58 protein-coding genes (2 of these 58 only partly in view) are annotated in these 55,686 nt (G+C 71.2%); 25 read left to right on the plus strand and 33 right to left on the minus strand.

Going from position 1 to position 55,686, the window contains the following annotated elements:
* The 3 genes in view from AMO33_RS22230 to AMO33_RS22240 are tightly spaced (at most 20 nt apart) and all read right to left on the minus strand, a layout consistent with a single transcriptional unit that may run on beyond the window.
* Positions 1–283, minus strand: partial view of an exodeoxyribonuclease III gene (locus tag AMO33_RS22230; RefSeq protein WP_081433338.1) — the 5' portion only. It extends 611 nt beyond the left edge of the window; 283 of the gene's 894 nt are visible here — the first part of the coding sequence; its start codon is at positions 281–283; its stop codon lies beyond the left edge, outside the window.
* A 20-nt stretch (positions 284–303) separates the two neighbouring features.
* Complete coding sequence (locus AMO33_RS22235; protein ID WP_060594122.1) at positions 304–1,275, minus strand: N-acetylglutamate synthase, CG3035 family; 972 nt, start codon at positions 1,273–1,275, stop codon at positions 304–306.
* Complete coding sequence (locus AMO33_RS22240) at positions 1,265–1,855, minus strand: peptide deformylase (RefSeq protein WP_011211835.1); 591 nt, start codon at positions 1,853–1,855, stop codon at positions 1,265–1,267. The genes AMO33_RS22235 and AMO33_RS22240 overlap by 11 nt, the downstream gene beginning before the upstream one ends.
* Positions 1,856–2,040: 185 nt before the next feature.
* Here AMO33_RS22240 and AMO33_RS22245 point away from each other — a divergent pair, with 185 nt between their 5' ends.
* From AMO33_RS22245 to AMO33_RS22265, 5 genes are all read left to right on the plus strand, one after another.
* Positions 2,041–2,355 carry a DUF3263 domain-containing protein gene (locus tag AMO33_RS22245; RefSeq protein WP_011211834.1) on the plus strand — a complete coding sequence of 105 codons (315 nt, stop codon included), beginning with the start codon at positions 2,041–2,043 and terminating at the stop codon, positions 2,353–2,355.
* 49 nt (positions 2,356–2,404) lie between these two features.
* Positions 2,405–2,971, plus strand: a complete 567-nt coding sequence (locus AMO33_RS22250) for a LytR C-terminal domain-containing protein (RefSeq protein WP_060594123.1) — start codon at positions 2,405–2,407, stop codon at positions 2,969–2,971.
* Between the two features lie 126 nt (positions 2,972–3,097).
* The gene (gene sodC, locus AMO33_RS22255; RefSeq protein ID WP_060594124.1) at positions 3,098–3,775 is read left to right on the plus strand and encodes a superoxide dismutase[Cu-Zn]; all 678 of its coding nucleotides are present in this window, start codon (positions 3,098–3,100) and stop codon (positions 3,773–3,775) included.
* A gap of 21 nt (positions 3,776–3,796) precedes the next feature.
* The gene (locus AMO33_RS22260) at positions 3,797–4,939 is read left to right on the plus strand and encodes a glutamate--cysteine ligase (protein WP_060594125.1); all 1,143 of its coding nucleotides are present in this window, start codon (positions 3,797–3,799) and stop codon (positions 4,937–4,939) included.
* A gap of 120 nt (positions 4,940–5,059) precedes the next feature.
* Positions 5,060–6,358, plus strand: coding sequence for a phosphatase PAP2 family protein (locus tag AMO33_RS22265; protein WP_060594126.1), 1,299 nt, complete (start codon positions 5,060–5,062; stop codon positions 6,356–6,358).
* Positions 6,359–6,368: 10 nt separating this feature from the next.
* Here AMO33_RS22265 and mnhG read toward each other — a convergent pair whose 3' ends face one another.
* From mnhG to AMO33_RS22325, 12 genes are all read right to left on the minus strand, one after another.
* The gene (gene mnhG / locus AMO33_RS22270) at positions 6,369–6,719 is read right to left on the minus strand and encodes a monovalent cation/H(+) antiporter subunit G (RefSeq protein ID WP_011211829.1); all 351 of its coding nucleotides are present in this window, start codon (positions 6,717–6,719) and stop codon (positions 6,369–6,371) included.
* Entirely contained in the window at positions 6,716–6,976 is a 261-nt protein-coding gene (locus tag AMO33_RS22275) for a monovalent cation/H+ antiporter complex subunit F (protein ID WP_011211828.1), read from the minus strand. The genes mnhG and AMO33_RS22275 overlap by 4 nt, the downstream gene beginning before the upstream one ends.
* A gap of 4 nt (positions 6,977–6,980) precedes the next feature.
* Entirely contained in the window at positions 6,981–7,562 is a 582-nt protein-coding gene (locus AMO33_RS22280) for a Na+/H+ antiporter subunit E (protein WP_060594127.1), read from the minus strand.
* On the minus strand, positions 7,559–9,160 hold the full coding sequence (locus AMO33_RS22285; RefSeq protein WP_060594128.1) for a Na+/H+ antiporter subunit D: 1,602 nt from the start codon (positions 9,158–9,160) through the stop codon (positions 7,559–7,561). Before AMO33_RS22285 ends, AMO33_RS22280 begins: the two co-directional genes overlap by 4 nt.
* Positions 9,157–9,534 (minus strand): Na(+)/H(+) antiporter subunit C, encoded by a 378-nt coding sequence (locus AMO33_RS22290; protein WP_011211825.1) that lies wholly within the window; start codon positions 9,532–9,534, stop codon positions 9,157–9,159. The genes AMO33_RS22285 and AMO33_RS22290 overlap by 4 nt, the downstream gene beginning before the upstream one ends.
* A complete protein-coding gene (locus AMO33_RS22295) occupies positions 9,531–12,344 on the minus strand; it encodes a Na+/H+ antiporter subunit A (RefSeq protein ID WP_060594129.1) in 2,814 nt (937 codons plus the stop codon). Before AMO33_RS22295 ends, AMO33_RS22290 begins: the two co-directional genes overlap by 4 nt.
* Positions 12,345–12,487: 143 nt before the next feature.
* Positions 12,488–14,755, minus strand: a complete 2,268-nt coding sequence (locus AMO33_RS22300) for an AAA family ATPase (RefSeq protein WP_060594130.1) — start codon at positions 14,753–14,755, stop codon at positions 12,488–12,490.
* Positions 14,756–14,807: 52 nt separating this feature from the next.
* Positions 14,808–15,149 carry a hypothetical protein gene (locus AMO33_RS22305; RefSeq protein WP_060594131.1) on the minus strand — a complete coding sequence of 114 codons (342 nt, stop codon included), beginning with the start codon at positions 15,147–15,149 and terminating at the stop codon, positions 14,808–14,810.
* Between the two features lie 68 nt (positions 15,150–15,217).
* A complete protein-coding gene (locus tag AMO33_RS22310; protein ID WP_011211821.1) occupies positions 15,218–15,568 on the minus strand; it encodes a UBP-type zinc finger domain-containing protein in 351 nt (116 codons plus the stop codon).
* Between the two features lie 4 nt (positions 15,569–15,572).
* Positions 15,573–17,066: an ATP-binding protein gene (locus AMO33_RS22315; protein WP_060594132.1), complete on the minus strand. Its 1,494-nt coding sequence runs from the start codon at positions 17,064–17,066 to the stop codon at positions 15,573–15,575.
* A 13-nt stretch (positions 17,067–17,079) separates the two neighbouring features.
* Positions 17,080–18,744 (minus strand): FAD-dependent oxidoreductase, encoded by a 1,665-nt coding sequence (locus tag AMO33_RS22320; protein WP_060594133.1) that lies wholly within the window; start codon positions 18,742–18,744, stop codon positions 17,080–17,082.
* A gap of 46 nt (positions 18,745–18,790) precedes the next feature.
* On the minus strand, positions 18,791–18,988 hold the full coding sequence (locus tag AMO33_RS22325) for a hypothetical protein (RefSeq protein ID WP_060594134.1): 198 nt from the start codon (positions 18,986–18,988) through the stop codon (positions 18,791–18,793).
* A 245-nt stretch (positions 18,989–19,233) separates the two neighbouring features.
* Here AMO33_RS22325 and AMO33_RS22330 point away from each other — a divergent pair, with 245 nt between their 5' ends.
* Positions 19,234–19,686, plus strand: a complete 453-nt coding sequence (locus tag AMO33_RS22330) for an SRPBCC family protein (RefSeq protein WP_011211817.1) — start codon at positions 19,234–19,236, stop codon at positions 19,684–19,686.
* Between the two features lie 11 nt (positions 19,687–19,697).
* Here AMO33_RS22330 and AMO33_RS22335 read toward each other — a convergent pair whose 3' ends face one another.
* Positions 19,698–20,726 carry a beta-ketoacyl-ACP synthase III gene (locus AMO33_RS22335; RefSeq protein ID WP_011211816.1) on the minus strand — a complete coding sequence of 343 codons (1,029 nt, stop codon included), beginning with the start codon at positions 20,724–20,726 and terminating at the stop codon, positions 19,698–19,700.
* A gap of 320 nt (positions 20,727–21,046) precedes the next feature.
* On the opposite strand from AMO33_RS22335, the gene AMO33_RS22340 reads away from it, so the two are divergent.
* The 8 genes from AMO33_RS22340 (at position 21,047) to AMO33_RS22375 (ending at position 28,850) form a co-directional block, all read left to right on the plus strand.
* Positions 21,047–21,760, plus strand: a complete 714-nt coding sequence (locus tag AMO33_RS22340) for a phosphatidylserine decarboxylase (RefSeq protein WP_060594135.1) — start codon at positions 21,047–21,049, stop codon at positions 21,758–21,760.
* A 67-nt stretch (positions 21,761–21,827) separates the two neighbouring features.
* Positions 21,828–22,718 carry a CDP-alcohol phosphatidyltransferase family protein gene (locus AMO33_RS22345; protein WP_060594136.1) on the plus strand — a complete coding sequence of 297 codons (891 nt, stop codon included), beginning with the start codon at positions 21,828–21,830 and terminating at the stop codon, positions 22,716–22,718.
* Between the two features lie 20 nt (positions 22,719–22,738).
* Positions 22,739–23,623, plus strand: a complete 885-nt coding sequence (locus AMO33_RS22350) for an RNA polymerase sigma-70 factor (protein ID WP_060594137.1) — start codon at positions 22,739–22,741, stop codon at positions 23,621–23,623.
* Between the two features lie 79 nt (positions 23,624–23,702).
* Positions 23,703–24,791 carry an NAD(P)/FAD-dependent oxidoreductase gene (locus AMO33_RS22355; protein WP_060594138.1) on the plus strand — a complete coding sequence of 363 codons (1,089 nt, stop codon included), beginning with the start codon at positions 23,703–23,705 and terminating at the stop codon, positions 24,789–24,791.
* 55 nt (positions 24,792–24,846) lie between these two features.
* Positions 24,847–25,578 carry a Clp protease N-terminal domain-containing protein gene (locus AMO33_RS22360; protein WP_060594139.1) on the plus strand — a complete coding sequence of 244 codons (732 nt, stop codon included), beginning with the start codon at positions 24,847–24,849 and terminating at the stop codon, positions 25,576–25,578.
* A gap of 22 nt (positions 25,579–25,600) precedes the next feature.
* On the plus strand, positions 25,601–25,900 hold the full coding sequence (locus AMO33_RS22365; RefSeq protein WP_011211810.1) for a hypothetical protein: 300 nt from the start codon (positions 25,601–25,603) through the stop codon (positions 25,898–25,900).
* Between the two features lie 214 nt (positions 25,901–26,114).
* Positions 26,115–27,740: a chaperonin GroEL gene (gene groL, locus AMO33_RS22370; RefSeq protein ID WP_011211809.1), complete on the plus strand. Its 1,626-nt coding sequence runs from the start codon at positions 26,115–26,117 to the stop codon at positions 27,738–27,740.
* Positions 27,741–27,896: 156 nt separating this feature from the next.
* Positions 27,897–28,850: an alpha/beta hydrolase family protein gene (locus AMO33_RS22375; RefSeq protein WP_228790719.1), complete on the plus strand. Its 954-nt coding sequence runs from the start codon at positions 27,897–27,899 to the stop codon at positions 28,848–28,850.
* Between the two features lie 190 nt (positions 28,851–29,040).
* Here AMO33_RS22375 and AMO33_RS22380 read toward each other — a convergent pair whose 3' ends face one another.
* A complete protein-coding gene (locus tag AMO33_RS22380) occupies positions 29,041–29,850 on the minus strand; it encodes a DUF6585 family protein (protein WP_228790717.1) in 810 nt (269 codons plus the stop codon).
* Positions 29,851–29,944: 94 nt separating this feature from the next.
* Positions 29,945–30,634 carry a ZIP family metal transporter gene (locus AMO33_RS22385; protein WP_041561435.1) on the minus strand — a complete coding sequence of 230 codons (690 nt, stop codon included), beginning with the start codon at positions 30,632–30,634 and terminating at the stop codon, positions 29,945–29,947.
* A 265-nt stretch (positions 30,635–30,899) separates the two neighbouring features.
* Between AMO33_RS22385 and AMO33_RS22390 the strand changes: the two genes are divergently transcribed.
* Positions 30,900–31,400, plus strand: coding sequence for a TetR/AcrR family transcriptional regulator (locus AMO33_RS22390; protein WP_240327284.1), 501 nt, complete (start codon positions 30,900–30,902; stop codon positions 31,398–31,400).
* 5 nt (positions 31,401–31,405) lie between these two features.
* On the plus strand, positions 31,406–32,266 hold the full coding sequence (locus tag AMO33_RS22395) for an alpha/beta hydrolase family protein (RefSeq protein ID WP_011211804.1): 861 nt from the start codon (positions 31,406–31,408) through the stop codon (positions 32,264–32,266).
* 1 nt (position 32,267) lies between these two features.
* Here AMO33_RS22395 and AMO33_RS22400 read toward each other — a convergent pair whose 3' ends face one another.
* Positions 32,268–34,337: a prolyl oligopeptidase family serine peptidase gene (locus tag AMO33_RS22400; protein WP_011211803.1), complete on the minus strand. Its 2,070-nt coding sequence runs from the start codon at positions 34,335–34,337 to the stop codon at positions 32,268–32,270.
* A 138-nt stretch (positions 34,338–34,475) separates the two neighbouring features.
* On the opposite strand from AMO33_RS22400, the gene AMO33_RS22405 reads away from it, so the two are divergent.
* The gene (locus AMO33_RS22405; protein ID WP_060594142.1) at positions 34,476–35,360 is read left to right on the plus strand and encodes a dipeptidase; all 885 of its coding nucleotides are present in this window, start codon (positions 34,476–34,478) and stop codon (positions 35,358–35,360) included.
* Positions 35,361–35,362: 2 nt separating this feature from the next.
* Here AMO33_RS22405 and AMO33_RS22410 read toward each other — a convergent pair whose 3' ends face one another.
* Both AMO33_RS22410 and AMO33_RS22415 read right to left on the minus strand, forming a co-directional pair.
* Positions 35,363–36,409, minus strand: a complete 1,047-nt coding sequence (locus AMO33_RS22410) for an NADP-dependent oxidoreductase (RefSeq protein WP_060594143.1) — start codon at positions 36,407–36,409, stop codon at positions 35,363–35,365.
* A 155-nt stretch (positions 36,410–36,564) separates the two neighbouring features.
* Positions 36,565–37,605 carry an AraC family transcriptional regulator gene (locus AMO33_RS22415; RefSeq protein WP_060594144.1) on the minus strand — a complete coding sequence of 347 codons (1,041 nt, stop codon included), beginning with the start codon at positions 37,603–37,605 and terminating at the stop codon, positions 36,565–36,567.
* Between the two features lie 179 nt (positions 37,606–37,784).
* Here AMO33_RS22415 and lpdA point away from each other — a divergent pair, with 179 nt between their 5' ends.
* Together lpdA and AMO33_RS22425 are read left to right on the plus strand one after the other, a co-directional pair.
* On the plus strand, positions 37,785–39,188 hold the full coding sequence (lpdA, locus tag AMO33_RS22420) for a dihydrolipoyl dehydrogenase (RefSeq protein ID WP_060594145.1): 1,404 nt from the start codon (positions 37,785–37,787) through the stop codon (positions 39,186–39,188).
* Between the two features lie 141 nt (positions 39,189–39,329).
* On the plus strand, positions 39,330–40,034 hold the full coding sequence (locus tag AMO33_RS22425; RefSeq protein ID WP_060594146.1) for a polysaccharide deacetylase family protein: 705 nt from the start codon (positions 39,330–39,332) through the stop codon (positions 40,032–40,034).
* Here the strand turns inward: AMO33_RS22425 and AMO33_RS22430 are convergent.
* The 3 genes from AMO33_RS22430 to AMO33_RS22440 form a co-directional block, all read right to left on the minus strand.
* Positions 40,024–40,455, minus strand: coding sequence for a PPOX class F420-dependent oxidoreductase (locus AMO33_RS22430; RefSeq protein ID WP_060594147.1), 432 nt, complete (start codon positions 40,453–40,455; stop codon positions 40,024–40,026). The two genes, AMO33_RS22425 and AMO33_RS22430, sit on opposite strands and share 11 nt — an antisense overlap.
* 79 nt (positions 40,456–40,534) lie before the next feature.
* Positions 40,535–40,909 carry a VOC family protein gene (locus tag AMO33_RS22435; RefSeq protein WP_060594148.1) on the minus strand — a complete coding sequence of 125 codons (375 nt, stop codon included), beginning with the start codon at positions 40,907–40,909 and terminating at the stop codon, positions 40,535–40,537.
* Positions 40,910–41,009: 100 nt separating this feature from the next.
* On the minus strand, positions 41,010–41,555 hold the full coding sequence (locus tag AMO33_RS22440; RefSeq protein WP_060594149.1) for a carboxymuconolactone decarboxylase family protein: 546 nt from the start codon (positions 41,553–41,555) through the stop codon (positions 41,010–41,012).
* Positions 41,556–41,748: 193 nt separating this feature from the next.
* Here AMO33_RS22440 and AMO33_RS22445 point away from each other — a divergent pair, with 193 nt between their 5' ends.
* A complete protein-coding gene (locus AMO33_RS22445) occupies positions 41,749–43,242 on the plus strand; it encodes a hypothetical protein (RefSeq protein ID WP_060594150.1) in 1,494 nt (497 codons plus the stop codon).
* A gap of 30 nt (positions 43,243–43,272) precedes the next feature.
* Here AMO33_RS22445 and AMO33_RS22450 read toward each other — a convergent pair whose 3' ends face one another.
* From AMO33_RS22450 to ramB, 7 genes are all read right to left on the minus strand, one after another.
* Positions 43,273–43,971 (minus strand): GntR family transcriptional regulator, encoded by a 699-nt coding sequence (locus AMO33_RS22450; protein ID WP_060594151.1) that lies wholly within the window; start codon positions 43,969–43,971, stop codon positions 43,273–43,275.
* Between the two features lie 6 nt (positions 43,972–43,977).
* Positions 43,978–44,670: an urea ABC transporter ATP-binding subunit UrtE gene (urtE, locus tag AMO33_RS22455; RefSeq protein WP_011211792.1), complete on the minus strand. Its 693-nt coding sequence runs from the start codon at positions 44,668–44,670 to the stop codon at positions 43,978–43,980.
* Positions 44,654–45,532 (minus strand): urea ABC transporter ATP-binding protein UrtD, encoded by an 879-nt coding sequence (gene urtD / locus AMO33_RS22460; RefSeq protein WP_060594152.1) that lies wholly within the window; start codon positions 45,530–45,532, stop codon positions 44,654–44,656. Before urtD ends, urtE begins: the two co-directional genes overlap by 17 nt.
* On the minus strand, positions 45,529–46,671 hold the full coding sequence (urtC, locus tag AMO33_RS22465) for an urea ABC transporter permease subunit UrtC (RefSeq protein WP_060594153.1): 1,143 nt from the start codon (positions 46,669–46,671) through the stop codon (positions 45,529–45,531). Before urtC ends, urtD begins: the two co-directional genes overlap by 4 nt.
* Positions 46,668–47,552: an urea ABC transporter permease subunit UrtB gene (gene urtB, locus AMO33_RS22470; protein WP_011211789.1), complete on the minus strand. Its 885-nt coding sequence runs from the start codon at positions 47,550–47,552 to the stop codon at positions 46,668–46,670. Before urtB ends, urtC begins: the two co-directional genes overlap by 4 nt.
* A gap of 3 nt (positions 47,553–47,555) precedes the next feature.
* On the minus strand, positions 47,556–48,830 hold the full coding sequence (gene urtA, locus AMO33_RS22475) for an urea ABC transporter substrate-binding protein (protein ID WP_011211788.1): 1,275 nt from the start codon (positions 48,828–48,830) through the stop codon (positions 47,556–47,558).
* Positions 48,831–49,001: 171 nt separating this feature from the next.
* A complete protein-coding gene (gene ramB / locus AMO33_RS22480; RefSeq protein WP_060594154.1) occupies positions 49,002–50,408 on the minus strand; it encodes an acetate metabolism transcriptional regulator RamB in 1,407 nt (468 codons plus the stop codon).
* 138 nt (positions 50,409–50,546) lie between these two features.
* On the opposite strand from ramB, the gene AMO33_RS22485 reads away from it, so the two are divergent.
* The 5 genes from AMO33_RS22485 (at position 50,547) to AMO33_RS22505 (ending at position 54,315) form a co-directional block, all read left to right on the plus strand.
* Positions 50,547–52,118 (plus strand): ATP-dependent DNA ligase, encoded by a 1,572-nt coding sequence (locus AMO33_RS22485; protein ID WP_060594155.1) that lies wholly within the window; start codon positions 50,547–50,549, stop codon positions 52,116–52,118.
* A gap of 94 nt (positions 52,119–52,212) precedes the next feature.
* On the plus strand, positions 52,213–53,382 hold the full coding sequence (locus AMO33_RS22490) for an inorganic phosphate transporter (RefSeq protein ID WP_011211785.1): 1,170 nt from the start codon (positions 52,213–52,215) through the stop codon (positions 53,380–53,382).
* Positions 53,383–53,394: 12 nt separating this feature from the next.
* On the plus strand, positions 53,395–53,676 hold the full coding sequence (locus AMO33_RS22495; RefSeq protein ID WP_011211784.1) for a hypothetical protein: 282 nt from the start codon (positions 53,395–53,397) through the stop codon (positions 53,674–53,676).
* 10 nt (positions 53,677–53,686) lie between these two features.
* Positions 53,687–54,022, plus strand: coding sequence for a DUF3349 domain-containing protein (locus tag AMO33_RS22500; protein WP_011211783.1), 336 nt, complete (start codon positions 53,687–53,689; stop codon positions 54,020–54,022).
* A 14-nt stretch (positions 54,023–54,036) separates the two neighbouring features.
* A complete protein-coding gene (locus tag AMO33_RS22505; RefSeq protein ID WP_011211782.1) occupies positions 54,037–54,315 on the plus strand; it encodes a DUF3349 domain-containing protein in 279 nt (92 codons plus the stop codon).
* On the opposite strand, the gene AMO33_RS22510 is transcribed toward AMO33_RS22505, so the two are convergent.
* Both AMO33_RS22510 and AMO33_RS22515 read right to left on the minus strand, forming a co-directional pair.
* A complete protein-coding gene (locus tag AMO33_RS22510) occupies positions 54,312–55,226 on the minus strand; it encodes a hexose kinase (protein WP_050768179.1) in 915 nt (304 codons plus the stop codon). The two genes, AMO33_RS22505 and AMO33_RS22510, sit on opposite strands and share 4 nt — an antisense overlap.
* 105 nt (positions 55,227–55,331) lie before the next feature.
* Positions 55,332–55,686: the 3' portion of an XdhC family protein gene (locus AMO33_RS22515; RefSeq protein WP_060594156.1), read on the minus strand. The gene runs 686 nt beyond the window's last position; 355 of the gene's 1,041 nt are visible here — the last part of the coding sequence; its start codon lies beyond the right edge, outside the window; its stop codon occupies positions 55,332–55,334.

Raw genomic sequence — 55,686 nt, forward strand, 5'->3', positions numbered from 1 at the left:
TCAGCGAGTCGGCGGCGTCCTTGTCGAAGCCGGGCTGGCCGGGGAAGGCGGGCGCGATGTCGGCGAGCCCGACGCGGGAGGCGATGGCGACGCCGTTCCACTGGTTGACGCCCAGATGCGCGACCTCGTACCCCAGCTCGGCGAAGCGCTCGAACGGGAACTGGTCGTCGCGGCACTTGGTCTCCTGCATGGCGAGCACGTCGATGTCGTGCTCGTCGAGCCAGGTCGTGACCCGGTCCAGGCGCGAACGGATCGAATTGACGTTCCAGGTCGCCAGACGCAACGAAAAGCCTTCCTGCACGGTTACGCCGGCGCGGCGTACCGGTAGCGATGGTGGTCGAGGAAGCCGAGGTCGCGGTAGAGCGCGAGCGCGCCCGCGTTGTCGGCGGCCACCTGCACGTAGGCGTGGGTGGCGCCGCGGTCGCGGCCCCAGCGGATGAGCTCCGCGCAGACCAGCGTGGCCAGTCCGTGCCTGCGATGTTCGGCGGCCACCGATACGCAGGACAGCCCGACCCAGCGGCGGTCGTCGGGTGCGGTGGTCACCGCGCCGCGCGCGATCGCGATCGGCCGCGGCAGGCCGAGCGAGGCGAAACCGGTGACGCCTTCGCGCACGGCGGTGAGCACGCCGGTCTCCGGCGGCGGAACCGGCTGGGCGGCGGGGTCCTCGCCGCGGTAACGGTGCATCGCCAGCCATGCCGCGTCCGGCTCCGGCGCGATGCGCACCATCGAGGGGCCCTGCGGGAGGACGAAGTTCTCGATGTCGATGCCGAGCACCAGCGTCTCGCCCCAGGTCTGCCAGCCCGGCGGCGGCGGAGCCAGCCGGTCGGGCAGGACCAGCCGCGGCGGCAGGCCGCGCGCGGTGTACCACTCGCCGATGCGATGCAGCACATCCACGCCGAGGCGGGCGGGTTGCCCGGTTTCGCCCAGCGGCACAGCGGAATTCGCGCGGTCGGTGTAGCCGTGCCCGGCGCGCAGCAACCAGCCGTCCAGCCGGGCGTGCTCGACGCCGGGCCAGGCGTCGGCGGCGGCCGCCTCCAACGCGCGGATCTCGGCGGTCCGAACCGGTCTGGGACCCACCGCCTTCAGCGCGACCACCCGATCCGCGGCCACCGCCACGGTCCGGCCGTCGCCGTCGCGCACGGTCGGCGGGTCCAGCGCGACCAGCTCGCCGATCACGTCGGTCATCGGCTGGGGATATCCGGCGGGCAGCAGGTACCGCATCACCACCCGGTGGCCAAGCGGAATCGCGTGCGGGCTCGTCGGCTCAGTCGTCATGGCCGAACGGGTCGGGCACCTCGCCGGGCACCCAGCTCAGGCCGGGCACGCCCCAGCCGTTGCGCTTGATCGTCTTCTTGGCCGCCCGGGCGTGGCGGCCGACCAGCTTGTCCACGTACAGGTAGCCGTCGAGGTGGCCGACCTCGTGTTGCAGCATCCGCGCGAAGAAGCCCTTGCCCTCGATGTCGACCGGTCCGCCGTTCTCGTCGATGCCGGTGACGCGCGCCCACTCGGCGCGGCCGGTGGGGAACTGCTCACCGGGCACCGACAGGCAGCCCTCCTCGTCGTCGTCCGGATCGGGCATGGTCTCGGGGATCTCGGAGGTCTCCAGCACCGGGTTGATCACCGCGCCACGACGCCGCACGGGCTGCCCGTCGGGGCCCGCGTCGGGGCAGTCGTAGACGAACAGCCGCAGCGGCACGCCCACCTGGTTGGCGGCCAGGCCCACGCCGTTCGCGGCGTCCATGGTCTCGTACATGTCCGCGATCAGGCCGGCCAGTTCCTCCGGGGTCTGGGTGACCCGCTCGGTCGGGTTGTGCAGCACGGGGTCACCGACGATCACGATGGGGAGGATTGCCATGACCGGAAAGCCTACTCGGCGGGCCCGCCTGACCTGCGGCGGACCGCGTGACGCCGGACACGGACCTACCGCCCGGTAAACAACACGCCGGGGCGAAGGCCGAACCATCCCCGGCCGCCGTGGTTCAATGATGCGCGACGTACAAGCACCATTTTCGTCTGGTGGTCACTCGGCGAGGGAGCGAGATGGACGGCGCAGCGGCTCGGAATCCTTCCGCGATCCAGAACAGCCCTTCCGAAGAAGACGACAGCGGCCTGTCCCGCCGCGAACTCGACATCTTGGCCTTCGAACGGCAGTGGTGGAAATACGCCGGTGCCAAGGAGGAGGCCATCCGCGAGCTGTTCGGGATGTCGCCGACGCGCTACTACCAGGTGCTCAACGCGGTCGTGGACCGTCCCGAGGCGCTGGCCGCCGACCCGATGCTGGTGAAGCGGCTGCGCAGGTTGCGCGCGAGCAGGCAGAAGGCAAGGGCCGCGCGGCGTCTCGGTTTTCAGGTATGACCGGCGTGACGCGGGCGCACCGGCGCCGTGAAGGACTAGGGTCGGCACCGTGAACTACCCCAATCCCACCTCCGGCGGGCCGCCGTTGCGCGCGCTGGCGATGGTGTTGATCGCGCTCGCCATCGTGTTCGCCGGTCTGGGCGCGATGTCGATGTCGAGTTCGGATTCCGACGGCGAGGAGTCCGCCGCGCCCACCACCACGAGCGCGGCCGCGCCCGCGTCGGCCACGACCACCACCGCGGCACCGGCGACGACGGCGACCACCACGGTGGCGAGCACACCGCCGCCGCCCCCGCCGCCCGAACCGCAGGTCGCCGCCCCGCCGGCGCCGGCCGTGGATCGCGCGGTGCCGGTGCGGGTGCTCAACAACAGCCTCGTCGCCGGGCTGGCCAACCGCACCGCCAACCAGCTCGCCGCGAGCGGCTGGACCAATGTCACCGCGGGCAACTACGCGGCCGGCACGCTGGCGAAAACGACCGTCTACTACGGCAATTCGGCGGCCGAGCGGGAGGCGGCGCTGGCGATCGCGCAGGAGCTGGGCGCGGTCGCGGAACCCAAGTCCGCCGGTGTCGGGGACGGATCGGCCGGTGTGATCGTCATCCTGACGGGTAACTGATTGCCGAGCGCTCCCGCGCGGCCCCGCAACCGGGCAGCACCGGGCGCGTGGCATCATCGTGACCGGTAACGAACCTGTCCACCCAGCTTTACTCGTAAACTCGGTACTCGTAAAGGAGTTCCCCCGATGGCCCCGTCCACAACTCGTCGCCCGTCCTGGCGGACTGTGACCCCGGTGCTTGCGGTCGCGGTCCTCGGCCTGGCCGCCTGCTCCAACAGCCAGGAGTCCAGCGACGTCAAGGGCACGACGCCGCCCGTGTGGACCGGCGCCTCCGCGCCCGCCACCACCGGCGCGGACCACGGCGAACACGCTTCCGGCACGGGCGCCACCGCCGAGCTGAAGGATGCCTCGGGCGCCTCGGTCGGCACCGCGAACATCACCGAGGAGGGCGGCCACCTGGTGATCACCGTCGAGGCCCGCGGCCTGCGGCCCGGCTTCCACGGCCTGCACTTCCACCAGAACGGCGCCTGCGAGCCGAACTCGGTGGCCCCCACCGGCGGCCCGGCGGGCGACTTCCTCTCCGCGGGCGGCCACCTGCAGGTCGGCAACGCCAACTCGCATCCGGCCAGCGGCGACCTGACCTCCCTGCAGGTGCGCGGCGACGGCTCGGCGCGGCTGGTCACCACCACCGACTCGGTGACCCTGAACGACGTGAAGAACCGGGCGCTGATCATCCACTCCGGCGCGGACAACTTCGGCAACATTCCGGACCGCTACCAGCGCGAGGGCGGCGCCGGCCCGGACGACACCACGCTGGCCACCGGCGATGCGGGCAGCCGGGTCGCCTGCGGAGTGGTCCACTAACCGAGTAGACGGGGGACGGAGATGGCCGGGGTAGTCGAGAGCGTTCCGTTCGAGGGTTCGCCCCGGCCCACGATCGGGATCGAATGGGAAGTCGCCCTGGTCGACAAGGTCACCAGGGATCTGTCCAACACCGCGGCCGCCGTCTTCGACGCCGTCGGTGACCTACGCGCCTGGGACGGCACTCCGCAGGTCACCAAGGAGTTGCTGCGCAACACCGTCGAGATCGTCACCGGCGTGCACGAGACGGTCGGCGCGGCGGTGGAGGATCTGCGCGGCACCATGGACAAGGTGCGCCGCGCGGCCGACCCGCTCGGGGTCGACGTGTTCTGCGCGGGCACCCATCCCTTCGCGCAGTGGTCCACCCAGCAGCTCACCCGATCGCCGCACTACGACGAGCTGATCGAGCGCACCCAGTGGTGGGGCAGGCAGATGATGATCTGGGGCGTGCACGTGCACGTCGGGGTCTCGCACCGGGAGAAGGTCTTTCCGATCCTGAACTCGTTGCTGACCACCTTCCCGCACCTGCTGGCGCTGTCGGCCTCCTCGCCGATGTGGGCGGGGTCGGACACCGGGTACGCCAGCAACCGCACGCTGATGTTCCAGCAGTTGCCCACCGCGGGCCTGCCCTTCCAGTTCGAGAACTGGCGCCAGTTCGAGCACTTCGTGCACGACGAACTCAAGACCGGGGTGTTCGAGCAGCTCGGCGGCCTGCACTGGGACATCAGGCCCGCACCCAAGTGGGGCACCATCGAGGTCCGCATCTGCGACGGCATCCCCACCCACGCCGAACTGGCCGCCATCGCGGCGTTCATCCACTGCCTGATCGTCGATCTCGACCAGCGCATCGACGACGGCGAACAGCCGATCACGCTGCCGCCCTGGCACGTCCAGGAGAACAAGTGGCGCGCGGCCCGCTACGGCCTGGACGCCATCGTCATCACCGACGCCGACAGCAACGAGCGGCTGGTCACCGACGACCTGATGGACCTGCTCAACCGGCTCGAGCCCACCGCGAAGCGGCTCGGGTGCGCCGACGAGCTCGCCTATGTCGCGACCATTCCCGAGCGGGGCGCGTCCTATCAGCGGCAGCGCAAGGTCGCGGCGGCCTCGCAGGGCGATCTGGTGGCCGTGGTGGACGCCCTGGTGCACGAACTGGACCGGTAGCGCCCCCGTTCGGTCGCCCGCCGTTCAGCCGGTGACACGGGCGGTGTTCATCGTCCGTTTACTATGGTCGGCGTGCTAGTCGAAAACCCGGGCTCCAGCGTCGGAGGCGCGGCGCGGCAGATGCCGTTGCCCCCGCGCCGGACTCGGGTGGTCGCCGCTGTCGCCGCGGTGCCGGTGTTGCTGGTGGTCCTGCAGGTGATCGCGATCCGCGGTGGTTTCGAGGGTCCGCTGGAGAGCCTGTGGCGCGACTACGCGGGCACGCCGAAATCGATGTCCGTGCCGTGGGCCGGGCTGATCCTGGCGCTGGTCGGAATCTCGATGCGGCGCAGGATCATCGCGTTGGGCGCGGCCGTCGGGATCGATCTGGTCGCGGCGGGCGCGCGGCTGCTGGCGGGGGAGTCGCCCACCGTCGGCAACGGGCCGGTGCTCGTGCTCACCGCGCTCGCGCTGATCGCGTGGCTGCGCTGGGAAGGCGTCGAACGGCGCAACGCCCTGCACGCGGCCGCGCTGGGCGCGCTGCTGGTGCTGGCGACCAAGGTCGGCGACGTCTGGTTGCACGTCACCGTGCTGGCCGGTCCGGGTGTCCTCGACGAATACCTGATGCTCGCCGACCATGCCCTCGGCGACCCGTCCTGGGTGATGGGCCGGGTGCTCGACACGCTCGGGCCGGTGGTCTACGCGGTACTGCACTGGGTCTACATCGAACTGCCGGTCGCCGCGATCGTGGTGGCGGTCTGGCAGTTGCGCCGGGTGGTCGATTCCGGCCGCTGGCCCAGCCACTACCTGGTGCGCACGTTCCTGGTGCTCGGCCTGGTCGGTCCGCTGGTGTACGTGATCTTCCCGGTGGTCGGCCCGATGTTCGCGTTCGGGCCGGACGGCCACGGCCTGCAGGTCGGCAATTACTGGCCGGACGTGGTGCCGCCGATCGATCGCAGCCCGGGCGCGCTGCCCTTCGACGAGGCCACCCCGCGCAACTGCATGCCGTCCATGCACACGGCGTGGGCGCTGGCGGTGTTCCTGCACAGCCGCCGCGACGTGGACGGCTCACCCGCGCCGCGCTGGCTGCGCTGGGGCGGGACGTTCTGGTTGCTCGCGACGCTGGCGGCCACCCTCGGTTTCGGCTACCACTACGGCGTCGACCTGGTCGCCGGTGCGGTGCTGTGCCTGACCGTGGAGTCGGCCCTGCGCGAGCCCGAGCGCGGCTGGGGCTGGTTCCGGGTGCGGCTGGTCGGCGCGGGCGCGGTGATCCTGGTGACGCTGCTGCTCGGCTACCGCTTCCTGGCCGTGCCGATGGCCGACTACCCGGTGCCGGCGGGCACCATCGTGCTGGCGTTGCTGGCGGGTATGACGGCCGCCTTCCACGCCACCTGGTTCGCCCACCGCACGCCCGCCGCCGAGCCGGTCGAGGCCGTGCGCTGACCGGTGCCGGTCAGAACCGCTCGTCGGGATTCTCCAGGGCGTCGCCGAGTTCGTTGACCATCAGCAGACCGTCGCGGTGCCGCTGTTCGCGGTAGGCGGTGCGGCCGAGCAGATGCGCGATCACCGGCGCGGTGAGCAGGGTGAACACCCCGACCAGGGCGAGCAGCCAGACGTTGCCCCGGCCCGCGAGTTCGATGGCGGCACCGGCCAGCACCAGGATCAGCCCGACGATCTGCGGTTTGGTGGCGGCGTGCATCCGGGTGAGGGTGTCCGGGAACCGCAGCAGCGCGATGGCGGCCGTGCACGACAGGCCGGCGCCGCCCAGGATGAGCACCGCGGACAGCCACTGCCAGCCGCTCATCGGTCGTCCCGGACGCGGAAGCGGGACACGGCGGCCGAACCGAGGAAGCCGACCAGCGCCAGCGCGATGATGCCGGGCAGCACGGTGGTGTCGCCGGTGTAGGCGGCCCACACGGCCAGACCGGAGGCGGCGATCGCGGTGAGCGAATCCATGCCGACGACCCGGTCGAGCGTGCTCGGCCCGGCCAGGATGCGGTAGCTGGTGATCAGGGCGGCGGCCGCGAGCAGCACGGCCGCGACGGTCACGACGACGGTCACGCACTCACCTCCGGTTCGGTCGGGGAACGCGCCGCTCGAAGGCGGAGATCAGCAGGCGTTCCAGGGTGCGGGTCTGCCGGTAGAACTTCGCCACCGCCTCCTCGCTGCCCACGTCGAGCACGTGCACATACACCAGGCAGCGGTTGCGATCGATCTCGAGCACCATCGTGCCGGGGATCAGGTTGAGCAGGTCGGTGGTCAGTACGAGCACCAGGTCCGAGCGGGTGCTCAGGCCGACGCGCAGCACACCCGAGACGGGCGCACCGGCGGGCCGCACCGCGAACCAGGCGATCTGCAGGCTCGATTCCAGCGCGTAGTAGGCGCCCAGCACGATCGCCTGCACGAGCGCGATCGGATTGAACCGGCCCGCCACCGGCATCCTGGGCAGGGGCAGCGCGAGCATGACGATCACGCCGATCACCAACCCGGCCAGCACGTTGGCCACGCTGAGGTCGCCCCACAGCGCGGTGTAGACCGCGGCCAGCCACAGCAGCAGCCCGAGCCGGATCGCGGTCTCCTTCGTCGGGCGCCACCAGGCCCGGCGTTCGGGGCGGTCGCCGGTGCTCGCCGCGTCGATGTCGGTCATCGGAACTCCCCCGGGTCGCCGAGTACGGCGACGACGTAGACGTCCGGATCGTGCAGATCGGCCGCGGCCCGGTCGGCGATGCCCAGGATCGGCCCGGCCAGCACGGTCAGGCTCAGGCCCGCCGCGACCAGCCCGGCGGTGGCCAGCAGCATCAGCGGCGGTATGCGGCCGGGATCGACCCGCTCGTCGTAGCGCACATCGGTGGACTCCTCCACCAGGGTGGGCGGCTTGGCGGCGGCGAGGTGGCCCTCGGGCGCTTCCGCGCGGGGGCGCCAGAACGCCTTGGCCCACACCAGCGCGACGACATAGAGGGTGAGCAGGCTGGTCGCCACCGCACCCGCCACCAGCACCCAGGCCAGCACGCTGCCGTCGGCCGCGCCCGCCTGCAACAGCGCGACCTTGCCGATGAACCCGGAGAACGGTGGGATGCCGCCGAGGTTGAGCGCGGGCACCAGGTACAGCACCCCGAGCACCGGACTGGCCGCGGCCAGCCCGCCGAGCCTGCGCAGCGAGGTCGAGCCGGCCTGGCGCTCGATGAGACCGGCGACCAGGAACAGCGCGGTCTGCACGAGAATGTGGTGGGCCACGTAGTACACCGCACCGGCCAGTCCGGCGGCACTGGCCAAGCCCACGCCGAAGATCATGTAGCCGATGTGGCTGACCAGCGTGAACGACAGCAACCGGCGGATGTTGCTCTGCGCGATCGCACCGAGGATGCCGATCAGCATGGTCAGCAGACCGCACACCAGCAGGATGTCGTCGAAGGCGCCGTCGGGGAAGAACAGGCTGTTGGTGCGGATGATCGCGTACACGCCGACCTTGGTGAGCAGGCCCGCGAACACCGCGGTGACCGGCGCGGGCGCGCTCGGGTAGGAGTCGGGCAGCCAGTTCGACAGCGGGAACACCGCCGCCTTGATGCCGAAGGCCACCAACAGCACCGCGAACGCCGCCGTGCGCACGCCCTCCGGGGCCGCGCCCAGCCGCACGGCCAGCTGGGCCAGGTTCACCGTGCCGGTCACGGCGTACACGAGGGCGATGCCGATCAGGAAGATCAGCGACGACAGCATCGACACCATCACGTACGCGATGCCCGCCCGGATGCGTTCGGCGGTCGCGCCCACGGTGAGCAGCACGAACGAGGCGGCCAGCAGCACCTCGAAGCCGACGAACAGGTTGAACAGGTCACCGGCGAGGAAGGCGATCGACACGCCCGCGCTCAGCACCAGGTAACTGGGCCGGTAGATCGAGGTGGGCTGGCGGTCGTCGCCGTCGCGGATGTTCTGGCCCGCGCCGTAGATCGACACCGCGAGCAGCACCACCGCCGAGACCAGCAGCATGCTCCCCGAGAGCCGGTCCACCACCAGGGTGATGCCGATCGGCGGGAACCAGCCGCCCACCTGCACCGCGGTGGTGCCGTCCCGATCGGCCAGGTAGAGCAGCACCGCGGTGATCACCACCACCGCCGACAGCGCGACCAGCATGACGGTGCCCTGGATGCGCGGGCGCCTGCCGAAGATCAGGCAGGCGGCGGCGGCGAGCAGCGGCACCAGCACCGGCAGCGGGGCGAGCGCGGGGAGCAGTTCGGCGGAGAGGGTCACTGTTCGGGGTCCTCCCGCTCGCGGCGGGCGGCGACCTCCGCGTCGTCTTCGTCGGTGGCCACGTGTTCGGTGGTGGTGAGCTTGTAGGCGCGGTAGGCCAGCGCCAGGACGAAGGCCGACAGGCCCATCGTGATCACGATCGCGGTGAGCACCATCGCCTGCGCGAGCGGGTCGGCCATCTCCTCGGTCTCCGCCTTGCCGACGATCGGCGGTTCGCCGCCGGCGCCGCCGACGCTGATCAGCAGCAGGTTGACGGCATTGCCGAGCAGGATCATCCCCAGCAGCATCTTCGACACCGCCCGCTCCAGGATCAGATACACCCCGGTGGCGGTGAGCACGCCGATCAGGACGAGCATGGTCAGGTTCGCGCTCACGACCGGGCCTCCTTCGATTCCCGGTCGAGCTCGGCGTCCAGCCGGGCGCCCAGGCTGCGCAGCACGTCCAGCACCAGGCCGACCACGATCAGGTACACGCCGAGGTCGAAGAACAGGGCGGTGACCAGCTTGATGTGCCCGAGCACCGGCAGCGTCACCTCGATGATCGCCGAGGACAGCGGCGGTGCGCCGAGCAGCAGCGAGGTGACCGCGGTGCCCGCGGCGAGGGTGAGACCGGCGCCGAGGACGTGCCCGGCGTCGACCGGCAGCGCCTCGCCCAGTTCGTACGGGCCGCCCGCCAGGTATCGCAGGGTCAGCGCCAAGCCCGCCGTGAGGCCGCCGGCGAAACCACCGCCGGGGGAGTTGTGGCCGGCGAAGAAGAAGTAGATGGACAGCACCATGATGGTCGGGAACACCAGGCGGGTGGTGATCTGCAGGACCATCGAGCGGTCGCGCCGGTCCACCAGCCGCCCGGCGGGCAGCCAGCTCAGCAGGTCGGGGTCGTAGAACGGCGAGTCGGCGGCGCGGGGCGCGCTGCCGTAGCGGCGGGTGCGGAACACCAGCGAGGCGACACCGGTCGCGGCGACGATCAGCACCGAGATCTCGCCCAGGGTGTCCCAGGCCCTGATGTCGACCAGCAGCACGTTCACCGCGTTCTTGCCGCCGCCGAGTTCGTAGGCCGCGTCCGGGATGAGGTGCCAGATCGGCGCGCCGGAGCGGGCGGCGATGGCGAAGGCCGCGAGCGCGGTGACCACCGCGCCGGTCGCGAGGCCGATCAGCGCGCGGCGCGCCTTGAACGCGGCCGCGCGGCTCGGCTCGATCTCGGCCGGGAATCCGCGCAGCACGAGCACGAAGATCACCAGCGTCACCGTCTCCACCAGGAACTGGGTCAGCGCCAGGTCGGGTGCGCCGTGCAGGGCGAAGATCACGCCGCAGCCGTAGCCCGTGACACCGACGACGATCACGCTGGCCAGCCTGTTGCGCAGCACCGTCGCCGCCAGCGCCATCGCGATCATGATGATGGCGATGGCCACCTGCAGCGGCGAGTCCCACAGCCGCAGCTCGACCCCGGTACGGGTGCCGACGGCCAGCAGCACCGCGGGCAACACGATGAGGGTGACCAGGATGGTGCCCTGGCTCAACGGCAGCGAACCGCGCTGGACCGCGCCGGTCATCCGGCGCGAGAGCGCGTCCATCCCGCGCAGGGTGGCGTCGTAGGCGCGGTCGGCGTTGCCGAGGCGGGGGTGGCGCGGGTCGACGATGCGTCCGCGGGCCAGGAACAGCGCGAGGCCCGCGACGATCACGATCACCGTCAACAGCAACGGCAGCGTGAACCCGTGCCACAGCGCCAGATGCTCGCGCAGCACACCGGGCAGGCTGCCGGCGTAGGGGCTGACCAGGTCCTCGGTCCAGCCCGGGACCAGGCCGAGGACCAGGCTCACCGCGGCGAGGATCGCCGGCGGCGCGATCATCAGCGGGCCGGGTGCGTGCCAGTGCGGCCGCACGTCGGGCACTTCGGGTTTGACCGCGAAGGCCCCCCACAGGAACCGCGCGCTGTAGCCGACCGTGAAGGCCGACCCCGCGACCAGCGCGAGGGTCAGCGCGATCCGCGCCGGGGTGTTGAGCACGTCGGCGTCGACCTCGGCCGCGAGCGCGGTCTCCTTGCCGACGAAACCGACCAGCGGCGGGATGCCCGCCATGCTCAGCGCCGACAGGGTCGCGACGGCGGCGAGCAGCGGCTCGCGGCGGCCGAGGCCGGACAGCTTGCGCAGATCGCGGGTGCCCGCGCCGTGGTCGACGATGCCGACCACCATGAACAGGCAGGCCTTGAACAGCGCGTGCGCGACGACGAGGGTGACACCGGCCAGCGCGGCGTCCGGCGTGCCGAGGCCGACCAGCACGATCAGGAAGCCGAGCTGGCTGACCGTGCCGAAGGCGAGCACCAGCTTCAGGTCGGTCACCTGCAGGGCGCGCAGTCCGGCCAGCACCATGGTCAGCGCGCCCAGCGTCAGCACGATCGGATGCCAGGGCGGCGAACTCGCGAACACCGGCGCCAGCCGCGCGACCAGGTACACACCCGCCTTCACCATCGCCGCCGCGTGCAGGTAGGCGCTCACCGGCGTGGGCGCGGCCATCGCGCCCGGCAGCCAGAAGTGCAGCGGCACGATCGCCGATTTGCTCAGCGCGCCGATCAGCAGCAACACCACCGCCACCGACACGGCCACGCCGCTCGGCGGTTGTGGCATGGCCAGCAGGTCCGAGAGCAAGTAGGTGCCGGTGGTCTGGCCGAGCAGCACGATGCCCACCAGCATCGCCAGCCCGCCCGCCGCGGTCACCAGCAGCGCCTGCAGCGCCGCGCGCCTGCTCGTGCGGATGGTGTCGTGCCCGACCAGCAGGAACGACAGCACCGTGGTGATCTCCCAGAACACGTACAGCAACAGCATGTTGTCGCTGGTGACCAGGCCGAACATGGCGCCGGCGAAGGCGACGAGCTGGGCGGCGAAGGCGCCGAGGCGTGGTTCGTCGTCGGCGAAGTAGCGGGCGCAGTAGAGCAGGATGAGCGAGCCGACGCCGAGCACCAGCGCCGCCAGCACACCGGCGAGCGAGTCGAACCGCAGGTCGATGTTCATCTCGATGCTGGGCGCCCAGCTGATGCGGACCTGCTCGGTGTCGCCCCAGTGCGCGATCACCCAGCCCAACGAGGCCAGGGGAACCAGGGCGAGGGGGATGAACGCGTTGCGGCCCAGCATCCGCACGCACACGGGCGCGACGAGCGCAGCACAGGCGTGTGCGAGCAGAATTACGAGCAAACTGCACTCCGTCGGGTCGTAGCGGCGGGGTGTTGTCCCATGATCCTACGGGGTCCGCGGTCCGGATCCGGACCCGGGTACGTATGGCGTCGGCCATGCCGCACGGCCACGGGCTATGAATCGGCTAACACGATACCGCTGCATCACGTCCGCGATTCGGCGTAACGGCGCAGCGATTCCACCTGGTCGGGATCCAGCGACGGGCGCACCGCGGCACGGGCGGCGGCCACATCGGCGGCGGTGACGTCGGCGGTGTCCACGTCGCGGCGCATCGCGGCCAACGCCGCCTCCCGCAACAGCGCCGCGCAGTCGGCGGCCGAGTATCCGGTGAGATCCGCGGCCAGCGCGGTCAGGTCGACGTCGGCCGCCAGCGGCACCGACCGCCCCGCCGTGCGCAGGATCGCGAGCCTGGCCTCGGCGTCCGGCGGCGGCACGAAGACCAGGCGCTCGAGCCGCCCCGGCCGCAGCAGCGCCGGGTCGATGAGTTCGGGGCGGTTGGTCGCGCCGAGCACCACCACATCGCGCAGCGGTTCGACCCCGTCGAGTTCGGTGAGCAACGCCGCCACCACCCGATCGGCGACACCGGAGTCGCTGCTCTGCCCGCGCCGCGGCGCCAGCGCGTCCACCTCGTCGAGGAAGATCAGCGACGGCGCCGAATCGCGGGCCCGCTGGAACAGCTCGCGCACCGCCCGCTCGGACGAGCCGACCCACTTGTCCATCAGCTCGGCGCCCTTCACCGCGTGCACGCTCAGCTGACCGGAACCGGCCAGCGCGCGGACCAGGAAGGTCTTGCCGCAGCCGGGCGGGCCGTAGAGCAGCACACCGCGCGGCGGGTCGACGCCGAGCCGGGCGAAGGAGTCGGGGTGGCGCAGCGGCCACAGCACCGCCTCGGTGAGCGCCTGTTTCGTCTCGGCCATGTCGCCGACGTCGTCGAGGCCGAGGCTGCCGATGGCCAGCTCCTCGGTGCCCGATCGCGACAGCGGGCGGATCACCGCGAGCGCGCCGAGCAGATCCTCCTGCGTCAGCCGCGGTGGGGCGCCCTCCCGGCTGGCACGTGAGGCGGCGCGCAGGCCCGCCTCCCGGCACAGCGCGGCCAGGTCCGAGATGACGAAACCGGGAGTCCGGGCGGCCACCTCGTCCAGGGCCAGGTCGCCGGTGGGCACCTTGCGCAGCAGCTGCTCGAGCAGCGCGCGGCGCACCGGCGCGGTCGGCAACGGCAGCGCCAGTTCCCGGTCGCAGAGGTCGGGGGCGCGCAACCGGGCATCCACCTCGGTGGGGTGCGCCGTCGTCGCCAGGAAGGCCACCCCGGGTCCGGCGACCGCCGCGCGCAGCTGGTCGAGGATCAAGGTCGCGACCGGTTCGGGCTGGGCGGGCAGCAGCGCGTCGATGTCGGTGACCAGCAGGACACCGCCCTGCCCCGAGCCCACCTCGGCCACCGCGGAGGCCACCTCACGCAGCCGGGTGCCGCTCTCCGCGGCGCCGACGGTCGGGCCGTCGAGTTCGATCACCCGCCGCGGCGCCGCCACCGACCGCGCCAACGTCGCCTTGCCGACCCCGGCGGGCCCGGTGATCAGCACACCGAGGTGGGCGTTCGCGCCGAGCGCGCGCAGCAGTTCCGGTTCGTCCAGCGCCAGGCTCAGCCACTCCGCGAGCTTGGCGGCCTGCGCGTGCACCCCGGCCAGATCCTCGATCGGCACCCGCGCCTCGGCCTCGCGCACCGCCCACTGCCCGGTGGCCGCGCCGTTCGCGCCCGCACCGGCGAAGGCCGCCGCCTCCGCCGCGCCGCGCGCGGTCTCGCCCACCGCCACCGGCGCGCCGGTGGCGGCGCGGTCGGCGGCCTCGCGCGCGGCCATCGCGCCCGCGGCCCACGACACCGCCGTATTGGGTTGCACGCTCACCGGCCCGCGCGCGGGATCGGTGGCGGTCACGGTCAGCAGTTCGGTGGTCCAGGCGATGCCGAAGGTGCGCGAGAGCGCCTGGCTGGCCGCCGAGGAAGGGATGTCGGGGCCGAGATCCCGCGGCAGCAGCGACACCGTGTCGCCGACGGTCACGACCTTGCCGAGCAGTGCCTGCCGCAGGGTGGCCGCCGGAATGCTGCGCGTGGCGTGCACCGAGCCGCTCACCGAGACCTGCCGGGCCCCGTAGACCGTCGCGGGCGCGACGACCACCGTCTGATTCTCCCGGATCCCCGCGTTCGACAGCGTCACGTCGTCGAGCAGGGCGACCCCGGCGGGGGTGCCCGCGGGCGCGAGCCCGGCCACCGCCGCCGTGCGCCGCGACCCGGCCAGCGCCACCCCGTCCCACTCGCGCAGGCCGAGGGCGGTCAGCGCTTCCGGATGCAACCGCACCACCCCGCGTCTGGCGTCGGCGGCGGACGGATTCAGTCGAGCGGTGAGCGCCAGTTCTGCCACCGTGCCATTCTGCCTGCGATCGCCCGGTGCGGGCCGGGTCGCGCGGAAACCGCTACTTCCCGGCGGCCAGCAGTCCGGCCGCCGCGGCGACGGTCTTGCCCGCGTTGGCCTCCGACAGGCACACCAGCTTGGCGGTACCGAGCGCGACGTTCGGGCTGCCCGCGTAGGGGCTGTCCGGGTTCTCCGCCAGAATCGCTTCCACCACGGCCTTCTCCGCCTCGGTGTCGAGGTTCTTGAACTCCGTGCAGGTGGTCTGCGCGGCCTTGCCGGTGGTGGAACTCGCGGCGGTGGAACTCGCCGCGGCGGAGCCGGAATCGGAGTCCGACCCACCGCAGCCCGCCAGGGCCGCGGCCATCGTCGCGACGGTCAGGACGACGACGGAAAATCGTTTCATTCTCGTGCTTCCCGGGTGCCATCAGGCGCCGGAGCCTCCGGCGCGATGGCAGAGCCTACCGCGCGGGCTCAGTGGATGTGCTCGCGCCAGTCGGCCGGTACCCGCCCGCTGGGGCCGGGTACCCCCTGCGCAGCCGGATGACTGTGCGGCGCAGCCAGTTCCGGCCCTTCGGTGAACATCTCCTCGGTGCGGAAATCCCAGTACCAGTCCTCGCCGGGCTCGTAGCTCTGGATGAACGGATGCCCGGTCTGCCGGTGATGCGCGGTGGCGTGCTGCGACGGTGAGGTGTCGCAACAGCCGATGTGCCCGCACTGGGCACAGCGGCGCAGGTGCACCCACCACCCGCCGGACGCCTCGCACTCCACACACCCGGGCCCGCTGGGCGGGACCGACGGGTCGATGCCTTCGATCGCGGTCATGGTCTCAGTCTGGCGGTTGCGCGCCGTCGGCGCCGGATTCCGGGGCGGGAATGTCGCGATGCAGCGGCAGCCGCACCACGAACCGGGTGTCACCGGGCGCGCTCTCCACCCGGATGTCGCCGTCGTGCTTGTTCACCACGATCCGGAAGGAGATGTCGAGGCCGAGGCCGGTGCCCTCGCCGACCGGCTTGGTGGTGAAGAACGGCTCGAACACCCGGCGGCGCACCTCCTCCGGCATGCCCGGCCCGGTGTCGCCGACCTCCACGACGGCGCAGTCGTTCTCGCGGTAGGTGCGCAGCGTCAGGGTGCCCTCGCCGCCCATCGCGTAGACGGCGTTGTCGATGAGGTTGGTCCACACCTGGTTCAGCTCGGCGGCGAAGCACGGCAGCGCGGGCAGCGTGCGGTCGTAGTCCTTCACCACCCGGACGCCGTCGCCGAGTTTGCGGTTGAGCATCACCAGGGTGCTGTCGAGTAGTTCGTGGATGTCGACCACCTGGAAGGGGGCGCGGTCCATCTGCGAGTACTGCTTGGCCGCGCCGACCAGGGTGGAGATGCGCGCGGTGGAGTCGGCGATCTCGTTCATCAGCAGTTCGGTCTCGATGGTGTAGTTGAGCCAGCGGATCGCGCCCTCGAACACCGTCTCCGAGCACCCCTCCAGCGTGCCGTGCACCCGCTCCAGCCAGTCCACGTCGAACCCGGCCTGCACGAAGTTGGGCGCCAGCTCCCAGCCGTCGGCGATCCCGTGCTCGTCGAGCCAGTCGCCGAGCGCGTCCTCGCGGTCGGCGGCCTCCAGCGGCGTCAGCGCCGGAGCCTTGGCCACCTGCTCGGCCGCCTCCTCCTGCAGGCGCACCAGGGTCACCAACACCTCCGGCGCGAACCTGCCCTCGGCCAGCATGCCCAGTTTGTGCCGCATGCCCGCCACCCGCTCGCGCAGCCCGGAGGTGGCGCGCACGGCCGCGGCGGCCGGATTGTTCAACTCGTGGGTCAGGCCCGCCGACAACGAGCCGAGCGCCATCAGGCGTTCCCGCTCGGCCACCCGCTGGTGGGCGTTGCGGTTGCCGAAGAACGCGCCCTCGAGCAGATGCACCGCCATCGGGAACCAGGCGTGCATCATCCGCGCGAAGATCTCCGCGTCCAGCACGAAGAACCGCGAGGGCCGGGTGACATACAGCGAGCTGTTGTAGGTGGGCTCGGCCTGCTCGCCGAGGTAGGCGGTCCACGCGCCCGCGTAGACGCCGCGGTGGTCGGTGCGGTTCAGCTCGATCTCCATGCCGCCGGCCAACTTGGTCAGCCGCAGCTCGCCCTCGATGAGCACGTAGAAGCAGGTGGCCGGGTCGCCCTGGCGGTAGACCGGGCCGGGTTCGATGAGCTCGATCCGCCCGTCCGCGCACAGCCAGGCCAGCTGCTCGTCGTCGAGTTGCTCGAACAGGAACAGCGTCCGCAGTTCGGCGGGGTCGCAGCCGGGGGCGGTGGTATCGGTCCGGTCGCTTTCGGTCATGTCCGGCTCCGTCTCAGGCCAGGTAACGATGGACGAACATCACGGCCATCGCGCCCTCGCCGACGGCGGAGGCGACCCGTTTGGCCGATTCGGCGTGCACGTCGCCGGCCACGAACACGCCGGGCACGCTCGTCTCCAGGTGGTGCGGGGGCCGGTCGAGCTCCCAACCCGCCGGCCGGGTGCCCTCGACCAGCAGGTCGGGACCGGCCAGCACATACCCGGCCGGGTCGCGCGCGACGACACCGTCGAGCCAGTCGGTCTGCGGCGCGGCGCCGATGAACAGGAACAGCCGCTCGGTGTCGGCCTTTTCCTCGGCGCCGGTGCGGTTGTCGCGCAGCACGATCTGGCGCAGGTGGTCGTCGCCGATCGCGCCGACCACCTCGGTCTCGGTGTGCACCTGGATGTTGGGGATCTGGCGGATCTGCTCGATCAGGTAGTGCGACATCGATTTCGCCAGCGAGTCCGCCCGCACCACCAGATGCACGGTGCGCGCGTTGCGGGACAGGAACACCGCCGCCTGGCCCGCCGAATTCGCCCCGCCGACGATGTAGATCTCGCGGTCGGCGCATTCGGCCGCCTCGGTCATGGCCGAGCCGTAGTAGACGCCGCGGCCGGTGAACTCGTCGACGCCGGGCGCTGGATGCCGCCGGTAGTCGACACCGGTGGCGATGATGACGGTGTGCCCGCACAGCCGCCCGCCGTCGGCGAAGCGCACGGTGCGCGCCGAGCCGTTGACCTCGAGCCCCACCACCTCGCGGGTGGTCACCACCTCGGCGCCGAACTTGGCGGCCTGGCGCCGGGCCCGGTCGGCGAGCTGCGCCCCGGACAGTCCGTCCGGGAAGCCGAGATAGTTCTCGATGCGCGAGCTCTGCCCGGCCTGCCCGCCGGTGGCGGTGCGCTCCACCAGCACGGTGCGCAGGCCCTCGGACGCGCCGTACACGGCCGCGCCCAGCCCGGCCGGCCCGCCGCCGACGACGATGAGGTCGTAGAACTCGCCCGTGGGATTCACCGTGAGACCCACGTGCTCGGCCAGCACGCTGTCGGTCGGCTGGAGCAGCACCTGTCCCGCGGAGGTGATCACCACCGGGCAGCGCTCGGGTTCGGCGCCCGCGGCCTCGAGCAGGCGCGCACCCTCGGGCTCGTCGGCCAGATACCAGCGATAGGGGAGCTGGTTGCGGGCCAGGAACTCGCGAACCTGCGAGGCGCGCGGCGACCACCGGGTGCCGACCACCTTGGTCTCGGTGACCGGCCGGTGCTCGCTGCCCCGCCATGCCTCGAGCAGCGCGTCCAGCACCGGATACAGCTTCTCCTCCGGCGGGTCCCACGGCTTGAGCAGATAGTGGTCCAGATCGACGACGTTGATCGCGTCGATGGCGGCGTCGGTGTCGGCGTAGGCGGTGAGCAGCACGCGGCGCGCGTACGGATGCAGGTCCATCGCGTGTTCGAGGAATTCGATGCCGTTCATGCCCGGCATCCGGTAGTCGGCGATCAGCACGGCCACCGGCTGGCCCCGCAGTTTCATCTCCCGCAGCGCCTCGAGCGCCTGGTCGCCGGACTCGGCACGCAGGATGCGGTAGTCGGCGCCGTAGCGACGGCGCAGATCACGGACGACGGCGCGGGAAACGCCGGGATCGTCGTCGACGCTGAGGATGGCCGGTTTGGCGGCGGGGGCACTCACCCGTCGAGTATGTCGCGTGCGGTACTCGCCTGTCGCGTCGTCGCGGTCAGACGCGGTGCTCGAGCACCATCTCGAGTTCGGTGGGGGTCAGCAGGCGTTCGAGGCGCTCCTCGTCGGCCAGATCCGGACGACGGAGATCGGAACGGCCGGTGGCGCGGACGGGGCGCCCGTCCTCGGGTTCGATCACCGGGAGCAGCGGAACGCGGGCCGCCTGGCGGCGGTGTAGCAAGGAGCGCAGTTTCACGGCCGATCACCTCACGCTCGACGGAAAGCTGGTGGCTGTGTCAGAAAGCTGTTGGCTGCGTCAAAGCTCTGGCAGTGTCTGGTCTCTCGTCTATCCGTCATTGTGCGCCCGCCATTACAACGGTCCGGAAACGGCGTATGGAACTGTGACCGAATTGTCAGCGCGCCTCGCACATTAGGATGTGCGGCACGCGTCGTCCCCCGCGCTCGGCCACGGTGCCGGGACGCTCGAACACGGAGGCAGAGTTGCCCAAGAATCTCGAAGCGACCGTCGACATTCTCGCCGCGCCCGAGCGCGTCTGGCAGATCGTCAGCGATCTGTCCCGGATGCCCGAGTTCAGCCCGATGACCCGCAAGATGATCCCGCTCGGCACGCCGAAGGCCGGGACCTGGACGGTCAACTGGAACAAGGACGGCTGGAAGGTCTGGCCGACCAGTTCGCGGATCGTCCGGTTCGAGCCGGAACGCGAATTCGCCTTCCGGATGAACGAGAACGGCACCACCTGGAGTTTCACCCTCGAGCCCATCGCGAACGGCACCCGGCTCACCGAGCGCCGTGACGTCTCCGCGGGCGTGCGGTGGCCGGTGCGCAAGGTCATCGACACCGTGCTGGGTGGCGAGCCGGCCTTCGAGGAGAACCTGCTCGACGGCATGAAGAAGACACTGGCCGCGATCAAGGCGGCCGCCGAGGCCGCCTGATCGGCGGTGTCCTACTTCAGCCTGGGCAGCGACACCACCTGGGCCGCGTAGGAGAGCCCGGCGCCGAAGGCGATCAACAGCGCCGTGTCGCCGGGCTTCGACTCGCCCTTGCGCAGCAGCGCCTCCATCGCGAGCGGGATCGAGGCCGCGGAGGTGTTGCCGGTCTCCTCGATGTCGTTGGCCAGCGCGCAGTCCTCGGGCAGTTTCAGCACCCGCGCCATGATCTCGATGATCCGGCCGTTGGCCTGGTGCGGGATCATCGCGCGCAGGTCGTCGGTGGACAGCCCGGCCCGGTCGATGGCGTCGCGGCAGACCTTCTCCAGCGAGTGCGCCGCCCAGCGGAACACCGCCGTGCCCTCCATCGTGAGGTAGGGGCGCACCGCGTCGAGGCCCTTCTCCTCGATCTCGGTGAAGAACTCGATCCAGTCCTTGTTCTGGCGGATCGCGTGGTGCTGGGTGCCGTCGGAGCCCCACACGGTCGGGCCGATGCCCGGCTCCTCGGCGGGGCCGACCACCACCGCGCCCGCGCCGTCGGCGAACAGGAACGCCGTGGAGCGGTCGGTCATGTCGATGGTGTCGGTCAGTTTCTCGACGCCGATCACCAGGACGTTCTTCGAGGTGCCCGCGCGCACCAGGTCGGAGGCCAGCGCCAGCGCGTGGCAGAAGCCCGCGCACCCGGCGGAGATGTCGAAGGCGGCGGCGCCGTTCATGCCGAGTTCGGTGGCGATGCGCGGGGCCGCGGCCGGGGTGAGCAGCAGGTGGGTGGAGGTGGCGACGATGACGCAGTCCACCTGGTCGACCGCCACGGCGGCGGCCTCGAGCGCATCACGGGCGGCGGCCACGCTCATGCTCTGGACGGTCTCGGTCTCGTCGGCGAATCGCCGGGTCTTGATGCCGGACCTGGTCCGGATCCATTCGTCGCTGGAGTTGATCGGCCCGGCGATCTCATCGTTGGTGACGACGCGGGCGGGGCGATAGACGCCGAGCCCGAGGATCGCGGTGTGCTCAGCCCCAGTCGTCTGGGCGATTCGAGCAGACATGTGCGTCTCCCTATTACCTGCGGCGCTGCGACCGGGGTTTCCGGCGAAGCCTCTCGAGTATCGATCGTGCGGCCCGCCACCTACGTTTCCGTAGACATGAGGCAACCTCATATTAGCCCTCCGGTTGCGAGCGCGCGTGGCGATTTCCACAATCGCCGCCGCGGCTCGGCGGGTGTGGATCCGGTCGCGGTGGACGGCGCGGGTACGGCGCGTTTCCCGTAAGGTGTGGTGGCTTGCGCCGGACCTATCGTGGAGGGGCGCAGGCCGACCCCATCGAGCCGCGACCGAGCACCGAAGTACGAGCACTGAAAGAGGAATCTGTGGCACGCCGTCCCACACCGCCCGGCACGCCCGAGACCACCGGAGTCGGCCACGTCGTCGATCTGGTGCGGGCCTCGATCCCCCCGCTGCATCCCGCCGGGCTGCCCTTCGTCGCCGTGCCGCTGGCCGTCGCGGTCGCGGCGGGCAAGCGCAAGTGGGTGCGCCGGGCCGGGCTGGCGACCGCCGCCGCCTGCGCGGGCTTCTTCCGCCACCCCAACCGGGTGCCGCCGAACCGGCCGGGCGTGGTCGTCGCCCCCGCCGACGGTGAGATCGCGCTCGTCGACACCGCCGCCCCGCCCGCCGAGCTGGGGCTGGGTGACCAGCCGCTGCCGCGGGTGAGCATCTTCCTGTCCGTGCTCGACGTGCACGTCCAGCGCACCCCGGTCTCCGGTGTGGTGCGCGAGGTGCGGCATCAGTCCGGCCAGTTCCGCTCGGCGGATCTGCCGGAGGCCAGCGCGGTCAACGAGCGCAACAGCATGCTGCTCGAGACGCAGTCCGGGCAGCAGATCGTGGTGGTGCAGATCGCCGGTCTGCTGGCGCGGCGCATCGTCTGCGACGCCCGGGTGGGCGACGTGCTCACCATCGGCGACACCTACGGCCTGATCCGCTTCGGTTCCCGCGTGGACACCTACTTCCCGGTGGGCACCGAACTGCTGGTGCAGCCCGGCCAGCGCACCATCGGGGGCGAGACCGTCCTCGCGACGTTGTCGTGACGGGAGCGCTGTCGTGACGGAGGCGTTGTGGTGATGGAAGAGCTGTCGTGATGGAAGAGCTGTCGTGATGGAAGCGGCGGTGCCCTCCCCGAGGCGCAGGCGTCGCAGTATCCGGCTGCTGCCCAGCATCGTGACGATCCTGGCGCTGTGCTCGGGGCTGTCGGCGGTGAAGTTCGCGCTCGACGGCAAGCTCGACGTCGCGCTGGCGATGGTCGGTGCCGCGGCGGTGTTCGACACCCTCGACGGCCGGCTGGCCCGCATGCTCGACGCCACCACCAAGATGGGCGCCGAACTGGATTCGCTGTCCGATGCCATCTCCTTCGGCGTCGCGCCCGCGCTGGTGCTGTACGTGGCGCTGCTCAACGAGAGCAGCGCGGGCTGGATCATCGCGCTGTTGTTCGCGGTGAGCATCGTGCTGCGGCTGGCCCGGTTCAACACCCTGCTCGACGACGACAACCGGCCCGACTGGGCGCGCGAGTACTTCGTCGGCGTCCCGGCGCCCGCGGGTGCGTTGATCGCGCTGGTGCCGATCGCGTTGCTCGAGCAGTTCGGTGACGGCTGGTGGGTCGGTTTCTACGAGGTGGCGGCCTGGACCGTGCTGGCCTCGGCACTGTGCGTGAGCACCATTCCGACGCTGGCCATGAAGTCGGTGTCGGTGGCGCCACAGGCCGCCGCCGGGCTGCTGGTGCTGGTCGCCCTGGCCGGTGCCGCACTGGTGACCTATCCGTTGGTGCTGCTGCTGGTGCTGGTCGGGCTGTACCTGGCGCACATCCCGTTCGCGTGGCACTCCCAGCGATGGGTGGCCGCGCGGCCGGAGACCTGGCAGCACAAGCCCGCCGAGCGGCGGGCCCAGCGCCGGGCGCAGCGGCGGCGTCCGGCCATCCGCGCGTCCAGCGCCCGGCTGCGGCTGCGCAGGCCGGGCGGCAGGCGCACCACCCCGGAGGATCTGGAACTCTGAGCACAGCGGCGGGAGGTGACGTGGAACCGGACGGATTGCGCGAGTTCCAGGCGCATCGCCCGCGCCTGTTCGCACTCGCCTACCGGATGCTCGGCTCGGCGACCGAGGCCGAGGACGCCGTGCAGGAGACCTATCTGCGCTGGGCGGGCGCCGATCGGTCCCAGATCCGCACGCCCGAAGCGTGGTTGACCACCGCGGTGGTGAATCTGTGCCGCACTTGGCTGGTCTCCGCTCGGGCCCGCCGGGAGAGCTACGTGGGACCGTGGCTGCCCGAACCGGTGCCGACCGCGGAACTCGGCCCGCTGGAGACCGTCGAACTGCGCGAGTCGGTGTCGCTGGCGCTGCTCACCGCGCTCGAGCGGTTGAACCCGCTCGAGCGCGCGGTGTTCGTGCTGCACGCGGCCTTCGGCTACCCCCACCGCGAGATCGCCGAGATGCTCGACGTGTCCGACAGTGCCGCGCAGCAGGCCTATCACCGGGCGACGCAGCGGGTCCGGCTGGGCCGCAACCGTTTCGAGGTCTCCGCCGAGCGGGCCCGCGCGCTGCTCGAGCGGTTCCTGGCCGCCGCGAGCACCGGTGACGTGGCCGCGCTGCGCAACCTGCTCACCGCCGACGCCACCGCCACCGCCGACGGTGGCGGGGTGATCAACGCGGCCCGCCGTCCGGTCGAGGGCGCCGACCGGGTCGCCCGCTACCTGCTCGGTCTGTTCCGCAGGCAGGTGCCCGGCATGGTGATCGGTGTCGAAGATGCCAACGGCGCGCCCGCGCTGGTGGTCCGGGTGGCGGGCGCGCCGATGCTGGTGGTGGGTATCGACTACACCGAGGACGCCATCGCCGCGCTGCGGCTGGTGGTGAATCCGGCCAAGCTGGCCGCGTTCGGGCGGCTGAGCCCCGATCCGGTGTGACGTAGCTCATCGCGGCGGCGGTCAGATTTCCGGCGCCTGTCCGGTCTGAGGGGTATCGGCGAACGGAAGGAGCCTCATCATGACCGGACAGCATCGGATCGTCGTTCTTGGCGCGGGGTACGCGGGCCTGTCGGCGGCGCGGCGGCTGGCGAAGAAGGCGCGCGGCGCCCAGGTGACGGTGGTGGACGCGCGGGCGCAGTTCATCGAACGGGTGCGGCTGCACCAGCGGGTGGCCGGGCAGCCGCTGCGGCAGTGGGAGCTGGCGCGGGTGCTCGGCGACCAGGGCATCGACTTCGTGTGTGCCCGTGCCACCGACCTCGACCCGGCCGCCCGCACCGTCGGCCTCGACACCGGCCGGGTGCTGAGCTACGACTCGCTGATCTACGCGCTCGGCAGCACCGCCCCGCACGACGTCCCCGGTGTGGCCGAGTTCGCCCGGTCGGCGGACACCGCGGACGCCGCGGACTGGCAGGTCGAGGGCGCGGGCCCGGTGGCCATCGTGGGCACCGGCGCGACCGGCATCGAACTGTCCACCGAACTCGCCGAATCGCACCCGGGCACCCGGGTGCTGTTGCTCGGCACCGACGAACCGGGGGCCTGGCTCGGGGCCGAGGCGGTGGCGCACATCCGCGCGGTGCTGGACCGGCTGGGCGTCGAGGTGCGGACCGACGTCAAGGTGGTGGAGGTGACGCCGCAGGGTCCGCGCCTGGCCGACGGCACCGTCGTCCCGGCGGCCGCGACGGTGTGGGCCACCGGTTTCGCGGTGCCCGACCTGGCGGCCCGCGCCGGCATCGCCGTGGATGCGCTCGGCCGCGTCCGCACGGACCGGTTCCTGCGCTCGCTCTCGCACCCCGACATCCACGCCGCGGGTGACTGCGCGCTGATCGAGGGCCCCGGCGGCCGTGAATTGCGGATGGCCTGCGCGACCGCCCTGCCCACCGGCAAACACGCCGCCGACACGGTCGCCGCGCGCCTGCGCGGCGCGCAGCCGGCCGAATTGCGCTTCCGCTACTACCTGCAGTGCCTGAGCTTGGGCAGGCAGGACGGCCTCATCCACCAGTTGCGCGCCGACGACACTCCGGGCCGTTTCATGCTGCGGGGCCGCGCAGCGGCCTTGGTGAAGGAGCAGGTGGTACGCAGCGCGGTGGTCGCGGCGGGACTGCGCTGACCCATCCGTCAACTGTAGGTTGACGCACCGGAGGTCGTCAACCTACAGTTGACGCATGACCACACCGCAGATTCGTCTCGACGACCTCATCACCGCCATCAAACGAGCCAGGCCCGACAACGTGTTGGAACAGCTCTCCGACGCCGTGGTCGCGGCGAACCATCTCGGCGAGGTGGCCGACCATCTGATCGGCCACTTCGTCGACCAGGCCCGTCGCTCCGGGGCGTCCTGGACCGACATCGGCGCCAGCATGGGCGTGTCCAAGCAGGCCGCCCAGAAGCGTTTCGTGCCGAAGGGGCCCGCCGCCGGGGGCATCGACCCCAACGACGGGTTCGCCCGCTTCACTCCGCGTGCCCAGCAGGTCGTCATGGCGTCCCAGGAAGCGGCTCGGCTGTCCGGGCACGCCGAGATCAGCGCCGCGCACCTGATCCTCGGACTGATGAGCCAGCCGGACGCGCTGGCCATGCGGGAGATCACCGCGCGCGGCGTCACCGAAGACGCGCTGCGCACGGCGGCGGTCGCGGCCTTCCCGCCCGCGCCGAGCGAGAAGCCCGCCGACAGCGGCTTGATCCCGTTCGCGAGCGACGCCAAGAAGGTCCTCGAGCTGACCTACCGCGAGGCGCTTCGGCTGGGCCACAACTACATCGGCACCGAACACATCCTGCTCGCGTTGCTCGAGGAGGAGCACGGCGCGGGCCCGCTCAGCGGTCTCGGCATCGACAAGGAGCAGACCGAGGCGCACCTGGTGGAGGTGCTGTCGCAGCTCGTGGCGAAGGAGTCTTCCTGACGCTGCCCGTTAAGCTATAGCAATGGCGGATGAGACGGCCGAGGATTCCGACCTGGTCGCGGGGGAACGCCGGATCGACCTGCTGCGTGCGCTGTCGTACGTGCAGACCGAGTCCGGTCCCGACGGCGAGTACATCGTGCACGGCGACCTGCCCCCGGAGGTGGCGCCACCGTTCATCCGGGCCGTCATGCGGGTGGAAGCCGAGCTGTTGCTGCGCGACGCCGAGCTGGTCACCGTGGGCAACGAGGAACCGCGTACCCCCGAGGAGCGCCGCACCGACGCCTTCGTCGCGCTGTTGCTGCGGATCGACGACCGTTCCTGAGGGCCGGGCAGACCTTGCACTCGCCACCCCCGAGTGCTAGAAATGGGTTTGGCACTCTCGACCTGTGAGTGCCAGGTCGGGACGGTGAGACCGGGTTCCATCGACACCCTCGGTCGTCCGTCGCGGGCACCGCACCTGGCCAGCGTACCTGGGACGACCCAACCTGCGGTCGTCCTGCGTGTCAGCCATCCACATGGAGGATCTCAACAACGCCATGGCCAAGACAATTGCGTATGACGAAGAGGCCCGCCGCGGCCTCGAGCGCGGTCTGAACAGCCTCGCCGACGCGGTCAAGGTGACGCTGGGCCCCAAGGGTCGCAACGTTGTCCTGGAGAAGAAGTGGGGCGCCCCCACGATCACCAACGATGGTGTGTCCATCGCCAAGGAGATCGAGCTGGAGGATCCCTACGAGAAGATCGGCGCCGAGCTGGTCAAGGAAGTCGCCAAGAAGACCGACGACGTCGCGGGCGACGGCACCACCACCGCCACCGTGCTCGCCCAGGCGCTGGTGCGCGAGGGTCTGCGCAACGTGGCCGCGGGCGCGAACCCGCTGGGCCTCAAGCGCGGCATCGAGAAGGCCGTCGAGGCCGTGACCGCCAAGCTGCTCGACACCGCCAAGGAGGTCGAGACCAAGGAGCAGATCGCCGCCACCGCGGGCATCTCCGCGGGCGACGCGTCCATCGGTGAGCTGATCGCCGAGGCCATGGACAAGGTCGGCAAGGAAGGCGTCATCACCGTCGAGGAGAGCAACACCTTCGGCCTCCAGCTGGAGCTGACCGAGGGCATGCGCTTCGACAAGGGCTACATCTCCGGCTACTTCGTGACCGATCCCGAGCGTCAGGAAGCGGTCCTCGAGGATCCCTACATCCTGCTCGTCGGCTCGAAGGTCTCCACCGTCAAGGACCTGCTGCCGCTGCTGGAGAAGGTCATCCAGGCCGGCAAGCCGCTGCTGATCATCGCCGAGGACGTCGAGGGCGAGGCCCTGTCGACCCTGGTCGTGAACAAGATCCGTGGCACCTTCAAGTCCGTCGCCGTCAAGGCCCCGGGCTTCGGTGACCGCCGCAAGGCCCAGCTGGCCGACATCGCCATCCTGACCGGTGGCGAGGTCATCAGCGAAGAGGTCGGCCTCTCGCTGGAGACCGCGGGCATCGAGCTGCTCGGCCAGGCTCGCAAGGTCGTCGTGACCAAGGACGAGACCACCATCGTCGAGGGCGCGGGCGACGCCGAGGCGATCAAGGGCCGGGTCGCGCAGATCCGCACCGAGATCGAGAACTCCGACTCCGACTACGACCGCGAGAAGCTGCAGGAGCGGCTGGCCAAGCTGGCCGGCGGCGTGGCCGTCATCAAGGCGGGCGCGGCCACCGAGGTCGAGCTCAAGGAGCGCAAGCACCGCATCGAGGACGCCGTCCGCAACGCGAAGGCCGCCGTCGAGGAGGGCATCGTCGCCGGTGGTGGCGTGGCCCTGCTGCAGGCCGCCCCGGCCCTGGACGAGCTGAAGCTGACCGGTGACGAGGCCACCGGCGCGAACATCGTGCGCGTCGCCCTCTCGGCTCCGCTGAAGCAGATCGCCTTCAACGCCGGCCTCGAGCCCGGCGTGGTCGCCGAGAAGGTCTCGAACCTGGAGGCCGGCCACGGCCTGAACGCCGACTCGGGCGAGTACGAGGACCTGCTGGCCGCCGGCGTCGCCGACCCGGTCAAGGTCACCCGCTCGGCGCTGCAGAACGCGGCCTCCATCGCGGCCCTGTTCCTCACCACCGAGGCCGTCGTCGCCGACAAGCCGGAGAAGGCCGCCGCTCCCGCCGGCGACCCGACCGGTGGCATGGGCGGCATGGACTTCTGAGTCCCGCCGCACGGCAACACCTTTGAGAGAACCCGAGAGCCGGGCCACCGTCGGTGGCCCGGCTCTCGGCCGTTCCGGCCCGGCATACCCGGCCCGCAGGCGGGACGACGCTCGATACAGTCGGTCGGACGACCGACGTGGAGGGAGCCGGTGCCGATGAGTACGGACGGGAGCAGACCGATCCCGCTGCCCGCCGTCAGCCGCCGTCGCGCGCTGGCCGCCGTGGTGGCCGTGTTCGCCGCCGCCGGGTGCGCGGCGGGCGAGCGAACGGCCGCGCCGCCGAGTGTCGTCACCACTCCCGCGGGCCCGCCGCCCGCCACCCCGGACGCGCCGCTGCGCATCGCCTACGGCCCGGGCCCCGACCACATCGGCGACCTGTATCTCCCCGAGCGCGGCGCCGCGCCGTATCCCGTGGTCGTGATGGTGCACGGCGGCGGCTGGTCGCAGTGGCGCGACCTCGCCGACACCGCCGCCAACTCCACAGCGCTGGCCCGGCACGGGGTCGCGGTCTGGAACATCGAATACCGCCGGGTGCGCGGCGGCGGTGGCTGGCCGAGCACGCTCGCCGACGCCGACGACGCCGTGGAGGCGCTCGCGACGGTGGTCCAGGAACGCTCCGGACACCGGCTCGACCTGGAGCGCGTCCACGTCGCCGGGCATTCCGCCGGTGGGCACTTGGCCGCGTGGGTGGCGGGCAGGCACACGCTGCCGCCCACGGCGCCGGGTGCGCAGCCGCGCGTCCGGCCGCGCAGCGCGACGCTCATGGCGGGCGTGTTCGATCTCGAACTGGCGGTGACCCGCGGCCACGACGCCTTCGTCCGCGCCCTGCTCGACGGCGCGCCGGACGAGGTGCCCGACCGCTACCGGATCGCCTCGCCAATCGCGCACCTGCCCGTCGGCATCCGCATCGACGCGCTGCACGGCGACGCCGACCAGGTCGTCTCGATCGAGCAGAGCCGCCGCTACATCGCGGCCGCGCGCGCGGCGGGCGACAACGCCCACATGCACGAGCTGCCCGGCGTCACACACGCCGACTTCCTCGACGTCGGCTCGCCCGCCTGGGCCGCCGCCCAACGCGTCATCCTGCACAACATCGACACCCTGGACTGAAACCAGCGCACCCGCCTCCGGCCGCTGACCCGCTCAGGCTGTGCTGGATTGTGCCTGTGCGGGGGCGGCCTGCGTGGTGATGCTGCGCTGCCGCCTCCGGCCGCTGACCCGCTCAGGCGGTGTTTGATTTGCCTGTGCGGGGGCGGCCTGCGTGGTGATGCTGCGCTGCCGCCTCCGGCCGCTGACCCCCTCAGGCGGTGGCAGGCAACCGTAGTCGTTCGGCGAGTTCGTTGAAGATGTAGAAATTCGGGATGGTGCCGACCGGGGCGAGCGAAACCCAGTTGCCGTCCACCTTGATCCGCACCAGTCCGCTGCGCGCGTCGATGAGCTGGACGCGGTCCCACGGATACTGGTCGCCGCGGAACACCAGCGCGTCGAGATTCAGCGCGAAATCGCCGAAACGCGCGGTGTCGCCTTCGTCGATCACCGTCACCGCGCGCGGCAGTTGGGTGGCGGTGACGGCGGATTGGATGGCCCTGGCCCATTCCCGGCCCTCGGCGAAATGGGTTTCGTCGAATCGCGCGTGCGAGCCGTCGGGGCCCGACATCTCCAGGGAGTACTCGATGTGGGCGGTGTTCTGGAAGGGAATGGCCTGCTGCCGCACTTCGGCGGTGTCCCAGCGGAATCCGGCGACCCGTTCGCCGGAGCGATACACCGTCATGCCGTGCTCGAAGAGGTCGAGCCGGGCGGCGCGATTGCGGTTGTTGAGCCGGCCTCGGTACAGGGCGAGTCCGGCGGGCACCGCCGCGACCAGCCCGATCGCCGCCCCGCCACTCACGGCGCCGACGGCCGCGCAGATCACCGCGACGGCGCCGAGACAGCCCGCGACGATGCCGCACCCGCGCACGAACGTATCGCTGACGGGGGCGGCGAGAAACGTCTGCCGGTGCGCACCGAGTTTCTGGTATTCGGCCATCAGGTGCACGAGCTGCGACAAAGGTACTGTGCGCCGGACCTCGGTTCCGCCCGCACCGTCCTCCGGCATACTCGGAGTGGTCAATCGTTCCTCCATGCGGCGGTTTTCATCCGCGCGAAGCGTATTGCACTCGCCCCGATAGCGCTACCGTTGCGCGCGACTTCCGCCGCCGCGGTATTCAGCCCGCGAGCACGAAGGCGACCAGAAATCCTGCGGCGGTGGCCATTCCGACCCACCAGCCGCCCTCCCGATAGGCTTCGGGCATCAGGGAATCCGCCAGCACCGCGATCGTCGCACCACCGGCGAACGCCTGGACGACCGCGATATGGGTGGCCGACAGGTTGCCCGACAGCGCTTTCCCGAGCACGGTCACCGCGACCAGCACCGCCGCCGTCACCGTCCACAGGGCCAGTGCGCGCCGGGCGGAGAAGCCGGGGCGCTGCCGCATCAGCGCGGCGCCGCCGATCGCCTCGGGCACATTGCCCACCGCCACCGCGACCAGCAGCACCACGCCCGCCTCGGCACTGAGCGAGACACCGAGGGCGGTGTTCTCCGGGACGCCGTCCAGCACCGTGCCCAGCATCAGGGCCCAGCCGATCGCGCCCGCGCCGAGTTTCGTCTCGATCAGGTGGTTGGCCACCACGTAGACGCCCGCGCCGAGGAACAGCGCCGCGCCCGCGACCAGCGCGCCGGCCTGCCGGAAGGCGGGGGCGAACAACTCCGAGGAGACCGCCGCGATCATCGTGCCCGCGCCGAAGGCCATCAGGGAGGCGAGCAGCGGTTTCGGCAACGTCCATCGCAGTCCGATCGCGGCGCCGACCAGCAGCGGAACCGCGGTCCCCAGCCCGTACAGCAGTGCGGTCGACATGCGGCAACTGTAGGTCAGGATCGGCGGGCCGACCGGGTGCGCGCGGTGGGCGCGCCGCTCGCCGCGCCCACCGGTGCGACGAAGGGCCCGATCCATGACGAGGGGTTCCCGGCCTTCGGTATTGTCTGGCGCAATGTCACAGGATGCGAATACGGGACGAATGTATGCCGGGCAACCCGTAGAGGACCGGCAACGCCAGCGGCGTGCGCGTTTTCTGGAATCAGGACTGACGGTCTTCGCGCGCGACGGATACGCCAACAGCTCGGTGGGCGCCATCTGTAAGGACGCCGGACTTTCCTCGCGTCAGTTCTACGAGGAGTTCACCGGCCGCGAGTCCCTGCTGCTCGAGCTCTACGAGCAGATCGACCGGGAATCGCGCGACGCCGTGGCCGCAGCCCTGGACAAGAACGCCGAGGGGACCGCGCTGGAGCGGATCGATGCCGCCGTGCGCGCCTACATCGAGGCCATCGGCTCGGACCCGCGGAAGGCGCGGGTCGTCCTGGTCGAGGTGGTCGGCGCCGGGCCGAAGGTGGAGAAGTTCCGCCTGGAGCTGCGCCGCGCGTGGGGCGCGTTGCTGGCCAGTGCGACCGAGGACGCCGCATTGCAGGGCGAGATCCCGCCCGGTGACTACGAGATGCGGGTGCTGGCGATCATCGGCGCGGTGAACTACGTCGTCGACTCCTGGAGCGGCACGGACCCGCGCCCGCCGCTCGACGACGTGATCCGGGTGCTCAGCCGGGTGATCATGGGGGCGGTGCGGGCCTGAGCGGTATGCAGACGGTTCCGATCCAGGTACCGGACGGCAGCACCGTTCCGGTGCGGCTGATCCCGGCCGAGGGCAGCCATCGGCATCCCGTGACACCCGACGCGCCCCGGCCGGTGGTGGTGATCATGCCCGGGCTCGGCGTGCCCGGCGCCTACTACGAGGCCGTCGCCCGGCAGCTGGCCCGACGCGGCTTCGACGCCGCGATCGGGGAGCTGCGCGGCAACGGCGACAGCAGGCCGCGGCCGGGACCGGACAGCACCTACGGCTACCACGAGCTGGTTTCGGTCGATTTCCCGGCCATTTTCGAGGTCGTGCGCAGCCGCTTCCCGGCCAGTACCCCCTACCTGCTCGGCCACAGCATGGGCGGTCAGTTGTCGGTGATGTACGCCGCGCGGATCCGGGGCAGGCTGGGCGGGCTGATCCTGGTCGCCTCCGGCACGCCCTATTACCGCGGCTATCGCGGGCTGGCCGCCCCCGGCCTGCTGTTCGGCACCACCGCCGCCGCGTTGACGGCGAACCTGGCCGGATTCTGGCCGGGCCACCGGATCACGGTGGGCGGCTTCGGCCCCCAGTCGAAGGTGCTGATCTCGGACTGGGCCCGGCTGGCGCGCACCGGCCGGTTCGTGCCGGTGGGCGCCGACATCGACTACGAGGAGCGGATCGCGCGGCTGAAGCTGCCGGTGCTGTCGATCACGATGACCGGCGACGAGCTCACCCCGCCCAGCTCGGCGCGGCATCTGCTGGACAAGATGCCCGCCGCCGAGGTCACCACCTGGCACCAGCCCGAGCCGCTCGGCCACAACGGCTGGATCCCCGATCCGGTCGCCACCGTCGACCGGATCGAGAAGTGGTTGCGCGACCGCTGATTCAGTCCCGCGCGGCGGTCCGGCGCTCCATCAGCATCTGGGTGAAGAACTCGTAGATCAGCGCCGCCTGGAAGGCCATCTGCTTGTTGTCGGCCGCGCCGCCGTGCCCGCCCTCGATGTTCTCGTGGTACCAGAAGGTGTGCCCCTGTTCCTCGAGCAGCGCGGCGAACTTGCGCGCGTGCCCGGGATGCACCCGGTCGTCGCGGGTGGAGGTGGTGAGCAGGATCGGCGGGTAGTCCGCGTCCGCCCGCACGTTCTGGTAGGGGGAGTACTCGCGGATGTAGGCCCATTCCTCCGGCTTGTCCGGGTCACCGTACTCGGCCATCCAGGACGCGCCGGCCAGCAGCAGGTGGTAGCGCTTCATGTCCAGCAGCGGCACCTGGCAGACGATGGCGCCGAACAGTTCCGGATAGCGGGTGAGCATCACGCCCATCAGCAGGCCGCCGTTGCTGCCACCCACCGCGCCGAGCTGATCGGGGGTGGTGATGCCGCGTGCGACGAGGTCGCGGGCGATGGCGGCGAAGTCCTCGTACACCTTGTGCCGGTTGGCCTTCTGTACCGAGGTGTGCCATTCCGGGCCGTACTCCCCGCCGCCGCGGATGTTGGTCATCACCCAGGTGCCGCCGCGCTCGAGCCAGCCCATGCCGGACGCGCCGCTGTAGGCGGGCGTGCGGGACACCTCGAATCCGCCGTAGCCCGACATCACCGTCGGTCCCGGGCTGCCCTTGCGGTCGCGGTGCCGGATCACGAAGTACGGCACCATGGTCGAGTCGTCGGAGCGGGCGAAGAACTGTTCGGTCTCGATGCCCGCGGCGTCGAAGAAGCCGGGTTCCTGTTTGAGCGTGGTGGTCGGCCCGCCCACCGAACCGGCCAGCAGAGTCGCCGGGGTGGTGAAACCACTTGTGGTGAGCATGAACTCGTCGCCGCCCTCGAGCGGGTCGAGGTTGATGACGCTGGTGGTGGCCATCGGCGGGGTGTCGGCGAGCGGCTCGATCGCCCAGCCGTCCGCACCGGGGGTGAGCACGTGCAGCTTGGTCTGCACGTCCTGCAACGTGATGAGCAACAGGTGGTTCTCGGTCCAGCCGTAGCCGTGCAGTGAGGTGTGCGCGTCCGGGGTGAACAGCACGTCGAAGCGGCGCTCACCGGCCAGGAAGGACGGGAAGTCGGTGGCCAGCAGTGCGCCGGTCGGGTAGGTGGTGCCGCCGACCTCCCACGGCGACCGCAGCCGCACCAGCAGCCAGTCCTTGTACCAGGATTCGCTGGCGTCGGTGGGCACCTCCAGCAGCCGCGGGGTGCCGTCCGGGTCGAGGAGGTAGACCTCCTCGTTGAAGAAGTCGGTGGCGCGGCCGACGAAGTGCCGTTCGTAGCCGGGGGTCCGGTCGTAGCCGGCCGAGACCGCCACGTCGCCCGGTTCGCCCTCGAACACCGTGCGCGCCTGCTCCAGCGGGGTGCCGCGCCGCCACCGCTTGGCGATGCGCGGGTAGCCGGAGTCGGTGAGCGAGCCGGGCCCGAAATCGGTGCCGACGTAGACCTCGTCGGCGTCGATCCAGCGGATCTCCGACTTCGCCTCGGGCAGGTAGAAGCCGCCGTCCTCGGGGGCGACGAACTGCCGCGTCTCGATGTCGAATTCGCGCACCACCTTGGCGTCCGCGCCGCCGCGGGACAGGCTGATCAGGGCGCGGCGCTGCTCGGGGCGCAGCACCGCCGCGCCGCCCCACACCCAGTTCTCCTCCTCTTGATCGGCGAGCGCGTCGAGGTCGATGAGCACGTCCCAGTCCGGCGACGGCTGGGCGTACTCGGCGAAGGTGGTGCGCCGCCACACTCCGCGCGGGTGCTCGGCGTCGCGCCAGAAGTTGTACAGCCACCGGCCGCGGCGGCCGGGGTAGGCGATCTTGGTGTCGGTGTCGAGCATGTCGAGGATGCGCTGCTCGAGCCGGGCGAACCGCTCGGTGGCGGCGAAACGCGCTGCGACCACCTCGTTATGGGCTCGGGCCCAGTCCAGGGCGCGCTCGTCGGTCACATCCTCGAGCCAGAGGTACGGATCGGTCACATTCTGCTCCACGCCGCTCATGCCCACATTGTGGCCGAGCCGATTCGCGCCCGCGTGCGCGGACGGCGGATGCGCTCGGCGCGGCGCGCGGCAGGGATGCTCATGAGTTGCCGTGGCCTCGTAGGATCGCCACCACGCACGAGCGAACAGGAGTCCGATATGTCTCCCTTCCTCTGGGAGCAGCATTGCTGCCTGCCGCTGACACCCGATGCCGAGGTCGCCGAGCTGGCTCGTTATCCGCTCGGCTCCTATCTGTCGGTCAACGTCGGCTATTCGCGTCAGCGCACGACAGACACCCTGGAGCTACTGCACGCCTTCCGGGCCGCCGCGGTGGCCGACGGCCGCTTCCGCCTGGTCGAGACCCTGGCCGACGTCGGCGCGCCCGGCGCCATCGCGTTGGCTTTCGACCTCGAGGACGCCGGTCCGCTCGGCGGTGACCTGGACACCGTGCGCGTCTTCCACGAGCTCGGTGTCCGCTCGCTGCTGCCCACCTACAACCACGCCAACGCCGCGGGCTGCGGCTGCCTGGACACCGAGGACACCGGCCTCGACCTCGCCGAGCACACCGACGTCCCGATGATCTACAGCCACGCCAATTTCGCCGCGCTGTGGGAACATCCGCGCAACATCACCGACGACCAGGCTCGCGCCTGCGCGGCGACCGGCGGGGTGATCGGGATCAACGGCGTGGGCATCTTCCTCGGCCGCAACCGGCCCGAGCAGGCCGCCGAGCGGGTCGAGGCGATGGCCGATCACATCCAGTACGGCGCCGAGCTGGTCGGTATCGAGCACATCGGCATCGGCTCGGACTACTCCTTCGACGCCGCCGATTTCAACGCCGAACTCACCGAGAACCCCGGCGCCTTCTCCGACGCCTACACCGCCTGGGGCCCGCTGCAGTGGACCGCTCCCGAGGAACTGCTCGGGCTCGACAGCGTGCCCGGTCTGGACCAGGTGCTCGCCGCCCGCGGTTTCACCCCGGCCGATCTGGCGGCGGTGTTCGGCGGCAACTTCTGCCGCGCCGCGGCGAAGGTGTGGCGGTAGCGCTAGTCGGCCAGCCGGACCAGCATCTTGCCGACGTTGGCGCCGGACAGCACCCCGAGCAACGCCGTGGGGGCCTGCTCGAGTCCCTCGTGGACGGTCTGCCTGGTGCGCAGTTCGCCGCGCGCCAGCCAGCCCGCCGCCTTGCCGATGTACTCGCCGAAACGGTCGAAGTAGCTGTTCACCAGCATGCCCCGCAGCGACACCTCCCGGGTGGCCGCCTTGTACAGGTCGGGGCCGGGTTCGGCCGCCGCACCGTTGTAGCCGCTGATCGCCCCCACGAGCGCGATCCGGGCGCGCGGTCGCATGGCCTCGACCGCGACCCGCAGGTGTTCGCCGCCGACGCTGTCGAGGTAGACATCGATGCCCTCGGGCGCGGCCGCGGCCAGCTGCCCGGCCAGATCGCCCGCCCGGTGATCGAGCGCCGCGTCGAAGCCGAACTCCTCCCGCAGCAGCGCGGTCTTGGCCGGGCCGCCTGCCGCACCGATCACCCGCCCCGCGCCGAGCAGTTTCGCGAGCTGACCGGCGACGCTGCCGACCGCGCCCGCCGCGGCGGACACGAAGACCGTGTCCCCCGGCCGCACCGGCGCCACGTCGGTGAGTGCGGCGTAGGCGGTGAGGCCGGTGGTGCCCAGCGCGCCCAGGTACTGCCAGGGCGGCGCCAGGTCCGGGTCCACCGGGGTCACCGCGGCCGCGTCGAGCACGGCGTAGTCGCGCCAGCCCGCGAAGTGGGTGACGGTGGTGCCCACCGGCACCGCGGGCGCACGGGAGGCGATCACCTCGCCCACCGCCGACCCCTCCAGCGGCGCGCCGATCCGGAACGGCTCGATGTAGGAGGGGCGATCGTCCATCCGCCCCCGCATGTACGGGTCCACCGACATCCAGGTGTTGCGCACCAGGACCTGGCCGGGCGCCGGTTCCGGGACCGGTCGCGTCACCAGGGCGAAGTTCGCGGCGGTGGGCACGCCGTCCGGCCGGGCGGCCAGCTGGAACTCCCGGCCCGTCCGGGGCAGCCCGGTCGCGGCGGCCTGTCGCGGTGCTGGCTCGGTCATCGAATTCTCCTTCTGTGCCAACGATTTTCGGATCCTGCGATCCGTTGCTGTCGACACTAGGGACGGGTACCCGGGCGGCCCAGGTCCGCCGACGACAGGGACCGGTCCCTTCGCGCCACGCGCGGGACGGCCGCGAGCGGCGGGGTGCGATCCGGCTAGCGGTGGTGCAGGCCGGTCGGCGAGACGCCGCGCCAGCGTCTGCTCGCCTTGCGCAGCGCGCGGTCGTCGGTGAAGCCGAGCCGCTCGGCGACCGCGGCGGTGGTGCGCCCGCCGGCCAGCAGGACGCGGGCCCGTTCGTGGCGGGCCAGATCCAGTTCCTGCCGCCAGGTCGTGCCGTGTGCGGCGAGCCGCCGTTGCAGGGTCCGCGGGCTGGTCGCCAGCCGTCGCGCGACCGCGGGCAGTGCGGGTTCGCCGTCGTCGAGGGCGGCGTCGAGGGCGGCCCGGAAGGCGTCGAGCGGGCCGGGGATCGGCCGCGCGGTGGCGAGCACGAGGTCGGCGTGGTCGCGCAGCAGGTGCGCCAGCGCCGGATCGGCCCGGGTCAGCGGCGCGGTGGCGTCGTCGGGTGCGAAGGTGATGCTGTCGGCGCCTGCGCCGAACTCGATGCGGCGGGTGCCGAAGGCGTCCACCAACGCCGAATGCTCGCGCGGTGCGGGACCGGCGAAGGTGACCCGGGCCGGCGTCACCGCCCGCCCGGTCGCCTCCCGCGCGCGGCGCAGGTAGTAGGCGAGTACGTACTCGTTGATCACCGCGGCCACGGCGGGATCGCCCGCGGTGGTGCGGAATTCGACGGTGAGGCCGTCGTCCTCGCGCAGCGCGAAGCCCTCGGCCGCCGCGGTCACCAACCGGTGATAGGGCTGGGCCGCGCGCAGCGCCCCGGCCAGCGTGGGCCCGGTGGTCACCAGGTAGTCCCAGGTGGCCAGCGTGCCGAGCGGCGCGGCCGCGGCGACCGCGAGCCCCGCGCCGCGGCCGTTGCGGGCCAGCAGCTCCCACAGCCGCACCAGCGAGGTCAGCGGGATGCGGTGCAGTTCGCCGCCGAGCACCGCGTCGTCCGTGCCGGGAATCCGCGCGATCGCGACCGGATCGGGCTGTGATAGCGAAACGACATCACGCACCAGGCGGACCAGCTGGGTCGAGGCGGTGTCGTCAATCGGACGCGCCGGTGGCGGAGCGCCCGCGAGCGGCGCGGGCGCGGACATCGCGACCGGTTGCCGACCGCTCGTTCCGCCGTTCACCACGGTGACCAGCGTAGTCCCGCCCGCAGGCGGCGGCGCGGCCCGGCGCGGCAGGCGCGGACGCCGCCGCGGCTGTGGCCTGGATCTCACCGAGGCGGGGGCACGGTGGGTGAACCGAGCGCGGCAGCGTTAGGCTCGCAGACGTGACTTCCCACTACGATGTCGTCGTTCTCGGTGCTGGTCCCGGCGGTTACGTCGCCGCGATCCGGTCCGCGCAACTCGGCCTGCGAACAGCGGTTGTCGAGCAGAAATACTGGGGTGGTGTGTGCCTGAACGTGGGCTGCATCCCGTCGAAGGCGCTGCTGCGCAATGCGGAGCTCGCGCACATCTTCCACAAGGAAGCCAAGACGTTCGGAATCTCCGGCGACGTCAGCTTCGACTTCGGGGCGGCGTTCGACCGCAGCCGCAAGGTCGCCGACGGCCGCGTCAAGGGCGTCCACTTCCTGATGAAGAAGAACAAGATCGACGAGTTCGACGGCAAGGGCACGTTCGTCGACGCCAACACCCTCTCGGTGGAACTGAGCAAGGGCGGTACCGAGTCGATCACCTTCGACAACGTCATCATCGCCACGGGCACCGTCACCAAGCTGCTGCCCGGCACCTCCCGCAGCGCCAACGTGGTCACCTACGAAGAGCAGATCATGACCCGTGACCTGCCGGGTTCGATCCTCATCGTCGGCGCGGGCGCCATCGGCATGGAGTTCGGCTACGTCCTGAAGAACTACGGCGTGGACGTGCGCATCGTGGAGTTCCTCGACCGCGCGCTGCCCAACGAGGACGCCGACGTCTCCAAGGAGATCACCAAGGCCTACAAGAAGCTCGGCATCACCATCACCACCGGTGCCGCCGTGCAGTCCATCGACGACGACGGCACCAAGGTGACCGTCGCCATCAAGGACAACAAGTCCGGTTCGGTGGAGACCGTCACCGTGGACAAGGTGCTGCAGGCCGTCGGCTTCGCGCCCCGGGTGGAGGGCTACGGCCTGGAGAACACCGGTGTCGCGCTCACCGACCGCGGCGCCATCGCCATCGACGACAACATGCGCACCAACGTCCCGCACATCTACGCCATCGGTGACGTCACCGCCAAGCTGCAGCTGGCCCACGTCGCCGAGGCGCAGGGCGTGGTCGCGGCCGAGACCATCGCCGGCGCGCCGACGCTCACCCTGGGCGACTACCGGATGATGCCGCGCGCGACCTTCTGCCAGCCGCAGGTCGCCAGCTTCGGCCTCACCGAGGAGCAGGCGCGGGCCGAGGGCTACGACGTGAAGGTCGCGACCTTCCCGTTCACCGCCAACGGCAAGGCGCACGGCCTCGGCGATCCCACCGGTTTCGTCAAGCTCATCTCCGACGCCCGCTACGGCGAGCTCCTCGGCGGCCACCTCATCGGCCCGGATGTCTCCGAGCTGTTGCCGGAGCTGACGCTGGCCCAGAAGTGGGATCTCACCGTCAACGAGCTCACCCGCAACGTGCACACCCACCCGACCCTCAGCGAGGCGCTGCAGGAGGCCTTCCACGGCCTGGCCGGGCACATGATCAACTTCTGATCGCCGGACCCGCTCGACGGCGCCCGTGGCCCCGACGGCCCGGGCGCCGTCGTCGTAGCAGGCGGGTTGCTCGCCGCGCGGTGCCGGATCGAATCGCGCTGGCGCGCTGCCGTTCCGGTGCCGGTGTGTTTGACTGGCGCGATGCGTCGCTCATGGATCATCGGGACCGCCGCCGGACTCGTGCTGGTGCTCGTGGTGCTGATCGGTGGATACCGCTTGGTCGGTTCGCGCACCTATCAGGTGGCCGGCCGGTTGGTCGACCGCGTGGACACCACCGAGAAGCTGGTCGCCCTCACCCTCGACGACGGGCCTAGCGAGCGCGCCACCGAAGTCCTGCGCGTTCTCGCCGAGCTCGACGTCCGCGCCACCTTCTACCTCAACGGGCGCGATCTCGACGCCCGCCCCGAGCTCGGCCGCGCCATCGCCGCCGCGGGCCACGAGCTGGGCAACCACACCTACAGCCACCGCCGCATGCTCTTCGTTTCCCCCGCCACCGTGCGCGAGGAAGTCGAACGCACCGACACCGCCATCCGCGCCACCGGCTACCAGGGCCCGGTCACCTTCCGCCCGCCCTACGGCAAGAAACTCTGGTCCCTGCCGCGCTACCTCGCCGACCACGACCGCACCACGATCATGTGGGACGTGGAACCCGACTCCGGCACCACCGCCGACGCCGCCACCATCGCCGAGCAAGCCGTGCGCGAAACCCGCCCCGGCTCGATCATCCTGCTGCACGTCATGTACGGCAAAGCCGCCGAATCCCTCGCCGCCATCCCCCGTATCGTCAGCGACCTGCGCGCCCAGGGCTACCGTTTCGTCACCGTCTCCGACCTCCTCACCCACTGACCCGTTCCAGGAGGCCGTAGGCGCGGCGCGGGGTGAGGCGGGCGAGGACGCGGCGGTCGGCGGCCATGGCGCGGCGGTAGTCGGTCCAGTCGGGGTGTTCGCCCGCGGCGAGGCGGTAGTAGTCGACGAGGGCGTCGATCGCGGGGTCGTCGGGGGTGGTGGCGACGGGGGTGAGGGTGACGTCGGCTTCTAGGACGACGTAGGAGCGGAAGTCCGCGCTGGTGACGTGCAGGGCGGCCCAGGGCTCGCGGCGCAGGTTGTGGTATTTCGCGCGGTCGGCGGTGATGGAGATGAGGACGGCACCGTCGGGGGCGACCGTGTGCAGGACGTTGGACAGTTGCGGCCGGCCGTCGCGCCGGATCGCGGTCAGCACGGAACGCTGGGTGCCGCGGGCGAATTCGAGTGCCTGATCGAGGTCCATGCGCACTGCAACCACGCCGGGCGCGGCAACCTTCCCGCGGGTGCGGGGCCGGACTCGCCTGCCCCGCACGAGTGGCGGCTCAGACCCACTGCACCAGCTGGAAGATGATGCCGTTCGGGTCGCGCATCTGGAAGTAGCGCTCGCCCCATTCCTCGGTCTCGATCGGGGTCACGATCGGCACGCCCGCCGCGCGCAGCCGGTCGTATTCGGCGTCGATGTTCTCCACCACGAAGACGACCAGCAGGCCCTGACCCGCACTGCCCGCGATCTCAGCCGGTTTGAAGGTGGACAGGCCGGTGCGCAGGAAGATCAGGTTCGGCGCGTCCGGCCGGGTGAGCGAGACGAAACCGTCGGCCGACATCTGTTCGGTGAAGCCGAAGTGTTCGGTGACGAACTTCGCCGACGCGGCGGGGTTTGCGACGTTGAGCGAGATGGCGTTGGCGGTGATCTGCAAGGGCGCTCCCTGGGTCGGTTCAGGCAATACCGTACATAGTACGTTGTACAGCATACGGTAATTCCCGGCATGGCATGTGAACCCGATCACAACCCGGTCTTCAGAGCCGGTCGCGTTGGATCCGCAGCGCGGTGATGGTGGCCGCCAGGCCCTCGTACTGGTTCACGAGCAGCACGATCTCGACGAGTTCGCGGTCGTCGTAGTACTCGGCGAGCTCCGCCCAGGCCGCGTCGTCGATGTCGCGGGTGGTGGTGAGCTGGTCGACGGCGTCGAGCAGGGCGCGGTGTTTCGGTGTCCAGGCCGGATCGGCGGGACCGATCCGCAGCCGGGCGAGGATCTCCGGGGTGACGCCCGCGCGCCTGCCCAGGCGGATGTGGTGGTCCATCTCGTACTCACAGCCGCGCAGGTGCGCGACCCGGATGATGACGAGTTCGGATTCGTGGCGGGGCAGCCGCCCGCCCGGCATGAGCTTGCCGGAGAAGTGCAGCCAGCCGCGGAACAGGCCCCTGGTGCGGCCGAGCGTGCTGAACAGATGCGCGTCCGGTACGCCCGCGACCCGGGAAAGAACCTGCCAGACAACCCAGTTGATCGGACCGAGTTCCCGCAACCGACCCGGTTCGATGCGCGCTCGTGAGGTCGAAGTCATCGCCGCCGCCTTCCGCCGTCCACCGGGCCCGGGCGCCGTCGCCGGACCGTGCGCCGAGCCTACCTTCCGGTCGTCCGGCACGGCCGTTCGCGACCTTCCGGTGGTTTTCCCCGCCGCGTACCGGCATCATCAGTACCGGTGCGGGGGTGGGGCGCCTCGTGCCACGGTGACGAAGAGGGGCTGAGGTCGACGGATGCTGGTGAAGATCAGGCCGGACGCGCAATTGTCCGCGGCCGAAGGCGAATTCGTCGACTGCCTGCGCTCGCTGCCGGTCACCTGCCTGGCCCTGGTCGACGTGCGGGTCGATCGCGGCACCCGCCGGGTGGGCGCGGTGCTGGTGCTGCCCCGCGGGGTGGCGGTGGTCGAGATCCGCGGCTTCCGGCGCAGGCAGAGCGGTATTCTCAGCGCCCGCGCCGACGCCGCCTGGACGATCAGCGGCGACCCTGCCGACCTCGACGGCGAGACCGTGCCCGCGGACCGTCTCGAACACGCCCTCTACGCCGTGCGGACCACGCTGGAGCGGGCCCTGCTCGATCCCGGCCACGTCTGCGGCGTGGTGGCCCTCGTGCCGTTCCGCGGGGTGGTGGTGCGCCCGTCCCGCATCGGCCTGCGCCCCGGCCGCGAGGTGCTGGTCGCCAACGTGACCGACGCCGCCGACCTGCGCGGCTACCTCGAGAAATTCAATGCGGGGGAACGGGAATGGACCCCCGATCAGGTGCTCGCCGCGGCGCACGCGCTCGGCATGAGCGACGGTGTGGGCCGCGAGGACCTGACCGCGGACGGTTTCGGCGGCCCCCCGCCGGGCCCCCGGACCCGCCGCAACCCACTCTCGGCATTCCGCCGCAAACCCGGCCCGCCACCGCCCTCGGCGACCCCACCGGGAACCGAGCCCGGCATCAGCGCGGCGCCCAGTGCCGAAGGCTTCGCCCCGGCCGGCGGAATCGACCGTCCCACCACAGGATCCGGCCCGGGAGAGCCCGCACCAACCCCTCCCGAGGCGCACCCGACGACGCCGGTCGTGGGCCCCGCGGTCCCGCGTGCGAATCCCGCTGCCGACGCCGCCGACCCGGACACCTCCCCGCCCGCGGTGCCTGTCCAGGCCGCCGAACCTACGCCCGTTCGGGCGCCTTCCGAGTCGCCCGGCCCGACCTCACGACCTCAGCCTGCCGCGCCCTCCCGGGCCGCCGATCCCACATCGGGTCGGGCGCCTTCCGACGGGTCGCCCGGCCCGACCTCACCACCGGCGCCCGTCGGGGCCGCCGACCCCATGCCGGTTCGGACGCCTACCGAGTCGCCTCGCCAGGCTCCGCCAACTCGGTCTGCGGCGCCCGTCCGGGCCGCCGCCACACCGGGCCGGTCGCCGATCGAGTCGGCCGGCCCGACCCCACCACCTCCGCCCGCGACCGGCGGCCCGCGCTCCGGCGGCTACGCCCCCGCGTTCGCCCCGCCCCGCTCCACCCCCCGCCCGCCGGGCCGCCGCTCCCCACACCTGGCGAGCTGGTTGGTGCTGGCCGTGGCGTTCGTGGGCATCCTCGCCGTCTTCGGCATGGTCGTGACGGCCGTGGCCCGTGACGACGACGATCCGCCCGCGGCACCGGCGGTCACCACCACCACCTCCACCACCGGCGCCAGGCCGACCGCTCCGCCGCGTCCGAGCGCGTGTTTCCCGTTCCAGTCCGGCTGCTGACACCGGCGGCTCGCCCGCGCCGGGCTGCGGTCAATCGCGCACGGCGCGACCGAGTTCGGCGAGTTCGAGGGCGTGTTCGGCACGGGCGAGCACGTGCGCGCGGGAGCTCTCGATGTGGGTGACCAGCAGTGCCAGTGCCCGTCGCGGCTCACCGGCGAGAAGCTGTTCGGCGATGGTGATGTGCTCGGCGGTCATGGTGGCGATGCGCGCGCCGGTGGGCAGGTCGAGGGTACGGACGGGGCGCAGTCGACCGTGCACCGCGGCCAGCGCGTCGGCCAGGGCGGCATTGCCGGAGGCGGCGAGCAAGGCCGTGTGGAAGTGCTCGTCCTCGGCGACGACGGCCGGGCCGGGTACGGGTGGGTCGTCACGCAACCGGACCCAGTGGCGCAGCTGGGCGCCGAGCGCGGCGCGGTCGTGCGCGCGCCGCGCGCCGGGCTCGAGGACGCGGTGAATGCCCCTGGCCTCCAGCGTCACCCGGAGTTCGTAGAGGTCGTCGAGTTCCTCGAGCCGGGGCCGATACGGATAGAGGCCGTCGGCGTGTCGTTCCACCAGCCCGTCGGCCTGTAGGCGGGTCAGCGCCTCCCGCACCGGCGTGCGGGAGACGCCGTAGGCCTCGGCGAGCCGTTCCTCGCCGAGCCGTTCGGTGGGCACCACGGCGCCGGTGGCCAGATCGTGGCGCAGCCGGTGGTAGACCTGTTCACCCAGCGGCACCCGCCCCCGGCGCGCCACGGCGGCTCAGATCGCCATCGCGGCGCGCACGGCGGTCTCCGCGCCCGCCCCACCCGCGCCGGTCGAGCTCACCCGCCCGGATTCGAGCACGTAGTAGCGCTGCGCGGCCTGCAACGCGAACCCGATGTGCTGCTCGACCAGCAGCACGCTGAGCCCGCCGCGCCGGGTGAGATCGATGATGGTGCGCTCGATCTCGGCGACCACCGACGGCTGGATGCCCTCGGTCGGCTCGTCCAGGATCAACAGCTTCGGTTCGGTGATCAGCGCCCGCGCGATCGCCAGCTGCTGGCGCTGACCGCCGGAGAGCAGCCCGGCCTTGCGGGACAGCAGCTCCCGCAGGGCCGGGAACAGGGTCAGCGCTTCCTCGATGAGCTCCTTACCGCGCTTGCGGCCGTCGGCCACCACCTGCAGGTTCTCGGCTGTGGTCAGCTGGGGAAAACTCTGTTGCCCCTGCGGGACGTAGGCGATGCCGCGCGCGACCCGCCGGGAGGGGGCGAGCTTGGTGATCGTCTCGCCGTCGAAGCGGATCTCCCCGGACTTGGCGCCGAGCAACCCGACCGCGGTGCGCAGCAGCGTGGTCTTGCCCGCGCCGTTGTGCCCCATGATCGCGACCACGGAATCGTCGGGCACCGTGAGCGAGACGCCGTGGATCACCTCCGTGCGTCCGTAGCCGGAGCGGATGTCAACGAGTTCCAGCATCGCCGGCCTCCTCGGTGGTCGCGGACGCGGCGACGGCGTCCTCGAGTTCGGTGCCGATCGCGGCCGCGGTGCCCAGGTAGACCTCCTGCACCTTCGGGTCGGCCTGCACCTGCTCCACGGTGCCCTCGCTGAGCACCGTGCCGCCGGCCAGCACCGTCACCGAGGTGGCGAAGGAGCGCATGAACTCCATGTCGTGCTCCACGACCACCACCACGCGCTCGGCGCCGATGCGGCGCAGCAGGTTCCCGGTCTCCTCGCGTTCCTCGGCGCTCATGCCCGCCACCGGTTCGTCGAGCAACAGGACCGAGGCGTTCTGCACCAGCAGCATGCCGATCTCGAGCCACTGCTTCTGCCCGTGCGCGAGCACCCCGGCGGGCTTGCCGCGCAGCGCGGCCAGCCCGGTGGTCTCCAGCGCCTCCTCGATGCTCGGCAACACCGACTTGCGCCTGCGCAGCAAGGTCAACGCGGAGCGGCCCGCGCCCGCGGCGATGTCGAGGTTCTGCAACACGGTGAGCTGTTCGAAGACGCTGGCGGTCTGGAAGGTGCGCCCGACGCCGAGCCGCGCGATCTGATGCACCTTCTTGCCCAGTAGCTCGGCGCCGGATTTCTGCGCCGATCCGGTGGCGGGCACCAGGCCGGTGATCGCATCGATCAGCGTGGTCTTGCCCGCGCCGTTGGGTCCGATCAGGAACCGCAGGTCACCCTGCAGCACCGTGAGATCGACGTCGGTGACCGCCTTGAACCCGTCGAAACTCACCGAGAGTCCGCGGATTTCGAGGTATTCGCTGGTCATGCCCGCGTTCCCGCCGAAGCGTGGTTCGGTCGCCACTGCGGTTGTCGCTTCGTTCGACGCTGTGTTCATCGCGATTCCACCTTCTCTGCCTCGTCGACCGCCGGTGCGGCGGCCGGGACCGGCGGTGGGGATGGCGGCGCGGCGGTGCGGGAACCGAACCGCGCCTTCAGCATCGGCCACACCCCGGCCAGCCCGGCCGGGATGAACCCGACCACCACGATGAACAGCACGCCTTGCAGGTAGGTCCACCCGGACGGGAACTGCTCCGACAGCGTGGTCTGCGCCCACGCCACGCCGATCGCCCCGAGCACCGGGCCGAGCAGTGTGGTCCGTCCGCCGATCGCCACCCCGATCAGGAAGGCGATCGAGGGCACCACACCGATGTCGGCGGGGGAGATGATGCCGACGATCGGGGTGAACAGCGCACCGGCGATCCCGGCGAAGAACGCCGCGACCACGTAGGCCACGATCTTGATGTCGGCCGGGTCGTAGCCGAGGAAGCGCACCCGTTCCTCCTGATCGCGCACGGCGACCAGGAGTTCGCCGTAGCGGCTGTGCATGAGCTGGCGCACGATGGCCACCACCACCAGCAGCGCGCCCGCGGCGAGGAAGAACAGCATCCGCCGGTTGGCCGGGTCCGACAGTTTGAACCCGAAGAACGCCCGGAAGTCGGACAGGCCGGTGAAGCCGCCCAGCGCCTGCTGCCCGGTGAGCAGGATCGCCAGCGCGGCGGCCAGTGCCTGGCTGAGGATCGCGAAGTACGCGCCCTTGACCCGGCGCTTGAACACGCCGTAGCCGAGCACCGCCGCCACCAGGGCGGGCAGCACCAGGATCGCCAGGATCGCCACCGGCGCGGAGGCGAAGGGCTGCCAGAAGGTCGGCAGCTCGCGGATACCCGCGATCTCCATGAACTCCGGCACGTCGTTGCCCAGCCGGGCGGCGTCGGCCATCTGCAGGTGCATCGCCATGATGTAGGCGCCGATGCCGAAGAACACGCCCTGGCCGAGGGTCAGCATGCCGCCGCGCCCCCAGGCCAGCCCGATGCCGGCCGCCACGATGGCGAAGCACAGGAACTTCGCCAGCAGGTTCAGCCGGAAATCGCTGAGCACCGCGGGTGCCACCGCGAACAACAGGATCGCGGCGACGGCGAACCCGGCGAGCGCGGTGAGCGAGGAGCGCTCCCGCCACGACCCGATCAGCGTCGTCATGCCAAACTCCTTGTCCGAACGGTGAACAGACCCTGCGGGCGGACCTGCAGCACGATCACGATGATCACGAAGACGATCACCTTGGCGATCGAGGCGGTGGTCTCGTACTCGATGTAGGAATTGAGCAGGCCCAGCGCGAACGCCGCGATCACGGTGCCCTTGATCTGGCCGAGGCCGCCGATCACCACCACCAGGAAGGCGTCGATGAGGTAGCTCTGCCCGATCGTGGGGCTGGTCGAGCCGATCAACGTCAGCGCCACCCCGGCGACCCCGGCCAGGCCGGAGCCGATGAAGAAGGTGCTGATGTCGGTGAAGCGGCTGGAGATACCGCTGGTCTCGGCCAGGCCGCGGTTCTGCACCACGGCCCGGATCCGCCTGCCCAGCGGCGTCGCCTTGAGCACCGCGGCCAGCGCGGCGACCGCGACCACCGCGAGCACCAGGATGAAGATGCGGGTCTTGGGGACGACGGCGCCCAGGATCGTGACGCCGCCGCCGAGCCATTCCGGTGCCAGCACGTTCTTGGCCGGGGCACCGAAGACGTCGCGGGCCAGCTGCTGCAACACCAGGCCCACACCGAATGTCACCAGCAGCGTGTCCAGCGGCCGGTCGTACATCCAGCGGATCAACCCCATCTCCAGCACCGCGCCCAGCGCGCCGCCGACCAGGAACCCGATCACCAGGGCGACGATCAGCGACACCCCGGCGTCCGAGATCACCTTCTGCACGACGTAGGTCGTGTAGCAGCCGGCCATGATGAATTCGCCGTGGGCCATGTTGATCACGCCCATCTGGCCGAAGGTCAGCGACAGGCCGAGCGCGGCGAGCAGCAGAATCGAGCCGAGGCTCAACCCGGTGAAGAGTTGTCCGACGAGAACATCCACGAGCTACAGACCCTTCGCCCAGTCGTAGGACTTCAGGTACGGGTCGGGCTGGATCGGGCCCGCGGACTCCCACACCGTGTAGATCAGGCCGTCGGGACGGATCTCCCCGATGCGGGCGGTCTTGGTGATGTGGTGGTTGGAGCCGTCGATGGTGACCCGGCCCTCCGGCGCGTCGAAGCTCACTCCGTCCGCGGCGGCCTGGATGTCGGCGACAGCGAAGGAGTTCGCCTTCTCGACGGTGTTCTTCCACAGGTAGACCGAGGTGTAGGCGGCCTCCATCGGGTCGGAGGTGGGCTTGTCCGCGCCGAAGGCGGCCTTGTAGGCGTCGACGAACGCCTTGTTCTGCGGGGTGTCCACGGTCTGGTAGTAGTTCCAGGCGGTCAGCTGCCCGGCGATGTGCTGGGCGCCGATGCCCGCGACCTCCTCCTCGGCGATGGACACCGAAACCACCGGCATGTCCGCGGCTTTCAGGCCCGCGTTGCTGTACTCGCGGAAGAACGCGACGTTGGAATCGCCGTTGAGGGTGTTGAACACGGCGTCGGCGTCGGCGGTGCGGACCTTGTTGACGATGGTGGAGAAGTCGGTCGAGCCCAGCGGGGTGTAGTCCTCGCCCTTGATCTCGATGCCGTTGGCGGCGGCGTAGGCCTTGATCTCACGATTGGCCGTCTGCGGGAACACGTAGTCCGAACCGACCAGGTAGAGCGATTTCACGCCCTTCTGCTTCAGATAGTCCAGCGCGGGCACGATCTGCTGGTTGGTGGTGGCGCCGGTGTAGAAGATGTTCTTGCTGTCCTCCAGCCCCTCGTACTGCACGGGGTAGTACAGCAGCGAGTTGAGGCTCTCGAACTTCGGCTTCATCGCCTTGCGGCTCGACGAGGTCCAGCCGCCGAACACCGCGGCCACGCAGTCGGAGCTGATGAGCTTCTCGGCCTTCTCCGCGAAGGTCTTCGGATCGGAGGCGCCGTCCTCGAGCACCAGCTCGATCTGCTTGCCCAGCACCCCGCCCGCCGCGTTGATCTGGTCCACCGCCAGCTTGGTGGAGTTGGCGACGGTGACCTCGGAGATCGCCATCGTGCCCGAGAGGGAGTGCAGCGACCCGATTTTCACGGTCGGGCCGGAGGTGTCGACGCAGGAGGCGGCGGCCGCGTCGCTGGACGCGTCGTCCTTGGCGCCACAGGCGGTCAGCAACAGGCCGGTGAGGGCGAGCGCGGTCGGGACGACCAGCGCCTTGGTCACCCGGCGAGAACGATGCCGACGGGCGGAACGTGGATCTGACATGTGGCGGAACCCTTCTGACACGCGTATACAGCGGCTGTATTCGTGCCGCGAACGTTAGACAGAAGTTGTTGCGCCGGAATATCCCTCGGTGACAAGTGGATTGCCGATGTTTCAGTGATGTGAACGTTTCCCTGGAACGCCCGGAGCGGCGCTCATCTCAGGACGTCGCACTCATTTCAGGACGTAGGGCGAGACCGAGCTGCGGTGTTCGCTGATGTCGAGCTTCTTGCCCAGCGGCGGGAAGGCGCGCTGCGGGCAGTTGGCGCGCTCGCACACCCGGCAGCCCGCGCCGATGGGGGTGGCCTTGACCTGGTCCAGGTCGATGCCGTCGGCGTAGACGACCCGGCTCGCGTGGCGCAGTTCGCATCCCAGGCCGATCGCGAAGGTCTTGCTGGGCTGGCCGTAGTGGGTGGCGCGCCGCTCGACGGTGCGCGCCACCCACAGGTACTTGCGACCGTCGGGCATCTGCGCGATCTGGGTCATGATCTTGCCCGGATAGGCGAAGGTCTCGTAGACGTTCCACAGCGGGCAGGTGCCGCCGCTGGAGGAGAAGTGGAACCCGGTGGCGGACTGCCGCTTGGACATGTTGCCCGCCCGGTCCACCCGCACGAACGAGAACGGCACCCCGCGCAGCGAGGGCCGCTGCAGGGTGGACAGCCGGTGGCAGATGGTCTCGTAGCTCTGGCTGAAGAACGCCGACAGCCGCTCGATGTCGTAGCGGAAGTCCTCGGCGATCTCGTGGAAGTGCGTGTAGGGCAGCACGGTGGCGGCGGCGAAGTAGTTCGCCAGGCCGAGCATGGCCAGCTTGCGGGTGTCCTCGGAGGCGAAATTGCCCTCGTCGACCAGCTTCTCCAGCAGGTCGCCGCATTCGAAGTAGGCCAGCTCGGCGGCCAGCTTGAAGGTGCGCTGCCCGCCGGACAGGTGCGGGGCGATCTCGAGCCTGCGGGTCTCGGGGTCGTAGCGGTGCAGCACGCCCTCGCCGAGATCGATCCGCTCGATGATGCGCACGTCGTGCTCGCGCAGCAGCCGGGTGATCTCGGTGCTCACGTCCCCGCCGTGGAAGCGGATCCGAGCGGTGAGTTCCTCGGCGGCGGTGTCGAGTTCGTGGATGTAGTTCTGCCGCTGGTAGAAGTAGTCGCGCACTTCCTCGTGCGGCTTGCTGATGGTGGCGCTGCCCGCGCCGTCGGCGAAGCGGTCCTCGGTGGCCGCGGCCAGCTGGGCGCTGGTGTTGCGATACCGGTTGTGCATGGCCACCATCGCGCGGGCCAGGCTCGGGTGCGCGGACACCATCTCGGCGATCTCCTGGGTGTCGGCCTCGATGCCGAGTTCCTGGTCCATCACCACCTCCTGCAACTCGGCGATGAGCCGGGTGTCGTCCTGGGAGGAGAAGAAGGTGGCGTCCACGCCGAACACTTCGCTGATCTTGAGCAGCACCGGCACCGTGAGCGGGCGGACGTCGTGTTCGATCTGGTTCAGGTAGCTGGCCGAGATCTCGAGCTGCTGGGCCAGCGCGACCTGGCTCAGCCCGCGCTCGGTGCGCAGCTGTCGCAGCCGCGCGCCCACATAAGTCTTGGCCATGCGACCAGCTTAGGATGTCTTCACAGCAGTGCCAATGTGAAATTAACAGGATGTGCGAGACCGCGGGGCGCGCCCGCGGCCGCGCGGTCCTGGCGTGGATCCGTGCGGATGTCGGTACCGGCGGTTACGGTCTGATTCGTGCTGTTCGCTGACGTGGTGCGGACCTCGGAGGCGGTGCGGGCCACCAGGTCGAGGAAGACGAAGGTCGCGGCGCTGGCGGAGCTGCTGCGCGCGGCGGAGTCCGCGGAGCTGGCCCCGGTGGTCGCGTGGCTGTCCGGTGAGCTGCGGCAGGGCCGCATCGGCACCGGCTGGCGCACGCTCACCGGGGTGCGCGTGCCACCGGCGCTGGACGCCGCGCTGGAGGTGGCGACGGTCGACGCGATCTTCGACGAACTGGCCGCCGTGTCGGGCGCCGGCTCGGGGAATCGCCGCAAGGAACTGCTGACCCGGCTGTGGTCGGCGGCGACCGGACCCGAACAGGAGTTCCTGCTGCGGCTGCTCACCGGGGAACTGCGGCAGGGCGCGCTCACCGCGTTGGTCGCCGAGGCGGTCGCCGCGGCCGCGGACGTGCCGGTCGAGCAGGTGCGCCGGGCCTACATGCTCTCCGGGCAGCTGCCCGTGACGGCGGAGGCCGCCCTGCGCGGTGGCGCGGCGGCGCTGGCGGAATTCCGGCTCGAGGTGGGCAGGCCGATCCAGCCGATGCTCGCCGCGCCGGGCGCCTCGCTCGAGGAGGCGATGACGGAGTTCGGCGGGGAGGTCAGCGTCGAGCACAAGCTCGACGGCGCGCGCATCCAGGTCCATCGCGACGGCGACCGGATCGCGGTGTTCACCCGCACGCTGCGCGACATCACCGCGGGCGTCCCGGAACTGGTGGAGCTGGTGGCCCGGCTCGACTGCACCAGCGTGGTGCTCGACGGGGAGACGCTCGCGCTGACCGACGCGGGCCGCCCGCGCCCGTTCCAGGAGACGATGAGCCGCTTCGCCACCGCCGACCCCGCCCGCGCGGCCGAGGTCGACCTGCCGCCGGGCACGCCGGTGGTGCCGCCGGTGTCCTCGACGCGCGAACTGCTGCTGCACCCGTACTTCTTCGACTGCCTGCACCTGGACGGCCGCGACCTGCTCGACGCCCCGTTGTCCGAGCGCCGGGCCGCGCTGCTGGCGGTCGCGGGCGAACACGCCATCCCGGCGCTCATCCGGCCCGAGGCCGAGGCCGCCGCCGAGTACTTCGACGGCGCGCTGGCGGCCGGGCACGAGGGGCTGATGGTCAAGTCGCTGAGCGCGCCGTACGCGGCGGGCAGACGCGGGCGGTCCTGGCAGAAGATCAAGCCGACGCACACCCTCGACCTGCTCGTGCTCGGTGCGGAGTGGGGGTACGGGCGGCGCACCGGGTACCTGTCCAACCTGCACCTGGGCGCGCGCGATCCGCGCACCGGCGAGCCGGTGATGGTGGGCAAGACCTTCAAGGGCCTCACCGACGCCCTGCTGGCCTGGCAGACCGCGGAGTTCCCGCGCCACGAGCGGGCCCGCGACGAGCACACCGTGTACCTGTGGCCGGAGCTGGTGGTGGAGATCGCGCTGGACGGTGTGCAGGTGAGCCCGCGGTACCCCGGCGGCGTCGCGCTGCGGTTCGCGCGGGTGGTGCGCTATCGGCCCGACAAGACGCCCGACCAGGCCGACACCATCGATACCGTGCGCGGCCTGCTGCCCTGATCCGGTGGGGCGCGCACTTTAGCGCATCGGGGTGAACGCCCGACACGCGGCGACCGCCTGGCAGGCGAACAGACGGTTACCGCACACTGGAGACGTGACCGCCGAATTACTGGTGCTGCTGATCGTCATCGCGACGGCACTCACATTCGATTTCACCAACGGCTTCCACGACACCGCCAACGCGATGGCCACCTCCATCGCCACCGGGGCGCTGCGGCCACGCATCGCGGTGGCCCTCTCGGCGGCGCTGAACCTCATCGGCGCCTTCCTCTCGGTCGCGGTGGCCGCGACCGTCGCCAAGGGCATCGTCCAGCTCGACGCGGTGGGCGGGCAGGACCTGCTCGTGATCGTCTTCGCCGGGTTGGTCGGCGCGATTCTCTGGAACGTCTTCACCTGGTTGCTCGGCCTGCCGTCGAGCTCGTCGCACGCGCTGTTCGGCGGTCTCATCGGCGCCACCGTCGCCGCGCTCGGCTGGGGCGGGGTGATCTGGGCGTCGGGCTCCGAGGGCGTGCTGACCAAGATCGTGCTGCCCGCGGTGCTGGCGCCGGTGGTGGCCGCGCTGGTCTCGACCATCGGCACCTGGGGCGTGTACCGGGTCACCGCGTCCTCGGATCAGGCCAAGGTGCGCTCTGGCTTCCGCTGGGGGCAGGTGGGCTCGGCGTCGCTGGTCTCGCTGGCGCACGGCACCAACGACGCGCAGAAGACGATGGGCGTGATCTTCCTGGCGCTGGTCGCGCACGGCACGCTCACCAAGGACGACGAGATGCCGCTGTGGGTGATGGCCGCCTGCGCGTTCGCCATCGCCGCGGGCACCTACCTGGGCGGCTGGCGGATCATCCGCACCCTGGGCAAGGGCCTGGTGGAGATCGACTCGCCGCAGGGCCTGGCCGCGGAGTCCTCCTCGGCCGCGATCATCCTGACCTCCGCGCATTTCGGGCTGCCGCTCTCGACGACGCAGACCGCCACCGGCTCGATCCTGGGCAGCGGCATCGGCAAGGGCGCCGAGGTGCGCTGGGCGGTGATGGGCCGCATGGCGGTGGCCTGGCTGCTGACGCTGCCGATGGCCGGCCTGGCGGGCGCGATCTGCTGGGCCGTCGCCCACCTGATCGGCGGGTTCGCGGGCGTGCTCGTGGTGTTCGCCGTGCTGGTGGTGCTGTGCACGCTGATGTGGGTGCGCTCGCGGCGCGACAAGGTCGACACCACCAACGTCAACGAGTGGCCGGGCACCGGCGCGCACCCGACCCCCCGATCCCCCTCGCTGTAGAAGGAGTCCGCAGTGCACACCCTCGCCACGAACCTGTCCGCACTGTGGCAGGTCGTCGTCGCCGCGCTGGTGCTCGGCGCGGGCCTGCCGATCGTCTTCGCGCTCGGCGTGCGTTGGTGGTCGGCGGCGGCTACCGTCGATGCCGAGGGCGGGATCACCCGGCGCAACCACGTCGCCGCCGCGGGCGCGTACCTCTGCTTCGCGCTGATCGTCGCGGCGATCGTCACCGGAATCCTCTACACCGCCAAGGCCTTCCTGGCCGCGCGGTTCGGCATCCACCTGTTCGGAGAGTGAGGGGCGCACCGTGACCGAGTCGGCATCCGACACCACCAGGCCGAAGGTTCTCGGCCGTATTCTCGGCTGGCTGCGGGCGGGCTATCCGCAGGGCGTGCCGCAGTCGGACTACGTCGCGCTGTTCGCGGTGCTGCACCGGCACCTCACCGACTACGAGGTGGTCACGGTCGCCGAGGAACTGGTGCGCGACAACCCGGAGTCGACCATCACCCACGACGACATCGTGGCGGCCATCGCCCGCTTCGCCAAGGAGCAGCCCGACCCGCACGACGTGGCCCGGGTGGCCGCGCACCTGGCGGCGGGTGGGTGGCCGCTGGCCCAGCCCCCGGCCGACGACCCGGACTGAGGAAGCGGTGCGTCGTGCCCCCGTTCCTCCAGGCCATCATCGACTGGTTGCGGGCCGGCTACCCGGAGGGCGTGCCGGAATCGGACTACATCCCGCTGCTCGCGGTGCTGCGCCGCCGACTCTCCGACGACGAGGTGGCCGAGATCGCGTCCGCGGTCTACGGTTCCGGCGACCGCACCGACATCCAGGTGCTCATCACCAAGGTCACCAACGAGATGCCCTCGGAACAGGATGTCGCCCGCGTGCAGGAGCGGCTGGCGGGCCGGGAGTGGCCGGAATCGGAGCGGCCCTAGCGCGGGTCGAGTTCTTCGATGCGCACGGTGGGCGCCAGTTCGGTGCGCAAACCGCGGTCGATCTCGCCCGCCACCGGGATGACCACCGCCGCGGCGGCCGTCGCGACCGCGTCGGTGAGGATCGCGGGCCAGTCCGGTTCGCCGCCGCCGGCCAGCGCCGCGATCACCGCGGCCGCCGCGGAATCACCCGCCCCGGTGGGGTTGCCCGCCAGCGGCTGCGGTAGCCCGCCCCACCAGGCGCCCTCCGGGGTGACCGCCACCATGCCGCGCGCACCCCGGGTGGCGACCACCGCCCGCACGCCCGCGTCCACCAGCGGCCGGGCGGCGCGCACCACCTCCCGCGCGGTCTGCGGCTCGTCGCCGGTGAGAAAGGTCAGCTCGGCGGCATTGGGCATGAGAACCACGCCGGGCACCTTCGCGACCAGCCGCAGCGCCTCGTCCTCCACATCGCAGATCGTGGGCACCCCCGCGGCGACGGCGCTGTCGGCGATCTGCGCGGGCAGTCCGGCGTCGATCCCGCCGGGCAGCGACCCGGAGATCACCAGCCCGCCGAGATCGGGCAGCAGGCCCGCCACCCGGACCGCCAGCTGCTCGCAGGCGTGCGGGTTCGACACCCGCGCACCGGGCTCGGCCAGCGCGGTCGCGGTGCCGTCGTCGGATTCGCTGATCACCACCGTGCGCCGGACCCAGGGCAGCGCGTGCACGAAATCGACCGGCAGCTCCAGTTCGGCCGCGGCCGCGAAGGCGTGATCGGCGAATCCCGTCGCGCGCGCGTAACGGCCGAGCTGGTTGAGCACCCGCGTCACGTTGATGCCCTTGCCGCCGATACGCTGCTCGACCGAACGCACCCGGTGGGCCCGCCCGCGCTCGAACCGCTCGACCCGGTAGGTCGTGTCGTACGCGGGATTCATTGTCACAGTGAGGATCACGGTAACCACTGTCCACGTCTGGGCACCCCGCGCAACTGTCGCCCGTCATAGCCCGCCGGGGTGCGGATCGGCTACTGGTCGGGAGAACTACAGTCCCACAGTGGCTTTCCCCTCGAAAGCGCCGACCGGGCGGATCATTCCGGTGTCCTCGCGGCCCGGCGTCCCCGCGCGCCCGGACCGGACCGCCAGCAGTTCGGCCGCGATCGCGACGGCCGTCTCGGCGGCGGTGCGGGCGCCGACGTCCAGACCGGCGGGGGAATGCAGCCGCGCGAGCGTCGTCTCGTCGAACCCGCCCGCGCGCAGGTCCTCGAGCCGTCGCAGGTGCGCCGAATACGAGCCCGCCGCACCGAGGTAGCCCAGTTCGGGCAGCCGCAGGGCCACGGTGAGCAGCGGGATCTCGAACTTGGGGTCGGGCAGCAGTACCACGATCGCGGTGCTCGCG

The organism is Nocardia farcinica, assembly GCF_001182745.1.
GTDB classification, from domain to species: Bacteria; Actinomycetota; Actinomycetes; order Mycobacteriales; family Mycobacteriaceae; genus Nocardia; species Nocardia farcinica.

What these genes read in the sequence shown, in the direction of transcription:
- AMO33_RS22235 (WP_060594122.1), bottom strand. Translation starts at nt 1,275, where the DNA reads ATGACGACTGAGCCGACGAGCCCGCACGCGATTCCGCTTGGCCACCGG.
- AMO33_RS22240 (WP_011211835.1), bottom strand. Translation starts at nt 1,855, where the DNA reads ATGGCAATCCTCCCCATCGTGATCGTCGGTGACCCCGTGCTGCACAAC.
- AMO33_RS22245 (WP_011211834.1), top strand. Translation starts at nt 2,041, where the DNA reads ATGGACGGCGCAGCGGCTCGGAATCCTTCCGCGATCCAGAACAGCCCT.
- sodC (WP_060594124.1), top strand. Translation starts at nt 3,098, where the DNA reads ATGGCCCCGTCCACAACTCGTCGCCCGTCCTGGCGGACTGTGACCCCG.
- AMO33_RS22260 (WP_060594125.1), top strand. Translation starts at nt 3,797, where the DNA reads ATGGCCGGGGTAGTCGAGAGCGTTCCGTTCGAGGGTTCGCCCCGGCCC.
- AMO33_RS22265 (WP_060594126.1), top strand. Translation starts at nt 5,060, where the DNA reads ATGCCGTTGCCCCCGCGCCGGACTCGGGTGGTCGCCGCTGTCGCCGCG.
- mnhG (WP_011211829.1), bottom strand. Translation starts at nt 6,719, where the DNA reads ATGAGCGGCTGGCAGTGGCTGTCCGCGGTGCTCATCCTGGGCGGCGCC.
- AMO33_RS22280 (WP_060594127.1), bottom strand. Translation starts at nt 7,562, where the DNA reads ATGACCGACATCGACGCGGCGAGCACCGGCGACCGCCCCGAACGCCGG.
- AMO33_RS22305 (WP_060594131.1), bottom strand. Translation starts at nt 15,149, where the DNA reads ATGAAACGATTTTCCGTCGTCGTCCTGACCGTCGCGACGATGGCCGCG.
- AMO33_RS22310 (WP_011211821.1), bottom strand. Translation starts at nt 15,568, where the DNA reads ATGACCGCGATCGAAGGCATCGACCCGTCGGTCCCGCCCAGCGGGCCC.
- AMO33_RS22315 (WP_060594132.1), bottom strand. Translation starts at nt 17,066, where the DNA reads ATGACCGAAAGCGACCGGACCGATACCACCGCCCCCGGCTGCGACCCC.
- AMO33_RS22335 (WP_011211816.1), bottom strand. Translation starts at nt 20,726, where the DNA reads ATGTCTGCTCGAATCGCCCAGACGACTGGGGCTGAGCACACCGCGATC.
- AMO33_RS22345 (WP_060594136.1), top strand. Translation starts at nt 21,828, where the DNA reads ATGGAAGCGGCGGTGCCCTCCCCGAGGCGCAGGCGTCGCAGTATCCGG.
- AMO33_RS22355 (WP_060594138.1), top strand. Translation starts at nt 23,703, where the DNA reads ATGACCGGACAGCATCGGATCGTCGTTCTTGGCGCGGGGTACGCGGGC.
- AMO33_RS22360 (WP_060594139.1), top strand. Translation starts at nt 24,847, where the DNA reads ATGACCACACCGCAGATTCGTCTCGACGACCTCATCACCGCCATCAAA.
- AMO33_RS22365 (WP_011211810.1), top strand. Translation starts at nt 25,601, where the DNA reads ATGGCGGATGAGACGGCCGAGGATTCCGACCTGGTCGCGGGGGAACGC.
- groL (WP_011211809.1), top strand. Translation starts at nt 26,115, where the DNA reads ATGGCCAAGACAATTGCGTATGACGAAGAGGCCCGCCGCGGCCTCGAG.
- AMO33_RS22375 (WP_228790719.1), top strand. Translation starts at nt 27,897, where the DNA reads ATGAGTACGGACGGGAGCAGACCGATCCCGCTGCCCGCCGTCAGCCGC.
- AMO33_RS22385 (WP_041561435.1), bottom strand. Translation starts at nt 30,634, where the DNA reads ATGTCGACCGCACTGCTGTACGGGCTGGGGACCGCGGTTCCGCTGCTG.
- AMO33_RS22395 (WP_011211804.1), top strand. Translation starts at nt 31,406, where the DNA reads ATGCAGACGGTTCCGATCCAGGTACCGGACGGCAGCACCGTTCCGGTG.
- AMO33_RS22400 (WP_011211803.1), bottom strand. Translation starts at nt 34,337, where the DNA reads ATGAGCGGCGTGGAGCAGAATGTGACCGATCCGTACCTCTGGCTCGAG.
- AMO33_RS22405 (WP_060594142.1), top strand. Translation starts at nt 34,476, where the DNA reads ATGTCTCCCTTCCTCTGGGAGCAGCATTGCTGCCTGCCGCTGACACCC.
- AMO33_RS22410 (WP_060594143.1), bottom strand. Translation starts at nt 36,409, where the DNA reads ATGACCGAGCCAGCACCGCGACAGGCCGCCGCGACCGGGCTGCCCCGG.
- AMO33_RS22415 (WP_060594144.1), bottom strand. Translation starts at nt 37,605, where the DNA reads ATGTCCGCGCCCGCGCCGCTCGCGGGCGCTCCGCCACCGGCGCGTCCG.
- AMO33_RS22425 (WP_060594146.1), top strand. Translation starts at nt 39,330, where the DNA reads ATGCGTCGCTCATGGATCATCGGGACCGCCGCCGGACTCGTGCTGGTG.
- AMO33_RS22430 (WP_060594147.1), bottom strand. Translation starts at nt 40,455, where the DNA reads ATGGACCTCGATCAGGCACTCGAATTCGCCCGCGGCACCCAGCGTTCC.
- AMO33_RS22440 (WP_060594149.1), bottom strand. Translation starts at nt 41,555, where the DNA reads ATGACTTCGACCTCACGAGCGCGCATCGAACCGGGTCGGTTGCGGGAA.
- AMO33_RS22445 (WP_060594150.1), top strand. Translation starts at nt 41,749, where the DNA reads ATGCTGGTGAAGATCAGGCCGGACGCGCAATTGTCCGCGGCCGAAGGC.
- urtE (WP_011211792.1), bottom strand. Translation starts at nt 44,670, where the DNA reads ATGCTGGAACTCGTTGACATCCGCTCCGGCTACGGACGCACGGAGGTG.
- urtD (WP_060594152.1), bottom strand. Translation starts at nt 45,532, where the DNA reads ATGAACACAGCGTCGAACGAAGCGACAACCGCAGTGGCGACCGAACCA.
- urtC (WP_060594153.1), bottom strand. Translation starts at nt 46,671, where the DNA reads ATGACGACGCTGATCGGGTCGTGGCGGGAGCGCTCCTCGCTCACCGCG.
- urtA (WP_011211788.1), bottom strand. Translation starts at nt 48,830, where the DNA reads ATGTCAGATCCACGTTCCGCCCGTCGGCATCGTTCTCGCCGGGTGACC.
- ramB (WP_060594154.1), bottom strand. Translation starts at nt 50,408, where the DNA reads ATGGCCAAGACTTATGTGGGCGCGCGGCTGCGACAGCTGCGCACCGAG.
- AMO33_RS22510 (WP_050768179.1), bottom strand. Translation starts at nt 55,226, where the DNA reads ATGAATCCCGCGTACGACACGACCTACCGGGTCGAGCGGTTCGAGCGC.